General features: G+C 39.1%; 46 protein-coding genes and 4 pseudogenes (1 of these 50 cut by a window edge). 17 read left to right on the top strand and 33 right to left on the bottom strand.

All coding sequences use genetic code 11. The features are described 5' to 3' along the window. Positions 1-166 precede the first annotated feature (166 nt). Positions 167-1,456 (bottom strand): peptide-methionine (S)-S-oxide reductase MsrA, encoded by a 1,290-nt coding sequence (gene msrA / locus P4S65_RS13285; protein WP_337120342.1) that lies wholly within the window; start codon positions 1,454-1,456, stop codon positions 167-169. A gap of 249 nt (positions 1,457-1,705) precedes the next feature. Here msrA and pxpB point away from each other — a divergent pair, with 249 nt between their 5' ends. The 7 genes from pxpB to P4S65_RS13250 all read left to right on the top strand — a co-directional run bounded on the left by pxpB (position 1,706) and on the right by P4S65_RS13250 (position 8,398). Continuing rightward, positions 1,706-2,371, top strand: coding sequence for a 5-oxoprolinase subunit PxpB (gene pxpB / locus P4S65_RS13280; RefSeq protein ID WP_008139245.1), 666 nt, complete (start codon positions 1,706-1,708; stop codon positions 2,369-2,371). Continuing rightward, entirely contained in the window at positions 2,364-3,290 is a 927-nt protein-coding gene (locus P4S65_RS13275; protein ID WP_337120341.1) for a biotin-dependent carboxyltransferase family protein, read from the top strand. The genes pxpB and P4S65_RS13275 overlap by 8 nt, the downstream gene beginning before the upstream one ends. Positions 3,291-3,318: 28 nt before the next feature. After that, entirely contained in the window at positions 3,319-4,029 is a 711-nt protein-coding gene (locus P4S65_RS13270) for a DUF969 domain-containing protein (protein WP_007376582.1), read from the top strand. After that, positions 4,026-5,051 carry a DUF979 domain-containing protein gene (locus tag P4S65_RS13265; RefSeq protein WP_033032302.1) on the top strand — a complete coding sequence of 342 codons (1,026 nt, stop codon included), beginning with the start codon at positions 4,026-4,028 and terminating at the stop codon, positions 5,049-5,051. Before P4S65_RS13270 ends, P4S65_RS13265 begins: the two co-directional genes overlap by 4 nt. Continuing rightward, the gene (pcp, locus tag P4S65_RS13260) at positions 5,044-5,712 is read left to right on the top strand and encodes a pyroglutamyl-peptidase I (RefSeq protein WP_337120340.1); all 669 of its coding nucleotides are present in this window, start codon (positions 5,044-5,046) and stop codon (positions 5,710-5,712) included. Before P4S65_RS13265 ends, pcp begins: the two co-directional genes overlap by 8 nt. Before the next feature lie 153 nt (positions 5,713-5,865). Next, positions 5,866-7,539, top strand: coding sequence for an asparagine synthase B (asnB, locus tag P4S65_RS13255; RefSeq protein ID WP_337120339.1), 1,674 nt, complete (start codon positions 5,866-5,868; stop codon positions 7,537-7,539). Next, positions 7,523-8,398, top strand: a complete 876-nt coding sequence (locus P4S65_RS13250) for a PhzF family phenazine biosynthesis protein (RefSeq protein ID WP_337120338.1) — start codon at positions 7,523-7,525, stop codon at positions 8,396-8,398. Before asnB ends, P4S65_RS13250 begins: the two co-directional genes overlap by 17 nt. A gap of 19 nt (positions 8,399-8,417) precedes the next feature. Here P4S65_RS13250 and egtD read toward each other — a convergent pair whose 3' ends face one another. Together egtD and egtB are read right to left on the bottom strand one after the other, a co-directional pair. Continuing rightward, positions 8,418-9,392, bottom strand: coding sequence for an L-histidine N(alpha)-methyltransferase (gene egtD / locus P4S65_RS13245; protein ID WP_337120337.1), 975 nt, complete (start codon positions 9,390-9,392; stop codon positions 8,418-8,420). Beyond that, on the bottom strand, positions 9,389-10,660 hold the full coding sequence (gene egtB, locus P4S65_RS13240; RefSeq protein ID WP_337120336.1) for an ergothioneine biosynthesis protein EgtB: 1,272 nt from the start codon (positions 10,658-10,660) through the stop codon (positions 9,389-9,391). Before egtB ends, egtD begins: the two co-directional genes overlap by 4 nt. Positions 10,661-11,287: 627 nt before the next feature. Between egtB and P4S65_RS13235 the strand changes: the two are divergent. Next, positions 11,288-12,864, top strand: a pseudogene (locus P4S65_RS13235) (BCCT family transporter). Between the two features lie 96 nt (positions 12,865-12,960). On the opposite strand, the gene P4S65_RS13230 reads toward P4S65_RS13235, so the two are convergent. The 3 genes from P4S65_RS13230 to trhO all read right to left on the bottom strand — a co-directional run bounded on the left by P4S65_RS13230 (position 12,961) and on the right by trhO (position 16,726). Continuing rightward, complete coding sequence (locus P4S65_RS13230; RefSeq protein ID WP_337120335.1) at positions 12,961-13,671, bottom strand: 3'-5' exonuclease; 711 nt, start codon at positions 13,669-13,671, stop codon at positions 12,961-12,963. 3 nt (positions 13,672-13,674) lie between these two features. Further along, positions 13,675-15,570: a DUF294 nucleotidyltransferase-like domain-containing protein gene (locus P4S65_RS13225; RefSeq protein WP_337120334.1), complete on the bottom strand. Its 1,896-nt coding sequence runs from the start codon at positions 15,568-15,570 to the stop codon at positions 13,675-13,677. A 148-nt stretch (positions 15,571-15,718) separates the two neighbouring features. Next, positions 15,719-16,726, bottom strand: a complete 1,008-nt coding sequence (gene trhO, locus P4S65_RS13220; RefSeq protein ID WP_002961191.1) for an oxygen-dependent tRNA uridine(34) hydroxylase TrhO — start codon at positions 16,724-16,726, stop codon at positions 15,719-15,721. Between the two features lie 208 nt (positions 16,727-16,934). On the opposite strand from trhO, the gene P4S65_RS13215 reads away from it, so the two are divergent. Together P4S65_RS13215 and P4S65_RS13210 are read left to right on the top strand one after the other, a co-directional pair. Next, positions 16,935-18,314, top strand: coding sequence for a DEAD/DEAH box helicase (locus P4S65_RS13215; RefSeq protein ID WP_337120333.1), 1,380 nt, complete (start codon positions 16,935-16,937; stop codon positions 18,312-18,314). Continuing rightward, positions 18,265-19,095 (top strand): CvfB family protein, encoded by an 831-nt coding sequence (locus P4S65_RS13210; protein WP_007376592.1) that lies wholly within the window; start codon positions 18,265-18,267, stop codon positions 19,093-19,095. Before P4S65_RS13215 ends, P4S65_RS13210 begins: the two co-directional genes overlap by 50 nt. 107 nt (positions 19,096-19,202) lie before the next feature. On the opposite strand, the gene P4S65_RS13205 is transcribed toward P4S65_RS13210, so the two are convergent. From P4S65_RS13205 to gyrA, 10 genes and pseudogenes are all read right to left on the bottom strand, one after another. Beyond that, on the bottom strand, positions 19,203-19,577 hold the full coding sequence (locus P4S65_RS13205) for a hypothetical protein (RefSeq protein WP_096793042.1): 375 nt from the start codon (positions 19,575-19,577) through the stop codon (positions 19,203-19,205). A 92-nt stretch (positions 19,578-19,669) separates the two neighbouring features. Beyond that, positions 19,670-20,372: pseudogene (gene pyrF / locus P4S65_RS13200) on the bottom strand (orotidine-5'-phosphate decarboxylase). A gap of 187 nt (positions 20,373-20,559) precedes the next feature. Continuing rightward, positions 20,560-21,696: a lipopolysaccharide assembly protein LapB gene (gene lapB / locus P4S65_RS13195; protein WP_007376595.1), complete on the bottom strand. Its 1,137-nt coding sequence runs from the start codon at positions 21,694-21,696 to the stop codon at positions 20,560-20,562. A gap of 2 nt (positions 21,697-21,698) precedes the next feature. Then, positions 21,699-21,978: pseudogene (locus tag P4S65_RS13190) on the bottom strand (lipopolysaccharide assembly protein LapA domain-containing protein). A gap of 21 nt (positions 21,979-21,999) precedes the next feature. Next, positions 22,000-22,287, bottom strand: a complete 288-nt coding sequence (ihfB, locus tag P4S65_RS13185; protein ID WP_007376597.1) for an integration host factor subunit beta — start codon at positions 22,285-22,287, stop codon at positions 22,000-22,002. Positions 22,288-22,353: 66 nt separating this feature from the next. Beyond that, on the bottom strand, positions 22,354-24,021 hold the full coding sequence (gene rpsA / locus P4S65_RS13180) for a 30S ribosomal protein S1 (protein ID WP_002961176.1): 1,668 nt from the start codon (positions 24,019-24,021) through the stop codon (positions 22,354-22,356). Positions 24,022-24,116: 95 nt separating this feature from the next. After that, positions 24,117-24,827, bottom strand: a complete 711-nt coding sequence (cmk, locus tag P4S65_RS13175; RefSeq protein WP_007376598.1) for a (d)CMP kinase — start codon at positions 24,825-24,827, stop codon at positions 24,117-24,119. A gap of 106 nt (positions 24,828-24,933) precedes the next feature. Then, positions 24,934-26,211 carry a 3-phosphoshikimate 1-carboxyvinyltransferase gene (gene aroA / locus P4S65_RS13170; protein ID WP_337120332.1) on the bottom strand — a complete coding sequence of 426 codons (1,278 nt, stop codon included), beginning with the start codon at positions 26,209-26,211 and terminating at the stop codon, positions 24,934-24,936. Next, positions 26,211-27,293, bottom strand: a complete 1,083-nt coding sequence (serC, locus tag P4S65_RS13165; protein WP_337120331.1) for a 3-phosphoserine/phosphohydroxythreonine transaminase — start codon at positions 27,291-27,293, stop codon at positions 26,211-26,213. The genes aroA and serC overlap by 1 nt, the downstream gene beginning before the upstream one ends. Before the next feature lie 158 nt (positions 27,294-27,451). Then, positions 27,452-30,152: pseudogene (gyrA, locus tag P4S65_RS13160) on the bottom strand (DNA gyrase subunit A). A 176-nt stretch (positions 30,153-30,328) separates the two neighbouring features. Between gyrA and ubiG the strand changes: the two are divergent. The 5 genes from ubiG (at position 30,329) to yfaE (ending at position 35,881) form a co-directional block, all read left to right on the top strand. Continuing rightward, positions 30,329-31,039, top strand: a complete 711-nt coding sequence (gene ubiG, locus P4S65_RS13155) for a bifunctional 2-polyprenyl-6-hydroxyphenol methylase/3-demethylubiquinol 3-O-methyltransferase UbiG (RefSeq protein WP_007376602.1) — start codon at positions 30,329-30,331, stop codon at positions 31,037-31,039. Between the two features lie 28 nt (positions 31,040-31,067). Further along, positions 31,068-31,718, top strand: coding sequence for an HAD-IA family hydrolase (locus tag P4S65_RS13150; RefSeq protein ID WP_337120760.1), 651 nt, complete (start codon positions 31,068-31,070; stop codon positions 31,716-31,718). A gap of 412 nt (positions 31,719-32,130) precedes the next feature. Continuing rightward, entirely contained in the window at positions 32,131-34,413 is a 2,283-nt protein-coding gene (nrdA, locus tag P4S65_RS13145) for a class 1a ribonucleoside-diphosphate reductase subunit alpha (protein WP_337120330.1), read from the top strand. 65 nt (positions 34,414-34,478) lie between these two features. Further along, positions 34,479-35,609 carry a class Ia ribonucleoside-diphosphate reductase subunit beta gene (nrdB, locus tag P4S65_RS13140; RefSeq protein ID WP_007376605.1) on the top strand — a complete coding sequence of 377 codons (1,131 nt, stop codon included), beginning with the start codon at positions 34,479-34,481 and terminating at the stop codon, positions 35,607-35,609. Continuing rightward, on the top strand, positions 35,609-35,881 hold the full coding sequence (yfaE, locus tag P4S65_RS13135) for a class I ribonucleotide reductase maintenance protein YfaE (RefSeq protein ID WP_008139206.1): 273 nt from the start codon (positions 35,609-35,611) through the stop codon (positions 35,879-35,881). Before nrdB ends, yfaE begins: the two co-directional genes overlap by 1 nt. 80 nt (positions 35,882-35,961) lie before the next feature. On the opposite strand, the gene aldA is transcribed toward yfaE, so the two are convergent. Genes aldA through P4S65_RS13120 form a run of 3 tightly spaced genes read right to left on the bottom strand, consistent with a single transcriptional unit; the run spans position 35,962 to position 39,233 of the window. Continuing rightward, positions 35,962-37,410 carry an aldehyde dehydrogenase gene (aldA, locus tag P4S65_RS13130; protein WP_337120329.1) on the bottom strand — a complete coding sequence of 483 codons (1,449 nt, stop codon included), beginning with the start codon at positions 37,408-37,410 and terminating at the stop codon, positions 35,962-35,964. 4 nt (positions 37,411-37,414) lie between these two features. Next, on the bottom strand, positions 37,415-38,179 hold the full coding sequence (locus P4S65_RS13125; RefSeq protein ID WP_337120759.1) for a 2,5-didehydro-3-deoxy-L-galactonate 5-reductase: 765 nt from the start codon (positions 38,177-38,179) through the stop codon (positions 37,415-37,417). Positions 38,180-38,210: 31 nt separating this feature from the next. After that, positions 38,211-39,233, bottom strand: a complete 1,023-nt coding sequence (locus tag P4S65_RS13120; RefSeq protein ID WP_033039573.1) for a (R,R)-butanediol dehydrogenase — start codon at positions 39,231-39,233, stop codon at positions 38,211-38,213. Positions 39,234-39,524: 291 nt separating this feature from the next. On the opposite strand from P4S65_RS13120, the gene P4S65_RS13115 reads away from it, so the two are divergent. After that, positions 39,525-41,480 carry a CRTAC1 family protein gene (locus tag P4S65_RS13115; RefSeq protein ID WP_007376610.1) on the top strand — a complete coding sequence of 652 codons (1,956 nt, stop codon included), beginning with the start codon at positions 39,525-39,527 and terminating at the stop codon, positions 41,478-41,480. A 62-nt stretch (positions 41,481-41,542) separates the two neighbouring features. Here P4S65_RS13115 and P4S65_RS13110 read toward each other — a convergent pair whose 3' ends face one another. Genes P4S65_RS13110 through P4S65_RS13100 form a run of 3 tightly spaced genes read right to left on the bottom strand, consistent with a single transcriptional unit; the run spans position 41,543 to position 44,412 of the window. Further along, a complete protein-coding gene (locus P4S65_RS13110; RefSeq protein WP_337120328.1) occupies positions 41,543-42,589 on the bottom strand; it encodes a sulfatase family protein in 1,047 nt (348 codons plus the stop codon). After that, positions 42,520-42,945 (bottom strand): sulfatase-like hydrolase/transferase, encoded by a 426-nt coding sequence (locus P4S65_RS13105; RefSeq protein WP_337120327.1) that lies wholly within the window; start codon positions 42,943-42,945, stop codon positions 42,520-42,522. Before P4S65_RS13105 ends, P4S65_RS13110 begins: the two co-directional genes overlap by 70 nt. Before the next feature lie 54 nt (positions 42,946-42,999). Further along, complete coding sequence (locus P4S65_RS13100) at positions 43,000-44,412, bottom strand: sulfatase-like hydrolase/transferase (RefSeq protein WP_096793032.1); 1,413 nt, start codon at positions 44,410-44,412, stop codon at positions 43,000-43,002. Positions 44,413-44,664: 252 nt separating this feature from the next. On the opposite strand from P4S65_RS13100, the gene P4S65_RS13095 reads away from it, so the two are divergent. Further along, entirely contained in the window at positions 44,665-46,125 is a 1,461-nt protein-coding gene (locus P4S65_RS13095) for a helix-turn-helix transcriptional regulator (protein WP_337120326.1), read from the top strand. 2 nt (positions 46,126-46,127) lie between these two features. On the opposite strand, the gene P4S65_RS13090 is transcribed toward P4S65_RS13095, so the two are convergent. From P4S65_RS13090 to P4S65_RS13040, 11 genes are all read right to left on the bottom strand, one after another. Beyond that, positions 46,128-47,525: a hypothetical protein gene (locus P4S65_RS13090; RefSeq protein ID WP_337120325.1), complete on the bottom strand. Its 1,398-nt coding sequence runs from the start codon at positions 47,523-47,525 to the stop codon at positions 46,128-46,130. After that, positions 47,495-48,445: a hypothetical protein gene (locus P4S65_RS13085; protein WP_337120324.1), complete on the bottom strand. Its 951-nt coding sequence runs from the start codon at positions 48,443-48,445 to the stop codon at positions 47,495-47,497. Before P4S65_RS13085 ends, P4S65_RS13090 begins: the two co-directional genes overlap by 31 nt. A gap of 64 nt (positions 48,446-48,509) precedes the next feature. Further along, positions 48,510-48,923, bottom strand: a complete 414-nt coding sequence (locus P4S65_RS13080) for a LamG domain-containing protein (RefSeq protein WP_337120323.1) — start codon at positions 48,921-48,923, stop codon at positions 48,510-48,512. Beyond that, entirely contained in the window at positions 48,896-50,065 is a 1,170-nt protein-coding gene (locus tag P4S65_RS13075) for a FecR family protein (protein ID WP_337120322.1), read from the bottom strand. The genes P4S65_RS13080 and P4S65_RS13075 overlap by 28 nt, the downstream gene beginning before the upstream one ends. Continuing rightward, positions 50,062-50,646, bottom strand: a complete 585-nt coding sequence (locus tag P4S65_RS13070) for an RNA polymerase sigma factor (protein WP_337120321.1) — start codon at positions 50,644-50,646, stop codon at positions 50,062-50,064. Before P4S65_RS13070 ends, P4S65_RS13075 begins: the two co-directional genes overlap by 4 nt. Before the next feature lie 9 nt (positions 50,647-50,655). Then, positions 50,656-51,141 (bottom strand): lactonase family protein, encoded by a 486-nt coding sequence (locus P4S65_RS13065; protein WP_337120758.1) that lies wholly within the window; start codon positions 51,139-51,141, stop codon positions 50,656-50,658. Further along, a complete protein-coding gene (locus P4S65_RS13060) occupies positions 51,132-51,803 on the bottom strand; it encodes a lactonase family protein (protein ID WP_337120320.1) in 672 nt (223 codons plus the stop codon). Before P4S65_RS13060 ends, P4S65_RS13065 begins: the two co-directional genes overlap by 10 nt. Positions 51,804-51,817: 14 nt before the next feature. After that, on the bottom strand, positions 51,818-54,103 hold the full coding sequence (locus P4S65_RS13055; protein WP_337120319.1) for an FAD-dependent oxidoreductase: 2,286 nt from the start codon (positions 54,101-54,103) through the stop codon (positions 51,818-51,820). After that, complete coding sequence (locus P4S65_RS13050) at positions 54,096-55,310, bottom strand: glycoside hydrolase family 117 protein (protein WP_337120318.1); 1,215 nt, start codon at positions 55,308-55,310, stop codon at positions 54,096-54,098. The genes P4S65_RS13055 and P4S65_RS13050 overlap by 8 nt, the downstream gene beginning before the upstream one ends. Beyond that, complete coding sequence (locus P4S65_RS13045; protein ID WP_337120317.1) at positions 55,300-56,985, bottom strand: sodium:solute symporter family protein; 1,686 nt, start codon at positions 56,983-56,985, stop codon at positions 55,300-55,302. The genes P4S65_RS13050 and P4S65_RS13045 overlap by 11 nt, the downstream gene beginning before the upstream one ends. Before the next feature lie 4 nt (positions 56,986-56,989). Next, positions 56,990-57,671, bottom strand: the 3' portion of a protein-coding gene (locus P4S65_RS13040) for a family 16 glycosylhydrolase (RefSeq protein WP_337120316.1). It continues 593 nt past the right edge of the window; only the last 682 of its 1,275 coding nucleotides appear in the window; its start codon lies off the right edge, out of view — the gene reads right to left on this strand; it ends in the stop codon at positions 56,990-56,992.

Raw genomic sequence — 57,671 nt, 5'->3', positions numbered from 1 at the left:
GCGTGAGCAGGACGCGGAAGCTTTGCTCGGTTTTTACTTAGCCCGCTAGGTTACAAACCTCACGCCGCGATTTAATCGCCCCTAGATTGAACAAATTTCAATCCACAAAGATCAACACGCCCTAATATTTTTTTGAAAATTAAATTATGTCTGGAATAATTTTAATTTAACTTTTATCTCGCGGTACAAAATCAAGTACGGTTGCGTTAATACAATAGCGATCGCGCCCTCTTGGACCTTCACCTGGGAACAAGTGCCCTAAGTGTATACCAGTACTTTTTGAGCGAAGCTCAATGCGAGTCATACCCCAACTACTGTCGTCATGCTGTGTTACATTGTTCTTTACTGGATGAGTAAACGACAACCAACCAGTACCTGAGTTAAACCTATCGCTTGTATCAAATAGTGGCTCACCACTTAATTTATCTACAAAAGTACCGTCAGGTGTATTTTTAAACTCTTTGTACTCTTTACAGTAAGGTCTATCTGTTCGCGCATCAAATGCAACTTTGTAAGCATCGCTGTTACCTAATTTAAAAGCGCCTAATGCTTTATAAAACTCTTCAGGCGTTGCGTAACCTTGACGGCCATATACCTCAACGCCATTTTCTAAAAACAAAATGGTCGGTGTTGCCCACGTGGCTGACTTAATAGTTAAATCATCAAGTTGGTCAGCATGGCGAAACGACATTGGTATTGTCCCTTTGTAGTCATTTGCGACTGCTTTTTTGAATTTTTCACAGTATGGGCAGTATTCACGTGAATCTAAGACTACGATTTGCTTTCCTGCTAATAAAGCAGTGTTATCTACTTTTTCTACGGGTGTTTTATTAAAAACAACACCGGTAGAATGATCTGGGCAATAGCCATTAGGGTTCTTTTCTAAATAATTTTGATGATACTCTTCTGCCGATACAAAGCCTTGAAGCGGTTTAATAACTGTTTCAATTTTGCCGTAGCTCGCATCAGTTAAAAGTTGCTGATATTTCGACTTAACTTGCTCTGCAACTTTAGCCTGCGCATCGGTAGTTGTTAATACAATTGAACGATATTGCGTACCGATGTCGTTCCCTTGGCGATTTTTTTGCGTAGGATCGTGGCTTTCAAAATAGTTTTTTAATAGATCTTCTGCTGAAATTATATTGCTGTTATACATAACTTGTACAACTTCAGCGTAATTGTTCTCGTCAAAACGACGAGATTGATCAGTAATGTTTCTGTACGTTGCTTTAAAGCCATTGCCGTCAGCGTAACCCGACTCAGCATCTATAACGCCATTAAGCGCTTCGTAGCGTTTTTCGGCTCCCCAAAAACAACCAGATCCAAGTACAATGGTCTCTACATGCATGGTTGCTTCTACATTACTGTGCTCAACCTTTTCCATAGATAAAGCAAAACTGCCTGCGCTAAATATAATAGCAGCGCCTGATAAATATAATAAATGCTGGTGTTTCATAAAGTACCTCATAAACAAGTGCGTGCTAATTAAGACCTCCTTATCTTAATTTTCATTTCAAGCTAATTACTTATTTAGTACGAAGCGTATTAAGTTTTAGTCCTCAATAAGTTAAATACGATTAATTGAATATAAAAATACTCTTAAACTAAGCTGAGCAAATAAAAATAACCACTTAGTCGCAATGGTGTAAATAAATTAATAAAACTGTGTTACGTTTAAATTATGTTGTACAAATAGGTTTATTTAATGAAGCCAGCTCCTCATATTTATGCATTAACAAACAGCAGCTTACTGTTTGATGCATCGCATTTAGACGCTACAGATAGACTCTCTATTCAAAAGAAAATTTGGGCTTTAACTAGCCACTGTAAAAGCACTGATGAATTTAGCGATTTGGTGCCCGCCATGAACTCGCTCACTCTTTATTTAAAATCAGATAAACACTTAAAACAGTGGTTACAAGTGCTACCTTCGCTGTGGAATGATATTAAAACGAGTACATTTAAGGGGCAGCATCACTTAATCGAAACAACCTACAAGGGTGAGGACATTAATTACGTGGCTCGCTATCATAATTTAAGTGCCGATGAGGTTATTAATATTCATAGTAACACCAAGTACCACGTTTTATTTTTAGGCTTTCAGCCCGGTTTTGCTTACCTACATGGCTTAAATGAGCAATTATATACACCAAGGCGTGACGAGCCTCGCATTAAAGTTCCTAAAGGTTCTGTTGCGATAGGTGCTGCACAAACCGGAATTTACCCCGCAGATACCCCTGGTGGTTGGCACATAATAGGTCATACAGACACTGCTTTGTTTGATTCGACCTCTGAGCAACCTTGTTTAATTCAACCAGGCGATACGCTTGAATTTGTTCCGCTCGTTAATAAAGGAGCAAATCATGATTAAAGTACTTAAAAGTGGTGTATTGCTTACAATTCAAGATTTTGGCCGTGAAGGCTACCGCCATTTAGGTGTAAGCAAAGCGGGTAGCTTGGACCCTATTGCACAAATAATTGCTAATAGATTACTTAACAATAACGACAATGATGCCGTTTTAGAAATAACCGTTGGTTTGTGCGAGCTTGAATTTACCTGCGACACAGTAATTGCACTGCATGGTGCCGATTTGCAAGCAACCCTCGATGGACATGCAATTTATCCTGGCTGGACATATGCAGTAAAAAACAAACAAGTACTGAGCTTTGCTACTGGTAGAGCAGGCTTAAGAGCTTATTTAGCAGTGAAAGGCGGTATACAAAATACTGAGGTTATGGGCTCTAAATCTACAGATTTAAACGCGTGTTTTGCTGGTATTGAAGGTAGAGTTCTCACCACTGGTGATGAAATACCTATTACTCCTTATTATGGAGAGTTTATAAAAGTAGGCGCAATGGCTCCCGCCCAGCGCAAGCTTATACGGCTACATCAAAGTCCTCATGCTAATTTATTAGGCCAGCCTTTACTTAGCAACTTTGTATCTACCGCATTTAAAGTTAGTAGTAACAGCAACCGAATGGGCGTAAGGCTTGAGCATAAAAATAATTTGGCACATTCGCACTCTTTGCCATCATTAGGGGTGAGTCCTGGGAGTATTCAACTACCACCAAATGGAGAGCCTATTGTGTTACTAAATGATGGCCAAACCACAGGTGGCTATCCGCTTTTAGGCACTGTTATTGAAGCCGACTTACATCAATTTGCACAATTTAGACCTTTAGATACTGTTGAGTTTAAATATGTAACGTTTGAAGAAGCAGCAAAGGCGAAGCAGAAACTTGACGGACACATGCATCAATTGAGCCTTGCACTTAAAAATAACCTATAAAAACATTCTAAAAATAAATAGGAAAACTATGTTCGATTTAAATTATTGGCCGCTTATTGGCATTCCTGTTGTAGTTATCGGTTTTGCACTGCGCTTTAATCCTTTACTAGTGGTTACCTTTGCAGGACTTGCGACCGGCTGGGCAGTCAATCTTGATTTTATCAGCTTGCTGCAAACGTTTGGCGAAAAGTTTATGAACTCGCGCCAATTAGCGAGCTTCATTTTAATTTTACCTGTTATTGCACTGCTTGAACGTTATGGATTACAACAACGTGCACGCGATTGGATTTCACAAATTAAAACAGCCACCAGTGCGCGTATACTCGCTCTTTATTTTATTGTTAGAGAATGCTCGGCTGCACTTGGTTTACTGTCACTCGGTGGACAAGCACAAACGGTTCGCCCTTTGCTTGCTCCTATGGCATTAGGAGCTGCTACAAATAAATATGGCGAATTGCCTAAACCCGTAAAAGACATGATCAGCGCCCATGCGGCGGCAGTTGATAACATTGCAGTATTTTTTGGTGAAGACATATTTATAGCCTTTGGTGCTGTTTTACTTATGGATGCATTTTTAAAAGAAAACGGTATAACCGGTATTGAACCACTGCATATTGGTCTATGGGCAATCCCTACCGCGCTATGCGCTTTAGTTATACATTTATTTAGACTAGCTCGACTCGAAAGTAAAATTGCAAAAGCGGTTCAAAAGTACAATGCACCGGAACCAATACTATGAGTAAAGTAATTGACGCCGATGTATCGCATACAAGCACTGCACTCGTGACTATTGAAAACATATACCTGCTTATTGGCATCATGGTAATGTTTTTAGTAGTACGTACCCTGCAAGACAAAAATCATCCCAAAAGGCTTACAACCGCCCTATTTTGGTTTTTATTTGGCAGTAGTTTTTTATTTGGTGATTTTGCTATTGCAACTTTTGGTGCACAAATAACGTATTTAATGGTGGGCATTAGCGTATTACTCATTGCTTTATTAGCCGGCTTAAATTTAGTTTCTATGGGAAGTTACTCTATTCCCAGCGAGCAGGTTCAAAACCAAAGCGCTAAGACTCTAGGTAATAAGTTATTTATTCCCGCTTTAATGATCCCAATTGTTACCGTAGTCTTTACTGTACTATTTGATAATGTTGCTATAAATAATGTTTACTTACTTGATCAACGCCACTTAACACTTGCATCTTTAACCATTGCTTGTATTTTTGCATTACTTGTTGGCTGGAAAATAACCGGTGGTAGCCCTGTTCAAGCCGTAAGCGAATCACGCCGTTTAGTAGATTCTATTGGATGGGCAGCCATTTTACCGCAAATGCTAGCCATGCTTGGTGGGGTATTTATTGTGGCGCAAACAGGCGACTCAATTAAAGAACTAGTTACTTTATTTATAGCCCCTGATAACCGTTTTATGCTGGTTGTTTTGTATTGTATAGGTATGGCATTTTTTACCATGATTATGGGTAACGCGTTTGCTGCATTTCCAGTGATGACTGCTGGTATTGCGATGCCATTTTTAATTGAAGGTCATGGCGCAAGCCCTGCACCTTTAGTGGCGCTAGGTATGTATAGCGGCTATTGCGGTACGTTAATGACGCCGATGGCAGCCAATTTTAATATTATTCCTGCCGCTCTTTTAGACTTAAAAGATAAGTACCATGTAATAAAGGTTCAAATTCCGACGGCAGTTACCTTACTCGCCGTTAATATTATTTTAATGTATAGCTTGGTGTTTAATGACTAAATCAACTTCTTCAATGGCTTGTGTATTAATAACCGGCTTTGCGCCTTTTGGTGGCGAAGCTATAAATCCTTCTTGGCAAGCAGTGCAAAAACTTGATGAAACTATCATCATGAAACACAAAATATGCACACTAGAACTTGCCTGTGAATTTAATACGTCTATCAGTCAGCTTATAAGCGCCATTGAGTCGCACAATCCGGCGGTTGTTTTGTGTATAGGCCAAGCAGGTGGGCGCAGTGAAATATCAATAGAGCGAATAGCAATAAACGTTGATGATGCACGTATTAAAGACAATGCAGGTAATCAACCTGTCGATACACCAATAGAAAAAAATGGCCCTGATGCCTATTTCACAAACTTACCAATAAAGCGCATGTTACACGCATTGCACAACAGTAATATACCAGCTGCTATTTCGAATACTGCAGGCACGTATGTGTGTAATCACGTTATGTATGGTCTTATGCATTACATAAATGATCACTGCGCTGTAATGAAAGGTGGCTTTGTGCATATTCCTTATTTACCAAGCCAAGCTGTGCACCACAATGGCGCACCAAGCATGAGTGAGGAAACCGTTATTAACGCGCTGAAAGTGATGGTTGCGCAAGCTTTGAACAATAATAGTGACGTAAAAATAGCAGCAGGTACCACACATTAACCACTTTGGTGCAGTTAAATATAACTTGGTGCATAAATTATTCTTAATTAATTGTAAAAGCTATGTGACTTGAGTAATTTTTTCTGATAAAACAAGGTTTCGCAGCACAGCAAATTGGCTTTGCTGCACACATAATAGGAATGAGGAGTTACTATGTGTTCAATTTTTGGGGTATTAGATATAAAATCTGATCCCACTCAATTGCGTACCCAAGCAATTGAAATGTCAAAGCTGCTTAGACACCGAGGCCCAGATTGGTCTGGTGTATACGCATCTGAAAAAGCTATTTTAGTGCATGAGCGTTTAGCTATTGTTGGTGTATCAAGCGGTGCACAGCCTTTATACAATCCTGAAAAAACAAATATTTTAGCGGTTAACGGCGAGATTTATAATCATAAAGAACTTGCAGCAGAGCTAGATGTTGATTTTACTTTTCAAACTCAATCAGACTGTGAAGTTATTTTAGCGCTGTACAAACAAAAAGGGCCTGACTTTTTAGATGACCTAAATGGCATTTTTGCATTTTGTTTATACGACGATGAAAATGACGCTTACTTAATTGGCCGTGACCATATTGGTATTATCCCGCTTTACACTGGTCACGACGAGCACGGTAACTTTTACGTTGCTTCTGAGCTAAAAGCACTTTCTCCAATTTGTAAGCATATTGAAGAATTTCCACCAGGGCATTACCTGTACAGCAAAGATGGTAAAATGACGCCTTATTACAAGCGTGATTGGGAAACGTTTGATGCAGTTAAAGATAACAGCGCACAAGCCCTAGACGTTAAAGATGCATTAGAAGCGGCCGTTAAACGCCAGCTAATGTGTGACGTGCCTTACGGTGTATTACTTTCTGGTGGTTTAGACTCATCAGTTATCTCTGCTATCACCCAGCGCTTTGCTGCCAAACGTATTGAAGATAATGACGAAAGCGATGCATGGTGGCCTAAGCTGCATTCTTTTTCAGTAGGCCTTGAGGGTTCACCTGATTTAGCCGCGGCCCAAAAAGTAGCTGACATGATTGGTACGATTCACCATCCTATCATTTTTACCATTCAAGAAGGTATTGATGCACTGCGTGAAGTGATTTACCACATAGAAACCTACGACGTAACAACAATTCGTGCCTCTACACCTATGTACTTAATGGCTCGCCAAATTAAAGCGATGGGCATTAAAATGGTGTTATCCGGCGAAGGTGCTGATGAGCTATTTGGTGGTTACTTATACTTCCATAAAGCGCCAAATGCACAAGAGTTCCATGAAGAATTAAACCGTAAAGTATCAAAACTGCATATGTTTGACTGTTTACGTGCTAATAAATCAATGGCTGCATGGGGCGTTGAAGCACGTGTACCGTTCCTCGATAAAGAATTTGTTGATGTTGCTATGCGTATCAACCCTGAAGCCAAAATGTGTAAAGATGGCAAAATTGAAAAACACATTTTACGTGAAGGTTTTGATGGCTACTTGCCTGATGAAGTTTTATGGCGCCAAAAAGAGCAATTTTCAGACGGTGTTGGTTACAGTTGGATTGATACGTTAAAAGAGTTTGTAAATGAGCAAGTGAGCGATCAAGAGCTTGCAAATGCAAAATTTAAATACCCTATTAATACACCAGATTCAAAAGAAGCTTACTACTACCGTACTATTTTTGAATCGCACTTTCCGGGTGATGCATCAGCTAAATGTGTACCGCATGGTAAATCAGTAGCCTGTTCGACTCCTGAAGCACTTGCATGGGACGCATCGTTCCAAAACAATGCTGATCCATCAGGTCGTGCTGCGGGCGTTCATAACGACGCGTATGCAAGCAAAGGTTAACACTCTTTGTTTAACGAAGCGTAAGCCCAAATGGCTTGCGCTTCGCTTTATAAAACTCACTTCCACCGAATCTGTTTTTTATAGCCCTGCAAATAACTTAAAAGGCTCTAGTGCTTTAATTGTTATTTATAAAAATGGGTTAACATCAAAAACAATGCAATATATTGCATCACAATCAAACCACCCTGCTACCGTATTTTTAAATCACAATGAGATAACTAAACGCCATTGTAATATTCGCTGGTTTAACCAAACAAGTGAAATTAAACGCTGTGGACATGGCACTTTAGCGGCCGCTAATTTTTTAATAAAGCATTTTGGTTATTGCCCAGAAGTACTTACATCAATGAGTAATGAGCGTTTTACTATAAGAGTAAAAAAACAACGCACCCAGTTATTACTAAAAAGCATAGAGCCTAAAAAAAGCGAATTAGCTGCAGGTGAGTTAAAAAGTGTGTTTTCATCAGCAATAAAAGCAGCCTACAGTACCGGCGATAAAAACGGTTATACGGTTGTATTATTTAATAAAGAATTTAATGAAGAATTTAGTAAAGACGTTGAAAAAGACGATTTAAAAAGCTTACACGTTGATTTTAAAGCTTTGAGTAAACTCCACAAAAATGCAGTAATTGCCCTTAGTATAAAAAATAAAGACAAGAAAAATTCCAGAGCGCATTTTAGATACTTTGCACCCCAGTTTGGTGTAAATGAAGACAGTGCTACGGGATCTGCGGTATCTGTTATTGCCCCACTGCTATTTAGACTGTACGGTTTAAATAAAGCCAAGCTTATCCAGCAATCAAATAATGGCGCATTGCTAAGCTATGAGTTTAGCAATGCTAAAGTTGTCATTTACTAAAGATAACTTAAGTAAACGTTTATAGCGGTCTTAACAAGCACAATGCAAAATAGTTACTATCGTCTTGCCATGTTTGCTCTAACTTTAAATTAGCTTGCGCTGCTAGCTGCTTAAACGACTCGAGCGTGTACTTGTGAGAGTTTTCTGTATGGATACTTTCACCTTCTATAAAGTCTATTTGCTGATCATTTATAATCACGCTTTGAGTGCAATTACTTACTAAATGCATTTCAATACGGCTATGTTGCTCGTTAAAGCGTGACTCGTGGCTAAAGTTATCTATATTAAATGTGCCGTTTAGCTCGTTATTAATACGTTGTAGTAAATTTTTATTAAATGCGGCGGTAACTCCCGCTTTATCGTTATATGCATCAAGTAACACTTGGCGCTCTTTAACTAAATCAACCCCAATTAATACATAACCGTTTACACCGCATAAGCGATGGAAATTATTCATAATCTCGATGGCTTTAACTGGAGAAAAATTGCCAAGAGTCGAGCCCGGAAAGTACACCAAATTGGTTTGACTATCTAAAGCGGTGTCTTTGGTTAGCTGTTTAACCATTTGATTATGTGTAAAGTCTCCTAGTAATGGCGAAATTGCCAAATCTGGAAATAATGGCGACAAATGTGCAAGTGAATAACTGAGCATCTCCTCAGAAATTTCAAACGGTACGAAGGTTTTTACGTTTGCCATATGCGCTAATAAATACGCGACCTTTTTACCCGAACCACACCCAGGCTCAATAATAGAGAGGTTTTCAGGTAGCATTTGAGCAATCGACTGCGAGTATTGCTCTAAAATAGACAGCTCCGTACGTGTAACATAATACTCTTGTAAGGATGTTATTTGCTCGAATAATGCAGCACCTTTATCATCGTAAAAATACTTACACGGAAGCGTTTTTTGTTGTTGAGTTAATCCGCTTATCACGTCGTTTAAAAATTCAGTGTCGGTTATGTTACTTTTTTTAATCGCTGTTACTTGGCTCATACTATATCCTTAGCTAGTCTTATCCCGCTGCACATCCACGCTTGATGTGGGTAATAAAAATTTCGGTATGTTTGTCGTAAATGGTTTTGAGGGGTAAACACACACCCACCACGTAACACCATTTGGTTATTCATAAATTTACCATTGTACTCCCCTGCTACTCCTTCAATAGGTTTAAAACCGGGGTATGGTAAATATGCACTGTTTGTCCATTGCCAACATGAATCCGTTAACTGGTTTATTTCGGTATCATCTTTTGCTTGTTGTGGTATTAGGTAGTTATTATTAGTGTCTGTTAAAGATGTATTTTTAGCTGCATATTCCCATTCGAACTCTGTAGGCAAGCGAGCCTTTACAAAATTAGCATAGGCGCTGGCCTCAAAATAACTAACATGGCTGATGGGTGCACTTAAATTTAAAGGCTGCAATCCGTAGTGTGTAAACTCAAACCATTCGTTATTTATGCAATGCCAATATAATGGATGCGTTAAACGAGTGTTTTGAATATGCGCCCAACCGTCGCTTAACCAATATTGTGGATTGCTATATCCACCGGCATTTATTAAGTCTAAATATTCACCATTAGTGACCAATCTATTAGCAAAACTGAATGGATGAATTAGTACTTGGTGTTTGGGGCACTCGTTATCATATGCAAATTCATCGTCGGCATTTGTGCCAATATTAATAATGGCTTGTTCAAAATTGATAAAATTAAGGGGTTTAATATCAGCTGATTTTTTTTGGCTATTTAAAAGCGATGTTTTATATTGAGGAAATAATGGATTTACTGAAAAGTTATATTTAATATCCATAAGCATTAGCTCTTGATGCTGTTGCTCGTGGTGTGACCCAAGTTCAATAATATCTTTAATGTGCGGGTTAACGTCAGTCTTAAGTAATTCAATCACGCGGCTATCTACATGTTCTCTGTAAGCTAGCACTTCGTCTAAACCTGGCCTAGATAAGCTTCCTCTGTTTGCCCGTTTAAATTGCTCTCCAATCCCATTGTAGTAAGAATTAAAAAGCATTTTATAGTGAGGGTTAAACACTGCGTACTGTTTACAATGAACACTAAGTAAAAACGTTTCAAAAAACCACGTGGTATGCGCTAAATGCCATTTAGTGGGACTAGCATCAGCCATAGCTTGTAATTGGCAATCTTCTACAGTGAGTGGTTCGATAATGGCTAGGCTTTCGTCTCTAACGCTGCAAAAGTGTTTAACAAGTTCGTTTTGATTGGTATCGTTTGTAACGCTTTCACGCATAATAGTATTAATCCTTTGCCTATCTATTTATAAAATATAGCTTAGTGTTGTGTTAAATCATATTCATATTACAACTTGATTAAAGATGCTTATCGGCTTATAAATTTATAATAGGCTTGAAGAGAAATTTGCTCTTTGCTAGCCGGTTTTTGATTATTCTTACGTGTATGCAAGCATGAAAAATAACGCATAAGCTGTTACCGAACCGCTAAGCTATAAAACTAGGAGCGATTAAATCGCGACTAGACTTAACAAATTTCAATCCTAAAAGACTAACAAGTCCTAATATTTAAGCATTAATTAAGCTACTTAAAAATGATCTTTTTTTCTTAATCAAGTAAATTAATACTTTTAATAGCAAACTAAATTTTAACGTTCACTGAATTTTTAAATTTAGGGCTTTTAAATGAAAGAATCATGAATTTGGCCATATAAACAGCGTTTTAAATACAAATTCATTTACATTTAATATTTAACTCATACACTACTAGCTGTATGATCACGCTTCAAATTAGTTAGTCTTCAAATAATTACGGTATTACTTTTTACTTAATATTTAAAGACTAATGTAATTCGATATGACGCCGAATTTATTTTGGCTTGTTAGGACAACTAAAGAGGTATTGCATGAAGGAAAATCATGACAAATATAGTATTGACAACACGGATTACACCGTAGGTCAGGACAACGTACAAAAGTGGGGGTTTGATATTCACAACCCTGTTTTTGGAACTAGTGCGGGCCTGATTGTCATCTTTTTAATCGCCATACTTGTTACCGACCCACAAACTGCAAAAACAGCGCTTGATAGTATCAAGACCGATATTATTAATAATTTTGATGCCCTATTTATGTGGGCTGCTAACTTCTTTGTACTCTTTTGTTTAGCACTTATTGTTTCTCCTTACGGTAATATTCGCCTTGGTGGTGATGACGCTAAACCTTCTCACTCTCGCGTTTCATGGCTTGCTATGTTATTTGCTGCTGGTATGGGTATCGGCCTTATGTTTTGGGGCGTTGCTGAACCAGTTGCTTACTTTACTGGTTGGTACGAAACACCGCTTAATGTAGCCGCTAATACACCAGAAGCTGCAAAATTAGCAATGGGCGCAACAATGTTTCATTGGGGTCTTCACCCTTGGGCTATTTACGCTGTTGTTGGTTTATCTCTTGCATTTTTTACCTATAACAAAGGTTTACCGCTTTCAATTCGTTCTATTTTTTACCCTATATTAGGTGATAGAGCTTGGGGTTGGCCTGGTCATATCATTGATATCTTAGCTGTACTTGCTACGTTATTTGGCCTTGCAACATCTTTAGGTTTAGGTGCGCAACAAGCTTCTGCAGGTATTAACCACGTATTTGGTACAGAAGGTGGCATTGGCTCTCAAATTCTAGTTATTGCGGGTGTAACACTTTTAGCCATTGTCTCTGTGGTTCGTGGTATTGACGGTGGTGTGAAACTGCTAAGTAATGTAAATATGCTAATTGCGTTTTCATTATTATTGTTTGTTTAGTAGGCTTTGCTGTAGCAATGGGTAATGTACCCACTACCGTAATGGGCTATGTAGAAAATATTATTCCATTGAGTAATCCTCACGGTCGTGAAGACGAAACATGGATGCATGGTTGGACTGTATTTTACTGGGCTTGGTGGATTTCCTGGTCACCGTTTGTAGGTATGTTTATCGCGCGTGTATCACGAGGTCGTACAATTCGTGAATTCTTAATTGCGGTTTTACTTATCCCTACTCTAGTTACTGTTTTATGGATGTCTATTTACGGCGGTATTGCGATTGATCAAGTAGTTAATGGTGTTGGTGCGTTAGGCACTAATGGTTTAACTGAAGTACCTTTAGCTATGTTCCAAATGCTTGATGAATTACCTTTATCTAATATTTTATCGTTTATTGCAATTTTATTAGTGTTGGTATTTTTCATTACGTCATCTGACTCTGGTTCATTAGTAATTGATTCAATTACAGCTGGCGGTAAAATTGATGCACCGGTACCACAACGTATATTTTGGGCATCGGTTGAGGGCGCAATTGCAGCTGCTTTACTTTGGATTGGTGGCACACAAGCAATTGAAGCACTACAAGCAGGCGCTGTCTCTACAGGGTTGCCATTTACTATTGTATTATTATTTATGTGTTTAAGCTTAGTTTTAGGTTTACGTACTGAGCCTCGCCCAGTTAAGTAATATTTCTAGTAAGTAACACTTTTAGTTAGTAATACTTTTAATTAGTAACGAAAGCGCCGCAATTTTTGCGGCGTTTTTTTGTTTAGTCATTAAAAGCTAAAGCCACAGCTCTGAGATTGGAGTATCTACACGATAATGATGACTCAGCTGCGCTTGTAATAGCTCAGCGGTAGCAAGAGCATCTGTTAATGCATTATGGTTTTGATACGCGGGCAAAGAATAACGCGCACGGCAATCTGTTAATCTGAGTGAGCCAAGTTTTGTATTAAATACTCGACCTAATAAACCCTGCCTTGCTTTTAGTGCTCTTCTTTCTATTTCCATTGTATCAACAACCGCAAATTCAATACCTTCTTTAAGCCTTAGCAATAACGCATTATTTAAAAAGTGACGCTCTATTGCGGCATAATGCACCACGACTACTTTTCCACTGAGCGCTTCAAGTAAAGGTTCAATGATTCGATTAAAGTCGGGGGCGTCGTCCACCTCAGAATGCGTTATTCCATGTATTAAAATAGACTCTTCATGAAGGTTTCGTCTAGGCTGCACAACCCAATGCCGACTGTGCTTACAATAAATGCGCTCTAAATTGAACGGCACTAAACCAACACTCACTATATCGTCGTTTTGGCTATTTAAGCCTGTTGTTTCAAAATCCATTGCTACAAAAGGTACGTCTTTTATTGCAGCTTTGTCTTGATTATAAGCACCCGCATAAAAGTGTTTTAAGAGTTTATTTTTGGTGCTATTGGCAAGCTCGTTATACCTAGCTTGCCAATTAATTGCTTTATGATTACGCGGATTCATAGGCTACTTCATACCAGAGTTTGCTGTGTAGCTAAATTTTAAATAGCTTTGTGCTTTTTCTAAAATAGCGAATGCCTCTTTTAAGTTTCGTTGCTCGAACGGAGAAAGTAAATGTGGGTCTAAGTCATTATCTGGCTCTTCGCCCTTCTCTATTTGCCACGCTTGATGACGAATTCGCATCATGGCAATATACTCAAGTGCATCACGTAAATCTTGCGCTTTACCCTTTGGTAAAAGTTTCGCTTCAATAATATCTTCTAAACGCTCAAACGAATTTTGTTTACGCGAACCAATGGCTAACGCATGCACGCGTATAACATCTGAAAGCGGTGCAGTACCTCTTCGCTTTAAGTTCATTGAACGTTTATGTTGGCCATTATGCTCCATAACAAAGCCTTTAAAAAAGCCAAGCGGTGGTGTTCTATTTCTAGCATTTGCTGCCATGTTAGCTAAAAACACCCGATTAACTTTACTTTGTTTGGCTATAAATATTTTAAGCTCATTAGCCCACTTAGTTTTACCCCACACCCCGTCTAAATCAAAAAATATAGAACTATTAAGCAGTGCTTGTGGTTTAGGCTGCGCTATCCAATCAGCAAATTGATCGAACCACTGTGAGCGAGTTTTACGCCACTTTTTAAACGACGCCATTATTTCGCCATCACAATAGGTGTAACCACATTGCGCTAGGCCATCACAGACAAAATCGGCAATATTTTGAAAATATTCGTTATGTTTTTCGTCGTCGTAACTGTCATCTAAAATAAGCGCGTTATCTTGATCTGTTACAATAAGTTGCTCGTCGCGAGCCATTGAGCCCAGAGCAATAAAACAATAAGGCACAGGAGGTGGTCCAAACTTTTCTTCTGCTAATACAAGTAGTCTTTGTTTAAATGTACGCCCTATAACAGCCATGGCTGTACCAACCATGTGTGAGTTTGCATCTTCATTAACCATTCGAACAAATACATTGGGCAATTGGCGTGCATAATGCGCCAAATCCTCTATTGTTTGTTGAGCCAGTATGCCACGTACAAGTAATAAGCTGCTTTGCGATTCATAACGCAAAATATCAGAGAGGGAGATAACTCCTATTGGGCGTCTTTTTTGTACTACTGGCAAATGATGTAAGTTATCTCTAAGCATGGCCAATACTGCTTCGAAAATATAGTCATTAGCATCTAAAAGCACTAAGTTAGTGGACATAATCTCTTTTGCTTGCGTGTTAAAGGCAAGCCCTTTAGCCACTACTTTAGTGCGTAAATCCCTATCAGTTATTATACCAACTACTTGTCCATCATCTTCTTCTGGGTCATCATTTATGGGGTTATTTACATCGGTTACCAACACTGACGATACCGCCTCTTCGGTCATTAATTTAGCGATATCTTGTATTGTAGAAGTTGCATCTACGGTGACTACATCTCTGTGAATTAATGATTTTACCTTCGCGGTTGTCAGGTCATTACCATCGGCTTGCTCGACAATAGCTTGATGCAAACGCACATTACCGTCTGTTTCGAAGTAATCAGCAAACGCATCAAACTCATCACAGTAACGATTAAATAGCTCAACATTTATGCAATATACTAACGTATCTTCCAGAGCAGTTGCGGGAAAACGCACCTTACGGTTCATCAATAAACCCATTTGACCAAATATACCTGCGGTAGCCAAACGATTGTACAGCTCGCCATTTCGGCGATACATTTCTACAGAGCCACTTCTAATTACATACAAATCAGAAATGTCTTGTCCAAAACTCAAAATATCTGTTTGAGCTCTGAAATAAGCCACTTCTACTTGTTGAGCTAGCTCATTAAGCGCTTTTTGAGGTAAGTCATCAAAAGGAGGATGTTGTGCTAAAAATTGTGCGATTTCAACTTGTTCGGCTTGCATAAATCCCTTCCTGTATGCGCATTAAAATGACTAAATCTATTTTGCAGACTAACACTATCATCGGGGTGTGAAAACAATTACTGCACAATTTTGGGCACAAAAAAAGAGCCTAAATAGACTCTTTAAATGTACTACTTATTGTAAAAAATTATTTACCGCGCTGAGCGTCTTTTTGGGCTTTTTTAGCTTCTTTACGTTGCTGTAAAACAGCTTGTGCCTCATTGCCAATATGGCCCTCACCACGTGCTTGCGCTAGTTCTATTTGCTTTTGGCGCTCTGCAAAACGTGCGCGTTGTTCGTCCGTTACTTCTTCAATACAGTGATGACAAGAAACGCCTTCCATGTATTCAGGCTTTAACTTTTCGTCTTCTGTAATTGGCATACGACACGCGTGGCATTGATCATAAGAGCCTTTTTGTAAGTCGTGATCAACCGCAACGCGATTATCAAATACAAAACACTCGCCTTCCCACATGGTTTCTTCTTTTGGCACTTCTTCTAGGTATTTTAAAATACCGCCTTCAAGGTGATAAACTTCATCAAAACCTTGCTCTTTCATGTAGGCTGTCGATTTTTCACAGCGGATACCGCCGGTACAAAACATCGCCACTTTTTTGTGTTTTTCAGGGTCTAAGTTTTCTTTAGCCCACTGTGGAAATTCGCGAAAGGTTTTAGTATTTGGATCAACCGCATTTTGAAATGTACCAATTTCAATTTCGTAATCATTACGTGTATCAATTAAAATTACTTCAGGGTCAGATATAAGTGCGTTCCACTCATTTGGCTTTACATAGCTACCCACAACTTTAAGCGGATCTACGCCTTCAACGCCCATCGTTACAATTTCTTTTTTTAGTTTTACTTTAGTGCGGTAAAACGGACATTCATCGTCGTAAGATTCTTTTGTAACGATGTTTTTTAAATTTGGTTGCTCATCTAACCATGCTAATAAGTTGTCTATCCCTTCACGTTTTGCAGAAACAGTGCCGTTTATACCTTCGGCAGCGAGCAATAAAGTACCGCGTACTTCATTTGCTTCCATCACTTCTAGTAATGGCTTACGGATAGCTTCAAATTCAGGTAAACCTACAAACTTATACAGCGCACATACTACAAAGTGATCGCCCGTTACATTATCTTTATGAACAACAGTCATTATATTTCCTATTTTGCCTTGTTAGCCAATATTGGCGTTTACCGAATCGTAAATCCGGCGCATATGGGGCGCGTATTTTACGCTTTTTTAGTTTAATTGCAAAAAATAGCGCTATAGATTGGTTTTTACTGTTAGCGACCTAGCTGTGTAAGCTATAATGCGCTGATAAATTTATAGAGTTAATTTGCTCATTTTGGAGAAACACACATTGCAGTTTACTGATCTTGGGATTGATACACGCCTTGAAACACAACTAGCACATCAAGGGATCACCCAGCCCACCGATATTCAAGCGCATGCAGTGCCTACCGCACTTGCAGGGCATGACATTTTCGCTCAGTCTAAAACTGGGTCGGGCAAAACCTTGGCGTTTTTATTACCTGCTGTACAAAGGGTTATGAAACAAAAAGCACTCAGCAAACGCGATCCTCGTGTACTTATTGTTGCTCCTACGCGTGAGCTTGCTACGCAAGTATTTACTCAGCTGCGTTTATTAATTGCTGGCACAGCTATTAAGGCAGTTAAAATACTTGGCGGCGAAAACTTTAATGACCAAATAAAAGCACTTAGAAACGACCCACAATTCGTAGTTGCTACACCTGGGCGTTTAGCTGATCACATTACAAAACGCTCATTACAATTGAGCGGACTAGAACTGCTTATTTTTGATGAAGCCGATCGTATTTTAGATTTAGGTTTTACTGAGCAGTTAAAAATGATTAACGAGCAAGCTAATCACCGTTTACGTCAAACGTTATTGTTTTCTGCAACACTTGACCATGCACAAGTAGATGCTCTATCACGTAACCTATTAAAAAAACCAAAGCAAATTACGCTAAGTGCAGCAAATGAGCAACATAGCGATATTAAACAAACGTTATACCTTGCCGATCACCTTGATCATAAAGAAGCGCTATTAGAGCACTTTTTAAACCAAGATGATGTTGGCCAATGTATTATCTTCACAGCAACGCGTTCTGACACGAGCCGTTTGAGTGAAGCGCTTAATGCTAAAGGCTTCAAATCTGTAGCGCTTGCTGGTGATTTAACGCAAAGTAAACGTTTAGATATCATGGATTCGTTTAGTCGCGAAAACTTTAAAATATTGATCACCACCGACGTTGCATCTCGTGGTTTAGATTTACTAAGCGTAACGCATGTTATTAACTTTGATTTACCAAAACACGCTGAAGAATATGTACACCGCATAGGTCGCACAGGACGAGCAGGCTTTAAAGGTAACGCAATCTCATTAGTTGGCCCAAAAGATTGGGCAAGTTATTTAGCTATTAAAGCATTTTTAAATGACGAATTAAAATTTGCGAGCGTAGAGAGCTTAAAAGCTAAGTTTAAAGGTTTAAAAGAGAAAAAACCTGAGGCAGCGTGGGACAAATCTAAAGAAAAAGCCGCCGCTGTTAAAAAGCCTGCATTTAAGCGCAAAGCTAAACCTAAAAAGCCTACAGCACCAATTAAAGCACCGATGAACATTGATGGCGATACACCAATGCGCCGTAAAAAAAGCCTGAGCAGGAATAATTATGAGTTACCTAGGAACCACACAAACATTATTTGTAAAAGAAGTGAGTAACGAAGGTGCTTACTTAGACGGCCATGATTTAGGTGAAGTATTTTTACCAAAACAAGAAATAAAACATGAGCTTGAAGCGGGCGATAGTATTAGTGTATTTATCTTTTTAGACAATGCTAATTTGGCCACAGCAACAATAAAGAAACCACATGCTCAAGTTGGCGAGTATGCCCTACTGCGCGTTAAAGAAATAAATAGTATTGGGGCGTTTTTAGATTGGGGGCTTGAGAAAGATGTGCTTGCACCTTTTAATGAACAAAAACCACGCATGCAAGAAGGCCATTCTTATTTAGTACGTCTGTACCTTGATAATGCAAGCCAACGTATTTGTGCCTCAAACAACTTTAATCGTTTCCTGTCAAAAGATGAGCCGCAATATACTCACTTACAAGAAGTGGATTTAATTGTTGCTGGAAAAACAGATATTGGCTACAAAGTATTAATTGAAGAATCGCACTTCGGTGTTGTTTTTTACAATATGGTATTTAAAAGCTTATTTGTGGGTCAAAAGCTTAAAGGCTATATTCAAAAAGTACGTGACGACGGAAAAATTGATGTTGTACTAGAAAAGCCAGGTATGGGAAAAGTAAGTGACCTTGGTGAAACTATTATGCAAAAACTTAAAAACGAAGGCGGTGTTATTCCACTTGGTGATAAGTCTGATCCTGAAGCAATAAAAAAGATGTTTTCTACCAGTAAGGCTAATTATAAAAAAGCAATTGGTGGCTTATTTAAACAAGAGTTAATAGATATTGAAGCAAAATCAATCCGTTTGAAGTAACAAAAATGCGTTTAGTATACTTACTAAACGCTTTAATTTTTTAGATTAGTTGATTTGAAAATAAGGTTTTTATCGTTTATTAAACCTAAAATATTAATGAAAGTGTATCAACCTAAAATATACTTATAAGGTAAAGTGCATTGCGTATATTGCCTGGAATAATCAAGCGCATCTTCTTTAGTTTCTAGATTAAGTGGTGCTAAACGAAATACCTTTTTGTCACAGTCTTGTTTTCGCTCATCGTGATTATCAACACATTCACTTATACTAATATTATGGTTACTTAAGACGCCTTCATTTTTATAACATAAATGATAAGCGTAATCAGCCATCGTCTTTTTAAAATCATATACGTTAATAGGGTAGCTAGAAATAATATCTGTAACCTTTGTCACGCCATCATAAGCTTTACTTGAAAGAACATACTTGTTAACTAAAAAACCCGCAATAATAATGAAAACCAAACCAAAAAACGACTTCAAAATAGATCCCCTACTGAATTTTGATACTATTAATGTAGCATAATATACCAATTAAGTAAGGGCATAGCACTTAACAACTACTTTTTATTGAATTAAGCAATGGACTTGTTAATATCAGTTAATACTCTCAAAGGGTTTTCAGATTGCGTTATAGGCCGTCCAATCACTAAATAATCACTACCAGCATCAATGGCTTGCTTAGGTGTCATGATACGCTTTTGATCGCCTGCTGCACTCCCTTCTGGACGAATACCTGGAGTGATAAGTTTAAAGCTTTCCCCAGCTCGGATTTAAGTACCTCAGCTTCTTGCGCTGAACATACAACACCGTCAAGTCCAGCCTCTTGAGCAAGTTTAGCTAAATAGATAACTTGCTCTTTCGCCGGCTTATCAATACCTAAACGCTCAAGCTCTTTTTCATCCATGCTTGTTAAAACAGTCACAGCAATTAGCAAAGGTGCTTTATCACCAAATTTTTCTAGGGCCATTTTAGCTTTATTCATCATTTCAAAGCCACCAGATGCATGTACATTAACCATCCATACTCCCATTTTTGCAGCTGCAGTCACAGCCTTTGCAACTGTATTAGGAATGTCATGAAACTTTAAGTCTAGGAAAACATCAAAGCCTAAATCAATTAGTTCTTTAACAAAAGTAGGACCAAAATAAGTAAACATCTCTTTGCCAACTTTAAGGCGACATGTCTCTGGTGAAAGTTGCTTAACAAAGTCTAGAGCTATTTGTTGATCGTCGTAATCTAATGCTATAAGAATTTTTTTGAGTGTTCAAAAGACATAACTATCCTAATGTATGGCTATAAAGTAACTATAAATAGATCTAATGCGATATCTTCAGCAGGTGATTTTAAGTGTTGATAAATGAAATTTATATAGACTGTGTTTTACAAAAATTTCAACTAAGTAAACACTCAGTTTAATTTGCTAAAATGATCATCTTTAAATCCAGTATTATTAAAGGGGTTATTAAAATCCGTCTAATCCTCTGCTTGGAACAATAGTTTCCCAATGTTTACAAGAAGGGCAATTCCAATAAATCGTGTAGCTAGTAAAGCCACAGTGCTGACATTGAAAGTCAGGTTTAGTCGCTATGTAAGAAGTAACCAATTTATCAATTTGATTCAGTACTTCTTTTGTGTTTTTGTTTTGATCACCCATCAATTGCAGTAAAAAACTAAAACCACGAATAGTAGGTTGACGTTTTAAACTATCAGTTAAAAAATCAAAAGCTTGTTTTGTATGCCCTTGTTCTAGCAAAGCTTGGCAGTGTTTTATTTTTATTAATACACCGCCCTTTTCTAACAAGTCACCTACTAGCTCATGAAATTGATGCGTTAAATTTAATTGTTTATAACTATGTGCGAGCTGATCAATAAATAGCGGAGCAAACAAAGTAAATTGAGTAACAAGTTCACGCCAGTAATAAATTGCTTTAACGTAGTCTTCTTTTATATAAGCCAATAAACCTAATTCGTACAGAGGACGCACTGCTTTATAATTTAAGCTAATTGCTTTTCTCATTAATTGTGGATTATCATCACTCAGAGCAGATTCGCAATAAAAATTAGCAATAGCTTTGAATTGCTGTTCTTTAGAAAATAACTCGCTATGGGCTTCAAACATATTAATACCTTTTTCCCATTCGCGAGTTTGCGAATACAAAGTTATAATAGGTTCGAGCGCTTCAACATGTCCTGCTTTAACTAGCCAGACTAAATGTTCTTCAGCACCATCAAGTAAACCAGCCATAATATAGTCTTCAGCAAGTTCTAAACGGCTTGTTGCAGCTTGTTGTTCATTTAAGCTTGGGTGTTTTAAAAGTAGTTCATGGATTTTTATTGCGCGGTCTAGTTCACCTCGACGGCGAAACATAGTGGCAAGTGTAGAATAGTGCTCGACTGAATCAGCCGAAACTTCAAGCAAGTTAATTAAATGCTCTAAGCCCTGGTCTTCTTCTCTATCGAGTAAAAACTTTAAGCCTTTACTGTATTCAGAGGTAATCTGACGATTAAGTAAGTGAGCTTGGTTTTTAGCACTGTTTTTCCCCATAATCCAACCGTAACCGGCTGCAACAGGGAGTAATAAAAACAAAAGCTCAATCATAATTAAATGTCTTTATTAGCAGCAAGCTTTTTTATCTTCTTCAGGTACTAATAACTTTTTCAACCGATAGTTTTGCCACTTCAATTGTGAAAATAATTTAAAGCTAATAAAAAAACCGATCAAAACACCCAGTAAAAAGCAAATACTTATTATTACAGCTAAAGGTAATGTATTACTGGCAATAATATAATTAATTTGTACTAATTGTGGATTTTGAGAACCCAATACAAATGCGCTAATTAGGCATAGCGCAACCAGAATAATTTTTAAGACCTTAAACAAGTAACTACTCCACTAAGTTAACTAGGCAATACTTTCATTCACGCGGTCGCGTAATTCTTTACCCGGTTTAAAATGAGGTACATGCTTTCCGTCAAGCTCAACTGTATCGCCAGTCTTAGGGTTACGACCTGTGCGAGGAGCACGGAAATGCAAAGAGAAACTACCAAAACCTCTGATCTCAATACGATCTGAAGTAGATAATGAGCCGGCCATTTGTTCAAGAATTTCTTTTACAGCATTCTCAACATCTTTCACTGGAACGTGTGCGTGTTGTTCCGCAAGTGTTTCTATCAATTCTGACTTAGTCATATCGTTTCCTTAAAAAGAAATATAGGAAGGGCAAAAAATGCCCTTCCAACTAAAACTAATTATATATTAGTCTTTTTGTGCATTTGCGAAAGCAGCTGCCATTGCGTTTTCAAACACTGGCTCTTCTTTCTTAAGCTTCTCTAGTACTTCTTTCTCTTCTGCTTCGAAAAGAGCTTTTACAGATAAGCTTAAAGTGCGGTTCTTACGATCAACACCAACGTATTTAACTTCAATTTCGTCGCCTACAGAAACAACAGTAGTTGCATCTTCAACGCGTTCTTGAGCGATATCAGCTACACGGATGTAACCTTCAACGCCTTCGATAAGTTCAACAGTTGCGCCTTTCGCATCAACTTCAGTCACTTTACCTTTAACAATAGCACCTTTTTTGTTTGCATCAAGGTAGTTATTGAATGGGTCAGCTTCGATTTGCTTAACACCTAGAGAGATACGTTCACGCTCAGGGTCAACTTGCAATACGATAGCAGTGATTTCGTCGCCTTTCTTGAATTCACGTACAGCTTCTTCGCCAGGTGTATTCCAAGAAATATCTGAAAGGTGTACAAGACCGTCAATACCACCGTCAAGGCCGATAAAGATACCGAAGTCAGTGATTGATTTGATCTTACCAGTAACTTGATCGCCTTTGTTCTGTAGACGAGCAAATTCCTGCCAAGGATTAGCAATACATTGCTTAAGACCAAGAGAAATACGACGACGTTCTTCGTCAATTTCTAAAACCATAACTTCAACAGTGTCGCCAAGGCTTACAACTTTTGAAGGATGGATGTTCTTGTTAGTCCAATCCATTTCAGAAACGTGTACTAAACCTTCAACGCCTTCTTCGATTTCCACGAAACAGCCGTAATCTGTAAGGTTAGTAACACGACCAGAAAGTTTAGAACCTTCTGGGTAACGACCAGCGATAGCTGCCCATGGATCTTCACCAAGCTGTTTAAGGCCTAGAGATACACGAGTTTTATCTTTGTCGAATTTTAGAACTTTAACTGCGATTTCGTCGCCAACATTAACGATTTCTGAAGGGTGTTTAACACGCTTCCAAGCCATATCAGTAATGTGTAGTAGACCATCAACACCACCAAGGTCAACGAATGCACCGTAGTCAGTAAGGTTCTTAACGATACCTTTAACTTCTTGACCTTCAACAAGGTTAGCAAGAAGCTCTTCACGTTCTTGTGAGTTTTCAGATTCGATAACTGCACGACGTGAAACAACAACGTTGTTACGTTTTTGATCAAGCTTGATTACTTTAAATTCAAGCTCTTTGCCTTCAAGGTGAGTTGTGTCACGTACTGGACGAACATCAACAAGTGAACCAGGTAGGAAAGCACGGATTGAATCAACTTCAACTGTGAAACCGCCTTTAACTTTACCGTTGATAACACCAGTAACAGTTTCTTGCTCTTCACATGCTTTCTCAAGACGGATCCACGCTTCGTGACGCTTCGCTTTCTCACGAGAAAGGATAGTTTCACCGAAACCGTCTTCAATTGCATCTAGTGCAACATCTACTTCGTCGCCAACAGCAACTTCAAGTTCACCAGCAGCATTTTTGAACTGCTCTGCAGGGATAGCACTTTCTGATTTAAGACCAGCATCTACAAGTACAATGTTATTCTCGATAGAGATTACTGTACCTTTAACAATAGAGCCTTGCTCTGCTTCAAAACCCTTTAAGCTTTCTTCAAATAACTGCGCAAAATTTTCTGACATACGAATATACGTCTCATATATTAATACCAATAAGCAACCATGCTGCATGGGGTTGTTAAAATAGCACTGGCATCCTGCTGGTGCATAAAATGTGTTTAGCTTCGTTTAGGAAGCTTACCTTCAGATATTGCAACATCTAATAAAGTCATAACTTTATCAAATACTTGCTGAGCATTGAGTTCGCTAGTATCGAGTTCAATAGCATCGTCTGCCGGCACAAGCGGAGCAACGGCACGATTCATATCGCGCTCGTCACGAGCTTGAATGTCCTGTAATAGACCACTCAGTGTAACATCAAGGCCGCGCGTATTCAACTCAACAAAACGCCTACGAGCACGCTCTTCTGCACTTGCTGTTAAATAAATTTTTAACGGCGCATCTTGAAAAACCACAGTCCCCATATCGCGACCATCGGCAATTAAGCCACTTTCAGTACGAAACGCTCGCTGGCGACGTAATAATGCTTCACGAACGCGAGGTAATGCTGCAACCTTTGATGCCGCAGCGCCTACTTCTTCATTACGAATAGTAGTCGTTACATCTTCGCCTTCTAAAATAACTTTTCCTGCATTAGTTTGGCTATCTACCAAAAACTGCACATCTAAATTTGCAGCAAGAGGGACAAGCCCTTCTTCATTGTCTAATGCTATTTGGTGATGAAGTGCAGCTAAAGATAAAACGCGATAAATCGCACCGCTATCTAATACATCCCACCCTAACTTGTCGGCTAACAAGCGACAAACAGTTCCTTTACCTGAACCACTTGGGCCATCAACGGTGATCACGGGCATTAATAACGCCTGCATTTAAACCTCCTGCAATGCACACCTAAATAAACCGCCATATTATACGCCACTTATAAAAATATATCTGCTATTAGTGTGTAACTTTTTATAATTAGTTATAAAAGCCCTATTCACTGACTGACGCTAAAACATTGAAAAATGTAGGAAATGTCTTATAAGTACACTTTGGTTCATTAATCGTTATAGGTTTCCCGCCAACAGCAACCATGGCAAAGCACATGGCTATACGGTGATCGTCGTAGGTATCTATTGCTACATCATTGAAATGTTCAGGTGGTGTAATTTCTATAAAATCATGCCCTTCTACAACGTCTGCACCTACTTTTCTAAGCTCAGTTGCCATTGCATATAAACGGTCTGTTTCTTTTACTCGCCAGTTATAAATGTTACGAATGGCAGTTGGACCTTTAGCAAAGAGAGCAACTGTTGCGAGTGTCATAGCTGCATCAGGAATTGCATTAGCGTCAATATCTACGCCTTTTAATTCGCCTTTGCGAACAACTAAACGCTCATCATACCAATCGATTTTCGCGCCTACTTGCTCCATTACTTTGGCAAAGCCTATATCACCTTGAACCGATTTAGCACCTACACCTTTAATCTCAATTTCACCACCCGCTATCGCAGCTGCAGCAACAAAGTAAGAAGCAGAAGACGCATCCCCTTCAACCATAATTCGATCGAGTGATTGATACTGTTGACCACCTTTAACTTTAAAAGTTGCATAATTACTGTGTTCAACATTAACACCAAAACGTGCCATTACATCAAGCGTAATATCAATATATGGTTTAGAAACCAAGGTACCTTTAATGGTTATATTTGTATCACCACTAAACAAAGGTGCAGCCATTAGTAATGCAGTTAAAAATTGACTTGAAATACTACCGTCAATTTCAACTGAGCCGCCCTTAATTTGCCCACCCATAATCTTAAGTGGTGGATAGTCTTTGTGTTTAGTATAAGTAACATCACCACCCAATGCTTGAAGAGCATCAACTAAATGCCCTATTGGACGCTCTTCCATGCGCGGCTCGCCTATTAACTCATACTCACCAGTAACAGCAGCAAGTACAGCCGTTAAAGGTCTGTAAGCAGTGCCGGCATTCCCTAAAAACAATGGCTCGCTAGGCGTTTTAAATACGCCACCAACGCCGTTTACTGTCGCGACTGTTCGCTCATCATTTAAAGTTACATGCACACCTAATAATTTTAAGGCACCTAACATATGGCGTATATCATCGCTATCAAGCAAATTTTCAACAACGGTGGTACCGCTTGCCAGTGCTGCTAAGAGCAAAATCCTATTCGATAAGCTCTTTGAGCCTGGTAGGGTTACCGTGCCATTTACTTTTGTAATTGGTCCTAAACGAAGCTGTTCCATTAACTGTGCTCCTTAGCAAAGGCAGCCATAAAGTCTACTAGGGCTTGAACACCTTCAAGTGGCATGGCGTTATAAATACTCGCACGCATACCGCCTACAATTCGGTGCCCTTCAAGTGCAAGTAAACCCGCATCATTGGATTGAGTTACAAACTGATCATTTAAGCTTTCATCGTTTAGCCAAAAAGGAACATTCATACGTGAACGACAATGCTTAGCGACTATATTTGAGTAAAAGTCAGAATTATCAATAAAATTATACAGTAGCTCAGCTTTTGCAATATTTTGTGTTTCCATGGCTTTTACGCCGCCATTTCTCTCTAACCATTCGAAGACTTCAGCAGCTAAATACCATGCAAAAGTAGGTGGCGTGTTAAACATGCTGCCCTGTTTTGCTTCAAGGGCGTAATCTAAAATACCAGGCTTTGCTAACCCTTCACGCTCAAGTAGTGTTTTACGAACAATAACGATTGAAATACCCGATGGACCGATATTTTTTTGCGCACCAGCGTAAATTAAATCAAATTTGTTCACGTCTATTTCGCGAGACAAAATAGTCGATGACATATCAGCAACAATCGGCGCAGTTGGGTGACTCGGTACATCAAAAATCTCGAGTCCATCTACCGTTTCGTTAGGGCAATAATGAATGTACGCCGCATCTTCTGGTAATTCCCAGTCAGCAACGTCTTTAATTGAAAATTCACCATCAGCATCGTTACGTACATCCGTAAAAGACGTTTGAGTGAACTTATTAGCTTCATCTCTGGCGCTTTTCGACCATACGCCATTTTCGCAATAAAACGCTGTTTTGCCTTCTTGGTGCAAATTTAAAGGAACAGCACTAAATTGGCCACGACCGCCACCGTGCATAAACAACACTTCAAATTCATCACTGATATTCATTAAGCGGCGAAGACTCGCTTCACACTTTGCAGTTAATGCTAAAAACTCTTTGCTGCGATGGCTCATTTCCATTACAGAAACACCCAAGTCTTGCCAATCTAGAAACTCTTTTTGCGCTTTTTTCATAACCGCTTGCGGAAGCATAGCCGGTCCCGCACAAAAATTATATTTACTCATTACCTTTGCCTCATTCCAGTAATTTAACTACTAAGCATGAACGTATAATCCCCATCCACTCAACCTTACGATTTTAATGAATGAATATAATTTCACACTCTATTAATTTTTTTCAACAACATTAAAAAAAGCGGCCAAGGCCGCTTTTTCAATATCAATTATTCTGAAGGAGGATTATCATCCGCTACTTCATCAATAACCGTATCTACAGTTTCAACGTCTTCAATATCAATCAAGTCACTTTGAGTAACTTCAATTTCTTCTATACGTTGTAAACCAACTACTTGCTCTTCGTCAATAGTTCTGATCAAAATAACACCTTGAGTGTTACGTCCAACCGTAGAAACTTCATTAACACGAGTTCGTACTAAGGTACCACGATTTGAAATAATCATTATTTCATCGTTGTCGTCAACTTGCACAGCACCAACAACAGCACCGTTACGTTCACTCACCTTAATTGATACAACACCCTGTGTTGCACGACTCTTCGATGGGTAATCTTCAAGTTGCGTACGCTTACCGTAACCGTTTTCAGTTACCGTCAGAATAGCACCGTCAGTTTTTGGTACAATTAACGATACTACGCGTTGCTCATCTGGCATTTTAATACCACGAACACCTGTAGCAGTACGACCCATAGGGCGAACACCTTTGAAACGAATCTCAGGGTTACCTTCTTCGTCTAATACAGGATTACCGTTTTCATCAACAACCGTTGTTTCTTCAGCTTCTTTAAAACGTACAACTTTACCTGCATCAGTGAACAACATAATTTCGTTGCTACCATCGGTAATATCAACCCCAATCAGGCTATCGCCTTCATTTAAGTTAACAGCAATAATACCGCTTGCACGTTGACGACTGTAAGCCGTTAATGGTGTTTTCTTAACTGTACCAAATGCTGTTGCCATAAAGATGTATTTATCTTCTGCGTACTCGCGTACTGGCAATATAGCAGTAATTCGTTCATCAGCTTCAAGTGGTAACAAGTTAACAATTGGCTTACCGCGCGCTGCACGACTTGCCAGTGGTAACTGATATACTTTAAGCCAATATAAACGCCCGGCCGTAGAGAAACATAAAATAGTATCGTGCGTATTTGCAACGAGTAGACGTTCAATGAAATCTTCATCTTTCATCTTCGTTGCTGATTTACCTTTACCACCACGGCGTTGTGCTTCGTAATCAGACAATGCCTGATATTTCACATAACCTTCGTGAGAAAGCGTTACTACAACGTCTTCTTCGGTAATTAAATCTTCTAAGCTAATATCGTGAGCCGCTGCATTAATTTCAGTACGACGTTCATCGCCGTATTGTGCTTTAATTTCAACTAACTCATCACGAATAACTTCCATTAAACGCTCTGGCGTTGCCAAAATATGTAAAAGCTCAGCAATTAAATCTAATAGTGTTTGATATTCACTCAGGATTTTTTCATGCTCAAGACCTGTTAGCTTGTGTAAGCGTAAATCTAGGATTGCTTGGGCTTGTTGCTCTGAAATAAAATACTGACCGTCGCGAATACCTAAATCAGCAGCTAGCCAATCTGGACGTGCAACATTATCTTCGCCTGCTTTTTCAAGCATTGATTTTACATTACCTAATTCCCACTGAACGTGCCGTTAAAGCAACTTTAGCTTCAGCAGGTGTAGGGGATTTACGAATAAGTTCGATAATAGGGTCAATGTTTGCAAGCGCAATAGCTAAACCCTCTAGCATATGTGCACGATCGCGGGCTTTGCGTAAATCAAATACTGTACGACGAGTTACTACTTCACGACGGTGAATAATAAACTCTTCTAGCATTTCTTTTAAGTTGAAACACTTAGGCTGGTTGTTAATTAACGCAACCATATTCATACCAAACACAGTTTGTAACTGAGTCTGCGCATACAAGTTGTTTAAAATAACCTCGCCTACGTCACCACGTTTGATCTCAATAACGATACGCATACCGTCTTTGTCTGATTCATCACGTAGTGCACTAATGCCTTCAATTTTTTTATCTTTAACAAGCTCAGCAATTTTTTCAATTAAGCGTGCTTTGTTAACTTGATAAGGAATTTCGTGAACGATAATTGTTTCACGGCCTGTTTTTTCATCCGTTTCAATCTCAGCACGTGCACGCATGTACACTTTACCACGGCCAGTTTGGTATGCTTGTTCAATACCTTTCTTACCGTTGATAATTGCAGCGGTTGGAAAATCTGGGCCCGGAATATAATCCATTAACTCAGTTATAGTTAATTCAGGATTGATTATAAGCGCTAAACAACCATTAATAACTTCTGTTAAGTTATGTGGTGGGATATTTGTAGCCATACCTACCGCAATACCTGATGATCCGTTAACTAATAAGTTAGGGACCTTTGTTGGTAAAACGTCAGGGATTTGTTCTGTGCCGTCGTAGTTAGGAACGAAATCAACCGTTTCTTTTTCAAGATCAGCTAATAGCTCATGCGACATTTTTGCCATACGTACTTCTGTATAACGCATTGCCGCAGCTGAATCGCCATCAACCGAACCGAAGTTACCTTGGCCATCTACAAGCATATAACGTAGTGAGAATGGCTGAGCCATACGAACTATCGTGTCATAAACTGCACTGTCGCCGTGTGGGTGGTATTTACCGATTACGTCACCGACCACACGGGCCGATTTTTTGTAAGGCTTGTTCCAGTCATTACTAAGCTCGTTCATTGCAAACAAAACGCGGCGATGAACAGGTTTTAAGCCGTCACGTACGTCTGGTAATGCACGTCCTACAATTACGCTCATCGCGTAATCTAAGTAGGAGTTTTTTAACTCGTCTTCAATATTGACTGGCAGAATTTCATTGGCGAGATCAGTCATTTGATATCACATTCCTTCAGTATCAGCTCTCAACGACCCGGTATTGGGGATTAAGAGTATTGTTATTATTTCTAACAGCCATGCTATCACAATTAATTTTAATTTACAGGCGCAAAACTTTGCGATTTACCAATTTAGCCCTATATAATGGCCTCAGATTGACGAGGAAGTATTTTATGACCGAACATCAAAATGTAGATCACGCAGAAATAGCAAAATTTGAAGCCATCGCCGAGCGTTGGTGGGACCTAGACGGAGAATTCAAACCTCTTCACGAAATTAACCCGTTACGTTTAGACTTTATAGCAAACAAAACGCAAGGTTTATTCGATAAAGAAACACTCGACGTTGGCTGTGGTGGCGGTATTTTAAGCCAAAGCATGGCGCGCATGGGCGCAAAAGTAACTGGCATCGACATGGGGCAAGAGCCTTTAACTGTTGCTAAGTTGCACAGTTTAGAAACTGGCGTAAATGTAGATTATATAAAAGTGCCTGCAGAAGAGTTTGCTTCACAAAATCCAGAGCGCTTTGATGTAATAACCTGTATGGAAATGCTTGAGCACGTTCCCGACCCAGCATCTATCATTCATGCCGTAGCCGCATTAGCCAAACCAGGCGCAGACGTGTTTTTTTCAACCCTGAACAAAACACCTAAAGCATACTTATACGCTATTGTTGGTGCTGAAAAGCTTTTAAAAATGGTGCCTGAAGGTACACACGACCATAAAAAGTTTATAAAACCTGCACAGCTCATTGCATGGGCAGAGCAAGCGGGTTTAAAAGTTCGTGCAAGTACAGGCCTTTCTTATAACCCACTATCAAAGCAATATACGCTTAATAACGACGTTAGCGTAAATTACATACTTTATTTTGAGAAGTTAGCTTAATGGCTAACTCTCAAGCCCCCATCCCCTTATTGAGTACGATGCATTTTTATTTGATTTAGACGGCACCCTACTCGACACTGCTGATGATTTAGGTGCCGCTTTAAACGCGGTGCTTATTAGCAATAAAATAGAGCCTGTTAGTAGTGATATATACCGTCCTGCGGCATCTAACGGCGCTGGCGCATTATTAGAGGCTGGTTTTAAAGCGTTATGGGACAAACAACCCCAAAACGAGCTTATAAAGCAATTAGTTGACGAGTACGCTGCAAACATAGCAAATCACACACGCTGCTTCAGCGGAGTTGAATCGTTACTTATCGCCCTAGATCAGAAAAAGATCAAATGGGGGATCATGACTAACAAACCAGGGTTTTTAACCGATCCTTTAGTTGCAGCTATTCCTGCTTTAAAAAATGCCAGTGTAGTAATAAGTGGTGACACTTTAGCAGAGGCTAAGCCATCACCTTTACCACTGCTACATTGTGCAAAGCTTATGCAAGTACAGCCAAAGCGTTGTTTATACATTGGTGATGCACAGCGTGACATACAAGCAGGCAAAGCAGCAGGTATGCATACCGCGACTGCACTTTGGGGTTACATTCCCAGTGAAGATGAGGCATTAAGCTGGAAAGCCAATTTAAACTGGCTAAGTCCAATTGATGGTTTTAACCATATATAGTGCTATGTTAATTAATAAACACTATATATTGTGATTGTGTTAGTTTTTAGGCAAAGCTTGCTGATAAAAAAAGCAGTCAAAATTTATTTTTAAAATGCGTAAATTTAGCAGATCATTAGTTGATTTTTGCATATTTCAACTTAAATGATTGTTCGAAGGTGAGTGTCTACTAACACAAATGCGTTATCCCAAAGTTATCCACAAACAGGGGCAATTATGTCCCTTGCAAAACAATGCAGACCACACTATCTTGTGATCTCTAAATTGAACAACACCAGATATTGTGGCCAAATGTTATTCAATTAAATTCACTAATTTGGTGAAACCTATAATAAATGAGCACTACACCTTGCTAATTTGAGGTGTAAACATTGGTCAAAATACATAATCCCCAAGGAATACAGGCAAAGCTATGAACCAACAGTTATCTGTAAGCAAACGTGACGGGCGTAAAGAGCCGCTTGATCTTGATAAGATCCATCGCGTTATTGAATGGGCCGCCGAAGGTTTAAATAACGTTTCGGTTTCGCAAGTTGAATTAAAATCACACATTCAATTTTACGATGGTATTCGTACCAAAGATATTCACGAAACCATTATTAAAGCAGCTGCAGATCAGATTTCAAAAGAATCGCCAGATTACCAGTATTTATCAGCGCGTTTAGCTGTATTCCACCTACGTAAAAAAGCCTATGGCCAATTTGAGCCACCACGTTTATTTGATCATGTAACTAAAATGGTTGAAGACAAACGCTATGATGCTCACTTATTAGTAGATTATACAGAGCAAGAGTTAGATGAGCTTGATGCGTACCTTGATCATTCTCGCGATCTTAACTTCAGCTACGCTGCTGTAAAACAGCTTGAAGGTAAGTACCTCGTTCAAAACCGTGTAACAGGTGAAATTTACGAAAGCGCACAGTTTTTATATATTTTAGTAGCGGCAAGTTTATTTGCTGACTACCCACGTGAAACGCGTACTAATTACATTAAACGTTTTTATGATGCGGTATCGTTATTTAAGATTTCATTGCCTACACCAATAATGGCTGGTGTTCGTACCCCTACTCGTCAATTTAGCTCATGTGTATTAATTGAATGTGGCGACAGCCTCGATTCAATCAATGCAACATCATCAGCTATTGTTAAGTACGTTTCACAACGTGCGGGTATTGGTATTAACGCAGGTCGAATTCGTGCGCTAGGTAGCCATATTCGTAATGGCGAAGCGTATCACACTGGTTGTATTCCTTTTTATAAGCACTTTCAAACAGCGGTTAAAAGTTGTTCGCAAGGTGGTGTACGTGGCGGCGCTGCAACATTGTTCTACCCGCTTTGGCACCTAGAAGTAGAAAACCTACTGGTACTTAAAAATAATCGTGGTGTAGAGGACAACCGTGTTCGTCACCTAGATTACGGCGTACAATTTAATAAATTAATGTATTCTCGTTTAATTAAAGACGATTACATTACGTTATTTAGCCCATCAGATGTGCCTGGCCTTTATGATGCATTTTTTGAAGACCAAGCAGAATTTGATGCGCTTTACGTCAAATACGAACAAGACGAGTCTATCCGTAAAAAGCGTATCAAAGCCATTGAGCTTTTCTCTATGTTTGCCCAAGAACGTGCAAGTACTGGTCGTATTTACTTACAAAATGTGGATCACTGTAATACACACAGCCCGTTCATTGCTAAAGTTGCGCCTATTCGCCAATCTAACTTATGTTTAGAAATTGCATTGCCAACTAAGCCACTTAATAACGTAAATGACGAAGAAGGCGAAATTGCCCTTTGTACACTTTCTGCGTTTAACTTAGGTGCAATAGAATCACTTGATGAGCTTGAAGAATTAGCTGAGCTTGCTGTACGTGCACTTGATAACTTACTTGATTTCCAAGACTACCCTGTACCGGCTGCTAAAAATGCAACTATGGGACGCCGTACGTTAGGAATAGGTGTAATTAACTACGCATACTACCTAGCTAAAAACGGTAAACGTTATTCAGATGGCAGCGCGAACGCCCTGACTCACAAAACATTTGAAGCGATTCAATACTACTTGATGAAAGCATCTAATGAGCTTGCTAAAGAGCGTGGTGCATGTCCTAAGTTTAACGAAACAACGTACTCTCAAGGCATTATGCCAACTGATACGTACAAACGTGATTTAGATAAGATTTGTGATGAACCACTTCATCTTGATTGGGATACATTACGTGCAAACATTAAAGAGCACGGCATGCGTAACTCAACACTAAGTGCATTAATGCCATCAGAAACATCGTCGCAAATCTCTAACGCAACTAACGGTATTGAGCCACCACGTGGACATATTAGTGTTAAAGCAAGCAAAGATGGTATTTTAAAACAAGTAGTTCCTGAGTATGAACGCTTAAAAAATAACTATGAGTTATTATGGGATATCCCATCAAACGATGGTTACTTACAGCTTGTTGGCATAATGCAAAAATTTGTTGACCAAACAATTTCTGCAAATACAAATTATGATCCAAACAAGTTCGAAGGCGGTAAAGTACCTATGCAAGTCTTATTAAAAGACTTACTAAGCGCGTACAAACTAGGTGTTAAAACCTTGTATTACCACAATACTCGCGATGGCGCCTCAGATTCACAAGAAGATGCTCCAGAAGTGGAAGATGACGATTGTGAAGGCGGCGCGTGTAAAATATAACTGCTGATTTTTATTTTAAGCGGGCATTTAGCCCGCTTTTTCTGATAGTTTTTTGAGTGATAAACATGTCTTATACTACTTTTAGCCGAAACCATAATAACCAAATGCAAGAGCCAATGTTTTTTGGCCAAACTGTAAACGTATCTCGTTACGACCAACAAAAATACCCAATTTTTGAAAAGCTAATTGAAAAGCAACTGTCTTTCTTTTGGCGTCCTGAGGAAGTAGATGTAAGTAAAGACCGTTTAGACTTTCAGGCATTACCAGATCACGAAAAGCATATATTTTTAAGCAACTTAAAATACCAAACACTGCTTGATAGTGTACAAGGTCGTTCGCCAAACGTGGCTCTACTTCCAATTGTATCGCTACCAGAGCTTGAAACATGGATAGAAACATGGGCGTTCAGTGAAACAATTCACAGCCGCTCATACACGCATATTATCCGTAACGTAACACAAGCACCTGAGCTTATTTTTGATGACATTGTTAGCAACGATAAAATTAGCGAACGTGCTGATGCGGTAACAAAATATTACGATGACCTAATTAACTCTGTATCACTTTACAATTTATACGGTGAAGGCAAACACGAAATTAACGGTAAAACCGTTATCGTGAATTTATTTGAGCTTAAAAAGAAACTTTACCTTGCAATGATGTCGGTAAATATTTTAGAGGCGATTCGTTTTTACGTAAGCTTTGCATGTTCGTTTGCGTTTGCTGAGCGTGAACTGATGGAAGGTAACGCTAAAATCATCAAGCTTATTGCGCGCGATGAAGCACTGCATCTTTCGGGTACTCAGCATATTTTAAATATTATGCAAGACGGTAAAGACGACCCAGAAATGGCGATTGTTGCCGCTCAGTGCCGAGACGAAGCAATTAAAATGTTTGTTGAAGCCGCAGAGCAAGAAAAAGAATGGGCAGAATACCTGTTTAAAGATGGCTCAATGATTGGTTTAAATAAACATATTTTATGTCAGTACGTTGAATACATCACCAACGCCCGTATGACTGCGATTGGCTTACCTGCACAGTTTGAAAACAACAGTAACCCTATTCCATGGATCAACTCATGGCTCGTGTCTGATAATGTACAAGTAGCACCACAAGAAGCAGAAATAAGCTCATACCTTGTTGGTCAAATTGACTCTCAAGTTGATGCATCAGAATTTGGTGATTTTGATTTATAATGAGTGACAAGTCTACTGCAAGCATAACGCTTGCAGAAAACAGCCAGTGTATAGAATTTAATACTGGCTGCCCTTCTCTTTTACACTGCTTAGAATCCATGAAAATAGACGTCGCATTCCAATGCCGTGAAGGCTACTGTGGAGCTTGCAGAGCTACTTTAGTGTCTGGCAGTGTTGAGTATAACGAAGAGCCACTTGCGTTTGTGCGAGAAGGCGAAATATTGTTGTGCTGCTGTAAACCCAATGGCGATATAAGTATTAATTTAAAGTAATCTGCTGACAAATAAAAAGCCAATAATGAAAACATTATTGGCTTTTTGCTTAAGCTGCATTACGGCTAAATTTTGGAATATTATTTTTCTTTCAAATAAACGGTTTTCTTCTCTAGATATTGCTCTAGACCAAATTTACCATCTTCGCCGCCAAAGCCGCTCTGTTTCCAGCCATTATGAAAACCTTGGTGCTGCTCACCCATACCACGGTTAATATAAACTTCACCCACTTCTAATTCGTTAATGGCTTTATTAATATCGAAAAAGTTTTGCGTAAATATATAAGCGCTTAAGCCATAAATACTGTCGTTACAGTATTCAATCGCTTGCTCCATATCTTTAACTTTAACAATAGGGAGTACTGGGCCAAAAGTTTCTTCGTGCACTGCAATGTTATTTTGCTTAACGTCTACAAGTAACGTGGGTTCGTACCAACAACCGCCTTCAAAACCCTCAACAGAAGCAACTTTACCACCAGTGGCGACAGAAGCGCCTTGTTGAATACTTTGTTGAACTATGTGATCAATGTTGTCTATTTCGCGTTGATTACATTTAGGACCCATTTGCGTATCTGGGTTCATAGGATCTCCAACACGAAGTGCTTTTACAGCTGGTATAAATTTAGCCATAAACGCATCGTACACAGACTCTTGAACATATAAACGCTCAACACAGGTGCATACTTGCCCGCAGTTAGCAAAACGACCCCAAAGCGCACCTTCAACAGCCTCATCAAGGTCGGCATCGGCCATAACAACCATTGGCGCTTTACCGCCAAGTTCAAGCATTACAGGCGTCATGTATTCTGCGCTAGTTTTGTAGATTTGCTTACCTGCAGCAGTAGAGCCTGTCATGGTGATCATTTTAGTAATTGGGCTTTCACACAATGCTTGGCCAACAACAGAACCTGATCCATTAATAACGTTTAGCACGCCAGCAGGAATACCCGCTTCGTTTGCTAAACGACCTAGCTCGGTGGTTGCTAAAGGTGTTTCTTGAGTAGGTTTTAATACAATAGAGTTACCTGTGATCAACGCAGGTCCAATTTTACGACCAGCCAATGCCAACGGAAAATTCCACGCAGTAATACCCACAACTACGCCTCGTGGCACTTTATGAATGTATATTTTTTCATCATCGTTATCTGAAGGTAAAATATCGCCTTCAATAGTAAGTGCATGGTCGCATGCATAGTCAATAAAAGTCGCTGTTACGTCGACTTCCATTTGTGCAACTGATAGTAATTTACCTTGCTCTGCAACAAGCATTGGCGCAAGAATATCTTTATTTTCACGAATTTTGTTAGCAAACACACGCAATATATTTTGACGTGTGCGAGCTGTCAATTTAGCCCACTTTTTCTGTCCTACATTCGCTGATTCAAGTGCATACTGCGCATCTTCTATACAGCCTTTTGGTATTTCACCAATTTTTTTACCTGTAGATGGGCTTAATATTTCAATCGTGCCACTTGCTTTAGAAGCAACATATTCGCCATTTATAAAATTCACATTATTATGAAAGTTCATTGAACTATCTCCCCATCCATCCGCCATCAACCAATAAAATAGCGCCGTTTACGTAACTAGCAGCCTCAGAAGCCAAGAACACAGCAGGCCCTTTAAAGTCTTCAGGATTTCCCCATCGACCTTGTGGAATACGCGCTAAGATGGCTGCATTACGCTCTTTGTCATTGCGTAATGCCTCAGTGTTATCGGTATCAATGTAACCTGGCGCAATCGCATTTACATTAATGCCTTTGCCAGCCCATTCATTAGAAAGCGCCATAACCAATTGCCCAATAGCACCTTTACTAGCTGCGTAACCTGGTACTGTAATACCACCTTGAAAAGTGAGCAAAGAAGCCGTGAAAATAACTTTACCCTCGCCATGCTCTATCATTTGTTTGCCTATTTCGCGGCTTAAAATAAATTGAGCATTCAAGTTAACTTCAATCACTTTATCCCATAAATCATCGCCATGCTCAGCCGCAGGAGCACGAAGGATTGTACCTGCATTATTGACTAAAATATCAATTTTTGGAAAATCACTTTTTACATCATTAATAAACGAATAAAGCGCATCACGATCACCAAAATCACATTGGTAGGCTTTAAAATTTCGGCCAAGTGCTTTAACTTCTTTTTCTACTTCAGATCTTTCAAGCTCTAAGCTTGCAGATACACCAATAATATCAGCGCCAGCCTGTGCTAAACCTAGAGCAATACCTTTACCAATACCGCGCTTACAACCTGTAACAAGGGCTACTTTGCCCTCTAAACTAAATTTTTCTAACATATTATTCATTTTCATACCTTTATAATTTTTATTATTGTGGGTTACATTCAACAAGCGCTTTCATACCTTCTGGATTTCCATCCATACTCGCAAATGCACTACCAATATCAGTTAACGAACTAACCGAACTAATAAAAGGTTTAAGATCTATTTGGCCCGATGAAATTAATTCGATAGCCCAATCAAAGTCGGCCGCTTCGTATACACGTGCACCTAATAACTCCAACTCTTTCCAAAAGAATTGAAATAAATCGATTTCAGGTTTAACACTGTGAATAGCCACCATGACTATACGACCCCGGCGCCCTGCTATTTCAGTCATAGCCTCTATTGCGGGTTTTACGCCTGATACTTCAAATACAACATCAGCACCTTTTGTTTGCGTCCAGCTATCTACATAGGCAGCTAAATCTTCTTCAATGGGATTAACCGATTTAACACCTAGCTCATCGGCAAAAGCACGGCGGCTTTCGTTAGGCTCAGACACGAGTACTTCTGCGCCAACACTTTTAGCAACCGCAGCAACTAATTGCCCAATTGGCCCGCCACCAAGCACAACAACTTTCTCACCCGCTTGTAAGCGCGAGCGTCGTACATCATGGCACGCAACCGATAACGGCTCTATTAATGCGCCTTGTTTTAAATCAACGCCTGCTGGTAATTTATGCAAAGTACGCGCTTTAACTGTCCAGCTTGACTGAAAAGCACCTGGCGTATCTATTCCCATAAACTTTAAGTTTTGACAAATATGCGTATGCCCTGCATTACACGTAGGACAATCGCCACACCAATCTAGTGGACGTACTACCACGTTTTCGCCGACAGCAAAGCCTTCAACGCCTTCACCTATTTCTGCAACAACACCTGATATTTCATGGCCAATTGTTTGCGGAATAGACACTCGTTGATCCATCACACCATGGTATATGTGCATATCAGTACCACAAATCCCAACGTATCCAACACTCAATCTAATCTCACCCGCTTTAGGTTTAATAGATGTGCCTTCAACAATGTTAAATGACTTGTTACCTATATATTGTGCAGCTTGCATATTTTTATACCTTCAAGAATGTTTAATTAAATAGTGACCAAGTAATGCATCATTAAAACAATGCCGATACGAGGAATATCAAAGTGAACTATCACATCTTTGATATGGTTTATTGTTAACAATTTACACCTGGATATGTAATTTGTAAAGCCACTCTTAATATTTAATATAACTTCAGAGCAGTAAAGCGAGTCTGTTAAAAACATTAAGGCTTGGGTAATAAAATTTACTTGTATGTTTTACTTTCAACCTATATTGTCAACAATTAACACGGTATAAGGAGGCACAATAGTGATTAAAAACAAAAAATCAATTTTTAGCTTAGTGATAATTAGCGCTATGAACTTAGCGGGATGCAGCCAAACCACACAAACGCCCAGTAGCCAAACAAGTAACAACGTTGTATTTTCTGATGTGTCTGAACAAGCAGGCTTAATAACACAAAAAAACTGGAAATATGGCGGCCCTACCATTGCCGATATAAACAGTGATGGTCATTATGACCTGCTGCTAACAAATCACGACACCACTCCTATTCGTTTATTTATGGCAAATGGAGATGGCACATACACACTACAAAACGATATTTTTCCACGAGCAGATCTACACGGTATGTCGGCCGGTGATTACGACAACGATGGTGATCTCGATGTACTTATTGCACTAGGTGGTGGAAATGGCACTACACCTCAACCCCAGCGACTACTTAAAAACAATAATGGTAAATTTGAAGATAAAACCGTTGAAGCTGGCTTATCTAAAATGGGGGCTCGCGGGCGTTCTGTGCGCTGGGTTGATATAGATAGCGATGGTGATCTTGATTTTATCCAAGTAAACGCCGAAAAATTAATTCACGAAAACTCCCCTCGTAATATCATTTTTGAAAATATCGGCAATGGAAAATTTACTTATCACCCATCAGCTACTTTTGAAAATATAAAAGCCGAGCGTGTATTATTAACCGATTACAATAACGATGACATACTCGATATTTTTGCTTTTGATGGATACAACAATTTAGCTATTTATCAAGGTAATAACGACTTTACCTTCGCCAATACGACTCAAGATCTATTAGGTGCAAATAGTGAAGCCTACAAAGGCACGCTCGCAGTTGCGCAAGCTGATATAGATAACGACGGCGATATGGACTACTACCTTGCTCGCGGAAAGCTAAGCTACACTATCGCTAATAACAGTCTATCGTTTAATAAAGGCAGCAAACGACTAGACCTGCGTGATGAAGGTAATAAAAGTCACGATGGCATAACACTCATTACCGACAACACAAACTCAGGAAGCCTTATACTAAGTGACTTTTATCACTTCCCGCGTGCCAAGCTATTAAGCCATATGGATGTATACATAGGCGAGAAAAAAGAATTAATAAATACACCCAATAAAAACACAACCATTAGCCAGAAAAGAGCGCGCGGGTTTCCAACTAAGCTTGATAAAACTGGCTGGTACATTGGGTATTTAGGGAATAATAGATGGCGAGTAGAATGGGTACTTACCGATAACCTTGCATGGGATGTACGCGCATCATTCAAAAATGTAAAAGGCTATCAAAGCGATTGGCAACCACAAAATCTCGCCCTTCCTGATGTATTACTACGTAACGATAATGGTAAGCTAGTTGATATTTCATCTAAATTACCAGCATTAACAAACAGTAATAACTGGGGAGTTGTACCTGGCGATTTTAATAACGACACAAAAATAGACTTTATGGTCTATCGCTTTGGTGAACTAAAAGAGCGAGTTGCCGATGTTTTACTCATTAACCAAGGTGATTACAACTTTAAAGCAACAATCACTCATAACGCCGATACCGAACGTGGCTTAGACTCACACGGCGATATGGGAGCCGCATTTGACTTCAACCTAGACGGAAAACTCGACCTACTAAGCGGAGATGAAGATAACGGCCAATGGCATTTATATAAAAATACCACAGAGTTAAGTCACGCCCACTTCACCCTTATTCGAGTTGGGTACTCAAAAAGTGGGGTTGATCCATATGGTGCAAAAGTACAAATTAAAACAGCAACTGCGAGCCAATATCAAGTTATTGGTTCACAAAGTGCTACCCACTCGCAAAGCTTACTTAATATTGTACATTTTGGATTAGCACAGGCAGATTCAATCTCATCAGTTATTGTTACATGGCGAGATGGCAGCTCTGAGCATTTAAATAAACAACCTACAGATCAATTGATAAGTGTTGGTAACTTAAATAACTGATCTATAGCCGCAACTCTCATACCCCCTTAATTAAGCGAATAACGACAGGGGGCTTATTATATTTACTTGATAATGTAATTTGGGATTTGTTTTGCCTGTTCAATATTCTGCTTATTTAACTGCTCAAAAAACTTATCTATTTGTGCTTTGTATTCCCATGATTGCTGCAATACATTATTTGTATTGTGCTTATTCCACTCATTCCACAGCTTGGCTAATTTCGCTTGTTCAGCGGGTAATGTATCAACCAAGTTATGTTGCTCATACGGATCCGCTTTCATATCAAAAAAACTACGGCCTACATTCGGTAGTGGTTGGTTCATATATTTATAATCAGCGGTACGTACAGCATAAATATTCGGTGCCTCTTCTAAGCGCCAAAATAACGCCTGATGTGGGCTGCCTTGTTTAGTGCCTTGTAAAAATGGCAGTAAATTAACACCATCTAATTTCTTATTATCAGCACCCGCTAGTGCAACTGAGGTTGCAGCAATATCAAGTGACGATACTAAACCAGTAAACTCTTCGCCTTTAGGAATTACCCCTGGCCAATGAGCGATAAAAGGAACGTGGATCCCGCCTTCTAGTAAAGCCACTTTACCTCTTCTAAAAGGTGAATTGTCAGCCCAATCGCTAGTCGGTTGCCAGCTTTCAGGAAATACCCCGCCATTATCCGATAAAAAGATAATAAGTGTATTATCTAACTGATTTATGTCTTTAAGTGCATCGACTACCATACCTATTCCTTCATCCATAACATCAATCATGGCTGCATAAACACGTCGGTCTTCATCTTCAATATGCTTATATTTTTCAATATATTCAGCGGGTGCTTGTAGTGGCGTGTGAGGTGCGTTGTAAGATAAATACATAAAAAATGGCGATTCTTGCTGTCGGTGAATATATTTCACGGCATCACGACTAAGCGCTGTCGTTAAATATTCATCAAATTCGGTTACTTGAGTGTTACGCATCAGCGGCAGTGAATAACCATCTCCGCCAACCGTCACTTGATCAGGCATATAATTATGCCCGCCATCTAAAAAACCATAGAAATAGTCAAAGCCACGCTTATTAGGCTGAAAATGCGGTGCGCCACCAAGTGCCACTTACCAAATACCGATGTATGATAGCCAACGTCTTGTAAACGATTAGCAAAGGTATTTTCAGATAGTGGTAGTCCCATATATTTATCTTGTGGCATATAACTTACATTGTTTTCCATACCTAAACGCGCTTGATAACGCCCAGTCAGTAAGCCTACACGTGAAGGACCACAGTAAGGGTGTGTCACATACGCATTTTTAAAGCGGGTGCCATTACTCGCTAATGCATCAATATTAGGTGTTTTAATCTCTTTTGAACCAGTAAACCCTAAGTCACCATACCCTAAATCATCGGCGAGGATCACCACTATATTTGGTTTTTGCTCGCTGGCATTGACATTAAAACTGTTTATACTCATAAACATAGTTATCAGTATCAATAACACGTGTCGTCTCATTATTTAATCCTCTTTTTAATTATTTTTTTGATGTATGCGATAGCTATCCATACGTGTCATTGCATGACCTTCGTATTCACGCTTTAATTGCCATAAAGGTCTTTCTAGTGTTAGTTCCCACTGGAATAGTTTTTTCATCAAGTTCGCTACTTGGTTTGGCTGCGACGATGCCAAATTATGGTTCTCTGATACATCGACAGAAAGATCGTACAATTCAGCGGGCCGGTCAGGAAAACGCAGTAGCTTTAAGTCTTTGTCTCGAATAGCGGCTCGAGATTCCTTTTTCCAGTACAAGGTTTGATGAGGTCGTTGTGTGCTCTTTGATAATAAAAATGGCATCAAATCAACGCCATCGAGCTGCATCTGCTCAGTCACTTTGCCATTAGCAGCATGAATAAAAGTCGGTAATAAATCGAGTGAACTCACCGGATACGTATAGCGCGTATTATTACTTGAAAGCCTTTTTGGCCACTTTAATAACATAGGTACTCGGATCCCGCCTTCAAGATGATTGGCTTTAGTACCACTTAATGGATAATTATTGGCATAATTTTGATCAGTCGGTCCGCCATTATCATTAATAAACACCACTAGAGTGTTATCACTAATTTTAAGTGCGTTAAGCTTATCTAATACGACAGCAATAGCGCGATCCATAGCAAAATTCATCGCAGCTAATATTTTTCTCTTACCTGTTAAATGTGGAAATTGAGCTAAATCAGCATTCGTTGCTTGCATCGGCGCATGCACCGCTGAAAACGATAGTACTGCAAAGAAAGGTTGTTTATTGACGACGGATTGACCAATAAAATGACTGGTTTGAGTCGCCAGTGCATCTGTTAAGTACCCTTCGTGTTCAATATAGTGTTTAAAGTCTCGCTCCATCTTTTGGGAAGGGTAAGCTTGTTGTTCCTCATTACTGTATGCAAAATAACCACGCGCACCTTCACGAAAGCCATAAAAGTTATCAAAGCCACGCTTAGTTGGATGATAATCATCGTGATTACCTTGATGCCATTTACCAAATAATCCCGTGTGATAACCCAGTTCTTTGAGGTGATCGGCCATAGTAACTTGAGTAAGAGGTAAGCCCATTTTGTCGCCAGTGAAGCCTGATTTACTCATATAACCTGGCACATTATTTTCTTCAAAACCGAATCTTTGTTGATATTTCCCCGTATACAAGCCCGCGCGTGAAGGCCCACACACAGCCGCTGTAACATAGGCTTGTTCAAATACAACACTCTGACTTGCCAACTTATCGATTGTTGGCGTTTGCATTACTTCACTGCCCTGAAAACCAAAGTCGTGATAACCCGCATCATCCGCAATAACCAGCAATATATTAGGTTTTTCCTCGCCGTAACATACATTACTCAATACACTTAGCAGCAATAACCAATAGACAGATTTTAAATTAATACGCATATATTCCCTTTATAACAAACATCTAAATTGATATTTAAATAATGCGTTACTTTAAATTAAGTGTTGGTTTTGCTGCATTCAATATCCTCCATAACGAGTTATAAAATAATCTTTTCATTATTAATCAACAGACTAAAAGAGGGGTAATTTAAATTTACCATACTAAAAAAGTAAATTGTTAACAAAGCTTGACTTGTAACCCTCATCACCACTATTGTTTTGGTTCTTGCCTTATAAAAATAAAAAATAGCTATGTATTACACCGAATTAAACTGGGATATATTTTTACGTACCGTGATCCCATTTGCGGCTGCCAACATTTTCATTATGGTACTCATTTATTTTACGCTTGTGCGCGAACGCATTGGTGATGCCTACCCTTTTTATTGCGCTTTTATAATCTGTTTTATTCTTTTTTTATGCGGCCCAATTATTAATGTAATGCCACTTAATGAAGGGAAAAGATGGTATGATTTTTTTAGAAACATTTTGCTTTTTAGTATTGGCATCCCCTGCTTACTTTATGCACTATTAACACAAGCTAAGTTGCAATTACCAAAACCCTTATTAATAGCACCCGTTATACTAGGGATTGCATGGTCGTGCTTTTTCCTTTGTGCAGCCCCTTTATATTTTTACAGTCCCAATGAGCTACCTTGGTTAGTTAAGTTAGAAAACATAAACGCACAGCATATTTACTCATCCCAATTGCTTTTAATCAGCGTGCAATTATTACTCCCTTGTATTTTACTATTACAAACAAATCTCAAAGCGTATGTTGCAACCCATGTTTATGGCGCGCTTACACTGAGTGTTTTTATGTGCATTGGCAACGCATTTGAGCTGTGGGTGATTTACTATGTTGGTGCAAGCTTAAGTGCACTAATTTGGAGCTGGGCGGTTTATAACGATATTCAATTTACTAATGATAAAATTAAACAACACACAGAACACCAAAATGCACTCGCCATAGCGCAATTTACAGCAGCTAATAATCGCGACTTTAGCCAATATTACCTAGACAAATTGAATAAAGCATATCCACTGAAAGAGCGTGCTGATCTACTTGAGATTATCTGCACTGCTAATCCACATTTAACAGCGACCAAGTTAGACGAACTATTAGTTAAGCTAAAAATTTACTGTGACAATTCGTTAAGCTGTTATCAGATCAGGGCAAAAGAAATCGCATTTATGATATTTGATAAGGTCATTTTTCATTGCGGAAATAGTAAAGCATTACTTGGTGAACTGGAGAATATCGGTAATCACCTTGATGATGCTAACACTATCATCAATATTGATAGTGCCCTGCATCAAGTGATCACAGTATTACACCACGCAATTAATCAGTTAAATAGTAACACCCCTGACATGCAGCTGGTTGATAAAGTAAAAGCGTATATTATTGAGCAATACCACCATGATATATCCATTGCAGATATTGTCAGTGCTGTGGGTGCGAGCCGTTCTCACACAATGAAAATTTTTAAACAATTAACGGCAACAACGATTAATCAATATCTAGCTGATGTGAGGATAAACCAAGCAAAATTACTCTTGTTAACTAAAACAGTCACCGAAACAGCCTATGCGGTAGGATTTAATAACTCAGCGTACTTTTCAACGGTATTTAAAAAACACACCGAGTTATCACCAAAAGAATACCAACATCAATGCCAATTAAAGTCATCGATGAGGGCAGTTAAATGAGTTTATTTAATTTCCACATCACCATAACGCTGCTGATACAACGATTTATGAACTTGTTTAGCCGCTTCAACTAACTCTGGGTAGGGAATGTCTGTTGTTGTTACAAATCCAACATTATAATTTTCGCCATCATACGCCCGACCGGTAATTGGCGAATCGATATATTGGAACCAGTGAGCACCAATTAAATACGGATTATCAATAACCGTTTTCATATAGGTTTTGTACATATCAGCACGATCGCGTTGATTAGCAGCATGGATAATGCCTGGATTCGGTTGACCAGTATCACCTGAACCAATGTGAAATTCCCCAATAATCGTAGGCATATCTAGTTCTTTCAACATATCCCATGTCATCGGGTCTAGTCCTTCACGATAATAATTATAACTGATCACATCGGCATACTTCTTAGCAGACCAGCGAGCTTCTGGCGATGTCCCCCAAGAAGTAAACCTCGCGCCCATATATAAATGGTCAGGCAATACTGATTTTAAAGAATGATTTACAACCTTAAAATATTCATCGGAGAAACGTATTAACAACCACGACAAATCGGCAATCATAGCGTTATTAAAATTACTGTCTTTTTTATAGTTAACGCCAGTATTATCAAATACCTTCCATGACTTAATATTTCTATTCCATACCTTATTTAGCTGGCTAATGGTTTTATACTTTTGTTTTAACATATCACTGAACACTGATTTGGTCGGGCTATTCCCAGTCGTTTTAGATAGTGCATCAAGTACAATGCCATAACGTAAGGTTGTTGAGCCCTCTCCTCCCCAGCTCATTTCGTTATCAATAAACACCCCAATACACCAAGGGTTATTTTGTACTTCTTGGGCAATAACTTGAGTGGTTATGTTAGCTCTTTTAACAAATTCAGGATCGAAAGGGTCAGGCATGGCTCCCCAATAATCAAAACCAGAACTCAACCTTTTAAAGTCGCCGATGATCCACCCATTCGCAAAATAGGGAACTTGTTGATTATTATAAAAACTAGCATCGGTCCAATTCCCAAATGAAGTAAAGCCCCAATCTTGCATTCTTTTTAAGGTTACTTCGCGCCATTTATCAATATAAGAATCTGGGTATTGCTGAGCATAACGACGTTCTAAATTTGCTTGGTAAAAGCTAAAAACTTCCCCATGTTGGATTGGTCCAAGATGAGATGAGCGCTTGTAACTATAGTGATTTTCCAACTTATCATTATACTGTGGTAGCCAATTAAACATGGCTCTTCGGTCTGGATAAGCGATGTAGGCTGATTTTTGATATTTAGCTAAATTACTATTTAAGCCCTTTGAATCTTCTGGCGTTACATCATCAGGGTCACGCGCTCTGACCGCATCATCGCGATAATCTACACCTGTAAATGTTGTTGTGTTAGCCATTCGCGCGTTGGCAATACCTGAGGAAAAAACAAATAACCTTCGGGGTCAACTAACGCCCATTTGCCATTTACTTTTTCCGTACGAAAAAAACCTGTTGCCTTTAACTTAGGCCCTTGCTTCCAACCGCCAAACTTACTTCTATCCGCCCGCGGGGTTACTTTCGACAAATCATTTAACTCTTTATTTGCGATTGCTCTTAATTGTTGTTCAGAGCTGACCTTTAACGGGTAGTTGACCTGTGTAGATTGACCAAATTTATCGACGATGTTTGTTAAAAAATCTGGTTTTGCATCGGGTATCGTTTCGAATCGTAAATTATCGACGGTTACAGCCGTTGGATTTATTTGAGTTTCTGTATAGATAGCGATACTTTCAACTTGGCTAAAATCTACATTGAGTTTAGCGCCTCTCAAGATCATTTTTCGTGCGGCTGTTTTAAAGCTACCAGGAGTGTCTCTGAGTCCTGTATCAACATTTAAAGTCTGGGAGTTGAGCTCAAAATATAATGTAGCGTGCTCGTTAGTTGTTAGCCCAATTGTGCGTCTTTGGACTTGTTTATCTTTACCTGTGATATTCACACTGAGCATCACTGGAAAGTCGCTTACGTTTGAAACATCGAAAAATAAAGCGCTATTGCCCAAAACACTCAGATCCCATAACTTATTCGGTTTGAGTGTGATCCCAGAGAATTTATGCTTAGTGGAAAACGAAAGCTCTAATGCTTTATTTTTATTTTTAATTACTTGTGTCGTTTTTATATTTTTATTTGTTAGTTTATAACTGTTACTAGCGTGCTCAAAATCGTCAATTAAAATAGTCTTGTTATCGTGTTGCAAGTCAAATTCCCTTGCAACACCTTCACCGCTTAAAACTAACGTTGAGTATACAAAGATAGATAAGCATCTAATTATTTTATTCATTTTATTACCTTATACTTTAACGAGTAATAGGTAATGTTATGAAAACGCACTCTGACACATATTTTTATTCATTTAACTGGTTATGAGTCATTAGTTGAATTATTTGCTGTTGATTCAATGCCGCTTCTACTACATAAAGCTCATCGAGTCCGCCTTTAAAGAACATTTGCTTCTCATGTGTTGCGCCTTCTATGTAACCAATATTTTTGCCTATCGTCAGTGGCCGAGAGGCTGGGTGCTGTAAATTTGTTGCGACTTTAGCGATTGACTTTTTCTGCGTTTTTTCAAGCTTACCATCAACATATAGCAAAACATGTGTCGCTAAGTTACTCTTTAGTCCACCGTATAAAACCACTGCAATATGGTGCCACTCATCATCTCGCAAGTCGGTATTACCCACAATTTGAGCATTATAGGTCCCTATTCTGATCCTACCTAAAGGCCCGTCAATTAACTCTGGATTAGGGAAATTTGCCACGCTGAATAATCTTGCTGTAATCCCCAGCTCACAATGCCGTATGCATTTTCAGGTAAAAAATCACTAGGTACTTTGAGCCAAAAGGCGACCGTTCTGGGGTTATCACTGCCAACACCAGGGTACTGTGTTTCTAACCAATTATTTTCACCATTAAAGCTAATTGCCTTATCATATACACCCGCTACCTCTGTTAACGGTTCATCAATAGGTGATTTATCTTTGGCTACATACTGCTGCCCATCAATACCACGGCCGATGGAGAGATAATTATGTTGCTGCTTATCATCAAATGACCAATGTAATAAGTGAGGCTCCTCTATTGAGTCTCCAGGTAATACACGCATAAAATCAGAAGGTACGCTAACAAAGCTGGTAATTTGGTGATTTAAATCAAACGCTAATGCCTGATCTTTTTTCACATGTTGATAAGACTGCGTTTTATTGCCACGCGCTTTTATTTCACCATCGAGCACATGTACTTGAGATTCACCGCTATTAGACACTTCGACGCCAAATTCTGTGCCTAAATCTATTATCTCTGAACTTGGGGTATCAACTCTAAAGCCAATTGCATTTTGTGGTACTCGGGCCACTAACTTACCATGATGAAGCGTTACTTTATCTCTGGATTGCAAATTCACTTTAACCGGCGCTTCTAAAACGAGTACCACGCCATTTTCGAGTAAAATTTCACTGTAACCATGCTCAAGAATAATATCTCCTTGACCTAATTGACTGCCAACAGAAAAATTAGCGTTATGCGAAGCAGTCATTTTTGTGACTTCAGCAAACTTATTTGTGTAGTCCAAGTGCTCTGCCAAAAATATAACGCTGACAAAAAGCATAATACTTGCAGCAAGCGAATACGGGCTTGAAAACCAGCTCATTGTACTTTTCGGCCGAATCGTTTTTTGTTGCTCGCTTAGTTTTGCCATTACACTGCGGGTAAAATTGTCTGGTCGCGTATCCGATTGATGATGTGCTTTTAATAAACGTTCACTCGTCACATATTTACTCACTTGTGCAAGTAAATTAACATCATGCTGACAGGCTTCAAGCAATTCGTCGGCAACATCTTCGCCAGCCAAATACGCGGCTAATAGCTGTTGTTGGTGCTTCGTCATTTGTTCAGTCATGCTCATCGTTGCTGCTGCTGTATTCTTTTATCAATACATGTTTTCAATGATTGACGAATTCTAAATAAGCGCATAGTCATAGTAGAATGTTTATCTTCATATTTTCGACATAGCTCAGCCAATGAAACACCTAATGTGTAATGTTCAGTTAATAAATTGCGCATTTTCTCGGTTAATTTTTCAAGGCAAATAGTTAAATTATCAAACATATCAAGCTCGGCCCCTTCATGGATATTTTCATCAATGTGTTGATTTATTAAGTGCTCTAACTCATCAGCGCTGCCTAATGCCACGGCTCGGTGTTTACGTTGATGGTTTTTTAATAAATAAGCAGCAATCCCCCTTAACCAAGCTAAAAAGGAACTTTCACTGTTAAACTCAGCGATTTTTTTAAAAGCAATAATAAAGGTCTCTTGTGCTAAATCTTCTGCTTCGTGAGGGGTATTTAGTCGAATAACTAAAAAGCCCCTCACAGCAGACTGATAACGCTCAACTAACAGAGAATATGCAGCAACATTGCCTTGTAATATATCGTCAATTATAAAACCATCACTTTTACCATCTAACGATATTATATTTTCTTTCAAATCAAAGTCCTAATTGAAATAACTGACGTAAGATGGTGCGTCAATTTGCAATTGACTTTGAGTCGTAAATAACTTCCCAGATGCTAAATCACGCTTAATAATCACAACATTATTACTATATTGATTAGCCACTAATAGCTGCTTTTGTGATTTTGAAAAATTAAAATCACGAGGATGTAAACCGCCACTTGAGACTTTATTAATTAATTGTAGTCGGGTTTCTGCCATTAATTGATAACCATAAATTGCATTCTCACCGCGCACAGCAACATAAACATGACGACCATCCTCAGAAATACGAATTGCCGATGCAAGGTTTTGTTGCTCGCCAACTTTTGCGGGCATTATATTTGTTTTTGAAACGTGTAATAACGCACCATTTTGTAATATTTTGAAGATACTAATACTGTTACTCAATTCATTTAAGCTAAACACTAATTTTTTAGCCGGATGAAAAGCAAGATGGCGAGGCCCATCCCCCGGCGTTAATTCAATGCGGTGTACTGGCGTAAAATCACTTTTAAGCTATCAAAAACAATAATCTCGTCTGTACCTAAATCCGTCAAATACAGATAGCGACTTTGCTTATCCCACCCCGAAAAATGTAAATGAGCACTTCGTTGTCTGGGCGTAATACTACTTCCTGTATTAGTAAATTGACCCCGTGATACTAATAATCCTGCCTTATTAATATTAAACAGTTCACTATTACCTGTCGTGTAATTTACAACAGCTAACTGCTGGCGATCATCCGAAATATTAATATGACATAGCCCTTTTCCTTCAATCGGGTACGTTTTAAGCTTTGTAAACGCGTTACTTTTCCAGTCATACACGTTAATAACAGATTTTTTATCAAGCCCTCTGCCAATGCTATACAATTTATTTATTGTCGGTTGCCAATTTAGATAGCTTGGATCGATTGCCGATACAACGACGCGTTCGTTAATTAATAGATCATCACTTTCATTATAAGAAACTAAATAAACGCCCTGATCAGGCTCATTTGTGTAGCTGCCGACTAAAAAATAATTAAGTCGAGATTGTTCATCGCTGATACTTTGACAACCACCAAGGCAAAAAATAAAGGATATAAAAACAAACAGCTGAGCGCACTTTTCAAGTCGTATAAGTAATCCTGTTAGCCATAAACTCATTTATTCAATTCCCTTTACTTAATTTGAATTTCAAACAGTGCTGCAGGCACATTTTTAGATGGATGAGCGAATTCTAGAATCAAGTGTTGCGTTGTTATAGGCTCTACTAAATCGATTTTATTAATACTTTGATAATTACCCGTAACGTGTGCAATTACCTCACCAGAATCTGTTTTAATTGTATAGGTTTGCACACAATAAGGTACCTGGTCTTCGTTATGCTCCATTAATACGGTTTCTAACGCATGGTCAAAGTCACTATCAAAATAAAGAACTATTTGCCTCATCGTTACTGTTTCTGGCCATACTAACTTTAGGGTTGGCGATGGTTCTGCTAAGTCAGCAACCCATGCATTCGTTTGTAGCCAAGGCCTCACAAAGCCGTTAATTATCTGCGTCGCTTGGTGATTATGAATGGCGGGAGATATACCGATTGCCAAATTTTGACCGTTTGGCCGCCGCGCTGGTGTCCAAAATTCAAACTCTTCAAGACCACTATTTTCAGGTACTGTTTGTTTGCCTTTATTTGATACCGCTTTGTGAACTTTATTGAACACAACCATAGTGCCCGTAATAAGCTGCTCTGTGGTAGCAAGCTCTATATCACTGTTTTGTAAAAAACAAATGAACCCGTACTGCATCTCTAAGCTGCAATCGCTAAAATCAAACTCGAGCGTACTTTCGCCCGCCGTGACAAACAAACTGATAGTTTTATTTATAACATCTGGCGTATAGTTTTCATGCTTGATGCTAGTGCGTAATTGGCACGTTAACTCTGTCTCTTTATGAGCAAAAACCGTTATGCTAATTGTTGGTCCTTGGCCTTTTGCAAAAGCAACCAACTGTGCACACGATGAATCTAATTGCATTCTACTGCCGCTAGGTTGAAAACCATTGAACACTAATTCACTCGATGCAGTAATAGAGGCTTGGGCTGCTAAATTATTGTGCTTATCTAAACGAATCCCAGGGATACTTTGGCCATTTAGGTTCAGGTTTTGCTGTAACTGTGCCATGTGTTCTGGCTGTAATAGCTCTTTGGGTGTGATATTGAGTTTATTACACATAGCAGCAGCTGCCCCCACCGCTTGTCCGCCGTGTGCGCAGGTGATCATAACTCGTGTTGAACCAAACGCCATATGTGTTGCGCTGATTATTCGTCCTGCATAATATAAATTTTCTATATCACGGCTAACAAAGCAGCGGTACGGTATTTGGTAAACCCCTTTTGAATGATATTGAGAGCAAGGAGGTCGTTCGCTGTATATGCCTTCAGCGGGGTGAATATCAATCGCCCATCCACCAAAAGATACAGCATCATTGAACTGGGTTTGCTCAATAATATCTTGCTGTTTTATCATATATTCCCCTTCAAAGCGCCTGCTTTCGCGTTTGCCAGGAATTGTGCCTACCCATTCTAAAGTTAGATTTTCGACATCATCAAACCTGCCGCTATTTTTTATGTAGTCCCAAATTCCGTAAACGAGTTTCCAAAGCTCCCATTTAATATCCTCCGTTTCATAAATAGTATCGCGTATTCCGCCAAATTCTATCCACCAAAACTTACAGCCAGAGTCACTTCCGGCAATATCTTTACAGCGAGGTATCGCCTCTATTTGTTCATACGAGTAAGCAAAATAAGGGGCTTTGTAACTAATAGGCTGATCCATTTTTTTACTGTAGAAAAATAATGTATGGCCAAGTAACTCCATGTTCTCTTCATCAGATGCTAACAGCTCACCAAACTCTGCTTTTGATTCAGCACCAATTCTGAACCCCGCTCCAGCATTAAACGCAACAAGGCCATCACCGGTCGCATCACAAAATAACGGCGCACTAATAATGTAATGAGTAGAATTTTGACTGCAAAATGCCTCTACACTGGCAATCTTAGTGCTGTGTTGTTTATTTACATCAACCACAGAGGTATTTAACAACAAGGTAATATTTTTTTCGGCAATTACTTTGTCGAGCAAAATGGTATCGAAAATTAATGGGTTACCGTGTCTGTTTAACTTAAGATTGTCCAGCATGATTTCATCAATAACCCCACCCTCGCGTGACCAGCGATTATTGTTGCCCATATGCGATGTTGCCCCCAACGCCCATAATCTTACTTCGCTTGACGCATTACCACCGAGTACGGGACGATCTTGAATTAACACAACCTTGCTACCCGCTCGCGCCGCACTGATTGCTGCACATGTACCTGCTAAGCCACCACCGGCAACCACAAACTGAGTACTTAATTGTTGTTTCTTATTTTCGCGTGCAGCTTCATTAAAGTTTTGCTTAATCATAACTCTTGATCTCTTTTTCTTGTTTTTGATATGAGCGTTTATTTTTTAATTCTGGGCTTAATGACTGCGCAAAATAAACACTAGGCCGGTGAGGTACATCCGTGACTTTTAATTCTTTTTCAAGCTCATTTACCATTAAACTACAATCAAATCTGGCTAAAAAACTGTGTTTATTGCGCGCTTGTTTGTCTGAAAAGTGGCACAAGCCCCACTCAATCCCGTTTGCTTTGCTTGCACAGTCAAATGCATTGGCAACATAAGGACCTGCTGCAATTGGCATGAGGGAGGTCACTGCGGCAATCGAAAAGTTCACCCCATCAGGTGAATATTGAATGGTGTTACTTTCATTGCCATTTCTGATAGTAAAAGCAGCTATTCCTGATTTAAATGGAAAATAAGTAGTTTCGTGGCCTGAGTTTAAAATAGGGTTCAGAGGGTGTTTTTCAAAAGGCCCAAAAGGATTATTCGCGGTTGCCAAGCCATTACCCACTAAGTAATCGGGTCTATCTCCGTAGGCGGCTTTATAGTATAAATGTATTTTTCCGTTATAAATTAATAAATAAGGGTCATGAATCGAGAATTGATCCCAACTTCCCGGCTCACCATTTTCAATAATAACCTCACCATGTGGCAACCACGGTCCATCTGGCGTATCGGCAACTGATAGTGTTACCGGACAATGATCACCTTTCTTACCGCTAGCTTCATTAAAGGCTTGATAATAAAGATAATATTTATTTTCATAAATCAAGATATCTGGTGTACTAACCGAGCGCCAACCTAACTGCGGGTGCTTGGGCCTGGTGACGGCGATACCTTGTTCAACCCAGTCAAATCCATTAATACTAATGGCATAGCCAATTTCGGATAAATCCCAATCAGTGGAGGGAGTCAACTCGTTACAGTGCTGCGCCCCTTTTGGTGGGAATTGAGTGCACCGTTTTGTGTACCAAACATAATAAAGACCATCAACTCTTATAATTTTAGATGGGTCGCGTCTTGAAATAGTCCCATCATTATTATGATAGCTAAACCCAGTGAGCTCAGTGTACTTAAAACTAGTAAATAAAGGATTGTCTTCCGGACGAGGGGTTAAATAGTTGTCATACAACCTCGACATTGCAGCACTCAATTCTCGTGCTGGTTTTTTAGCTGGAATATCCCATGGGTAACTTTGCTGCTTTAATTTGTTATTGCTATTGCTCATTGATAAGTCCCTTTACTGCCTTACTTCTAAACTTAAAAACTAAAACACCCCCTAATATAAAAATGCCACCGCTTATTACTGTTATTTCGATTTTTCCGGTGGTTGCAATTGCGGCCAACGAAAGCATAATCGCGCCAGTAGAGAGAATACCAAACCCTAAAACTCGAATACCATGATTGTTATCCGCACTTTTTTCTGGAGTTATTAATTCGGCCGTCGGTTTAATTTGGCTTAATTCGACTAAGTAGTTTTCATAACACGCAGGTGTTTTTCTTTGTGCTCTTAAGTACAACTCAAATACAGTTAGCATCAATACAGGAAATAACACCCCCATCATCATCTCCTGCGCTCTATCTAAGCTAAAATCAAATAACCAAGGACTCACAAACTTAAAAAAAGCATTCACCAGTAAACTAAAAATAGTGGTTATTAAAATCGTTTTCCCAGTTTGATAACGAGAAAAAAGCAACCAAATGGGTGGTAAAAACAACGGTCCACCAGTGAGCGCAGCCATGGTCATTACCACTTCAACTACACCACCAAGTAAGGGAATTAGTAACGCAACAATAATCGTAATTAGACCGAGTACGCCAGTTGCAATTCGACCGACCTTAACTAGCGTAGCTTGGGAAGAATCTGGTTTTATAGTTTTATATATGTCATTACTGATAACACCTGCGGCGATGTTTAAAGACGTGTTAATTGAGCTTGATGTCGCAAATACCATTCCTGCTAGCATTAATCCAAGCATCCCTACTGGCAATACTTCTTTGCACATTTGCAAATAAGCTCCTTCACTTTCAAACCCAACTAGACTGGGGTTCATCGTTCGGTAAATCATCGGGGCTAACATCCAAACTACTGGGCAAATAAGATAAAGAATCGCAAATAGTCCCCCAACCTTTTTTGCATCCTTTGGTGTTTTCACACTGGTGAAGCGTTGAATATAAGACCAGTTACCAGCAATAAAAAATAAGTTATAGAGTCCAAAGGCAAAGATAAACTCCCATGAATACTCATCATTTACTAAGTTAAAAAAATCATCAGGTGCTTTGTCGATAAAGTTCTCAATGCCGCCAATCGCCTCAAATGATAGCGGTACCACAATTAATACCGCTGCAGTGAGTACCACAAATTGCAAAATGTCGGTAATTATCACCGCCCATAAACCGCCAACAGCGGTATAGGCTAAGATCAATAGTCCTAAAATAATGACGGTATATTCAAGAGATAAACCCGTAGCGACTTCAACTATTTTTGCCACTGGATATAAAAAAGCACCAGTCGAAAAGCTCGCAATTAAGAGAAAAATATAGGTATAAGTTCTTTGTACATTTAAGCCAAGGCGCTGCTTAATAAATTCGGCTGCGGTTAATACACCGGTTTTCTGCCATTTAGGCGCAATAAATAAAGCAATCAACACCCCTGCTAAACACATAGTCCATTGAATAGTAATCGCCACCCAGCCATGCTTATATGCAATAGCTCCCCATACAACAAATGTACCTGCCGAGAAGAAACTCATAAACAGTGACAACCCGCTCATCCACCAAGGTAGCGCACCTCCCGCAGAGAAAAAGCTTTTCATATTCTTTCCAGCAGCAGAAAAACTTAAACCACACCCAATGATCAATAAAGAAAATATAACGACTACACTTATATCAATAATATGCATAGCCTTAGTCCTCGCTATTTTCTTTTCGGGTGTAGTACCTAACCCAATCTATCGCCATGCTGGTACCATCAATATCATCACTTACAGGACCTGCAATCGCCGCTTTTAAAATAGCTAAACTAAATAACATCGTTGTTTCACTAAAGCAGACATCATTTCTCATGGTGTAATAGAGTTCACCGTCAAAATAAAAATTAAAGTAATCTTTATCCCATTCAAGCCCATAGGTATGAAACTCTTTTGAAAAATCAGCAACGTCAGCGGCATTATATGAGGTGATTTTTTGCCAATTCTCTCCATCGTGATACTCGATGTTGTAATCGGAAATTAAATTGCGATAAGCACCTTTATCAACACCATGCTCTTGCAACCAACCATTTATAAATTGAATAGCGCCAATTTCATGCGACTTATCCCAACTGAGTTCTAAAAACTTTTCACCATGCTTTTCTGACACCCAGCGTGTTTGCGGATTACCATCAATAGCAAAAGACTCTTCTGATATTAACTTATTAAATAACCCATTCGTTTTTATAGAAACATCGTCAGCTTGCGCTAAATTACTTATATTCTTTATTTTTTCTTCGTCAAATGCATCAGGGTATTGAGCGCTAGGCTCAAAGACTCTAAATTCAGAAATATGAAGAGACGTAGGATTAGTCGATGTTAATCGTATTTTTTTAGTT

The organism is Pseudoalteromonas sp. B131b (assembly GCF_037162545.1).
Classification (GTDB): domain Bacteria; phylum Pseudomonadota; class Gammaproteobacteria; order Enterobacterales; family Alteromonadaceae; genus Pseudoalteromonas; species Pseudoalteromonas fuliginea.
Note: the sequence above shows the minus strand (reverse complement) of the source record. Positions and strands in the feature narration are given on the sequence as shown.

Coding starts and splice junctions, on each gene's coding strand:
- P4S65_RS13270 (WP_007376582.1), top strand. CDS start 3,319: ATGTTCGATTTAAATTATTGGCCGCTTATTGGCATTCCTGTTGTAGTT.
- P4S65_RS13230 (WP_337120335.1), bottom strand. CDS start 13,671: ATGAATCCGCGTAATCATAAAGCAATTAATTGGCAAGCTAGGTATAAC.
- nrdA (WP_337120330.1), top strand. CDS start 32,131: ATGAACCAACAGTTATCTGTAAGCAAACGTGACGGGCGTAAAGAGCCG.
- P4S65_RS13095 (WP_337120326.1), top strand. CDS start 44,665: ATGTATTACACCGAATTAAACTGGGATATATTTTTACGTACCGTGATC.
- yfaE (WP_008139206.1), top strand. CDS start 35,609: ATGAGTGACAAGTCTACTGCAAGCATAACGCTTGCAGAAAACAGCCAG.
- egtB (WP_337120336.1), bottom strand. CDS start 10,660: ATGCGTGAAAGCGTTACAAACGATACCAATCAAAACGAACTTGTTAAA.
- P4S65_RS13275 (WP_337120341.1), top strand. CDS start 2,364: ATGATTAAAGTACTTAAAAGTGGTGTATTGCTTACAATTCAAGATTTT.
- P4S65_RS13125 (WP_337120759.1), bottom strand. CDS start 38,179: ATGTTAGAAAAATTTAGTTTAGAGGGCAAAGTAGCCCTTGTTACAGGT.
- msrA (WP_337120342.1), bottom strand. CDS start 1,456: ATGAAACACCAGCATTTATTATATTTATCAGGCGCTGCTATTATATTT.
- pcp (WP_337120340.1), top strand. CDS start 5,044: ATGACTAAATCAACTTCTTCAATGGCTTGTGTATTAATAACCGGCTTT.
- P4S65_RS13105 (WP_337120327.1), bottom strand. CDS start 42,945: ATGAGTATAAACAGTTTTAATGTCAATGCCAGCGAGCAAAAACCAAAT.
- rpsA (WP_002961176.1), bottom strand. CDS start 24,021: ATGTCAGAAAATTTTGCGCAGTTATTTGAAGAAAGCTTAAAGGGTTTT.
- aroA (WP_337120332.1), bottom strand. CDS start 26,211: ATGGAACAGCTTCGTTTAGGACCAATTACAAAAGTAAATGGCACGGTA.
- serC (WP_337120331.1), bottom strand. CDS start 27,293: ATGAGTAAATATAATTTTTGTGCGGGACCGGCTATGCTTCCGCAAGCG.
- lapB (WP_007376595.1), bottom strand. CDS start 21,696: ATGATTGAGCTTTTGTTTTTATTACTCCCTGTTGCAGCCGGTTACGGT.
- P4S65_RS13210 (WP_007376592.1), top strand. CDS start 18,265: ATGAGTTACCTAGGAACCACACAAACATTATTTGTAAAAGAAGTGAGT.
- P4S65_RS13075 (WP_337120322.1), bottom strand. CDS start 50,065: ATGAGCATGACTGAACAAATGACGAAGCACCAACAACAGCTATTAGCC.
- ubiG (WP_007376602.1), top strand. CDS start 30,329: ATGACCGAACATCAAAATGTAGATCACGCAGAAATAGCAAAATTTGAA.
- P4S65_RS13090 (WP_337120325.1), bottom strand. CDS start 47,525: ATGGCTAACACAACAACATTTACAGGTGTAGATTATCGCGATGATGCG.
- P4S65_RS13050 (WP_337120318.1), bottom strand. CDS start 55,310: ATGAGCAATAGCAATAACAAATTAAAGCAGCAAAGTTACCCATGGGAT.
- P4S65_RS13120 (WP_033039573.1), bottom strand. CDS start 39,233: ATGCAAGCTGCACAATATATAGGTAACAAGTCATTTAACATTGTTGAA.
- nrdB (WP_007376605.1), top strand. CDS start 34,479: ATGTCTTATACTACTTTTAGCCGAAACCATAATAACCAAATGCAAGAG.
- P4S65_RS13265 (WP_033032302.1), top strand. CDS start 4,026: ATGAGTAAAGTAATTGACGCCGATGTATCGCATACAAGCACTGCACTC.
- cmk (WP_007376598.1), bottom strand. CDS start 24,827: ATGCAGGCGTTATTAATGCCCGTGATCACCGTTGATGGCCCAAGTGGT.
- asnB (WP_337120339.1), top strand. CDS start 5,866: ATGTGTTCAATTTTTGGGGTATTAGATATAAAATCTGATCCCACTCAA.
- ihfB (WP_007376597.1), bottom strand. CDS start 22,287: ATGACTAAGTCAGAATTGATAGAAACACTTGCGGAACAACACGCACAC.
- P4S65_RS13085 (WP_337120324.1), bottom strand. CDS start 48,445: ATGAATAAAATAATTAGATGCTTATCTATCTTTGTATACTCAACGTTA.
- pxpB (WP_008139245.1), top strand. CDS start 1,706: ATGAAGCCAGCTCCTCATATTTATGCATTAACAAACAGCAGCTTACTG.
- aldA (WP_337120329.1), bottom strand. CDS start 37,410: ATGAACTTTCATAATAATGTGAATTTTATAAATGGCGAATATGTTGCT.
- P4S65_RS13060 (WP_337120320.1), bottom strand. CDS start 51,803: ATGAGTTTATGGCTAACAGGATTACTTATACGACTTGAAAAGTGCGCT.
- egtD (WP_337120337.1), bottom strand. CDS start 9,392: ATGAGCCAAGTAACAGCGATTAAAAAAAGTAACATAACCGACACTGAA.
- P4S65_RS13250 (WP_337120338.1), top strand. CDS start 7,523: ATGCAAGCAAAGGTTAACACTCTTTGTTTAACGAAGCGTAAGCCCAAA.
- P4S65_RS13045 (WP_337120317.1), bottom strand. CDS start 56,985: ATGCATATTATTGATATAAGTGTAGTCGTTATATTTTCTTTATTGATC.
- trhO (WP_002961191.1), bottom strand. CDS start 16,726: ATGACTGTTGTTCATAAAGATAATGTAACGGGCGATCACTTTGTAGTA.
- P4S65_RS13055 (WP_337120319.1), bottom strand. CDS start 54,103: ATGATTAAGCAAAACTTTAATGAAGCTGCACGCGAAAATAAGAAACAA.
- P4S65_RS13100 (WP_096793032.1), bottom strand. CDS start 44,412: ATGCGTATTAATTTAAAATCTGTCTATTGGTTATTGCTGCTAAGTGTA.
- P4S65_RS13225 (WP_337120334.1), bottom strand. CDS start 15,570: ATGCAAGCCGAACAAGTTGAAATCGCACAATTTTTAGCACAACATCCT.